The organism is Bacillus sp. KICET-1 (assembly GCF_027721405.1).
GTDB classification, from domain to species: domain Bacteria; phylum Bacillota; class Bacilli; order Bacillales; family Bacillaceae; genus Bacillus; species Bacillus velezensis.
This window is the reverse complement of sequence record NZ_CP113515.1, coordinates 717501-771870: the sequence shown is the minus strand read 5'-3', so window position 1 is coordinate 771870 and position 54370 is coordinate 717501. Positions and strand designations below refer to the sequence as shown.

General features: G+C 44.8%; 71 protein-coding genes, 1 rRNA gene, 1 pseudogene and 2 other annotated features (2 of these 75 only partly in view). Of the genes and pseudogenes, 70 read left to right on the top strand and 3 right to left on the bottom strand.

Translation table 11 applies throughout. The features are described from left to right. The 65 genes and pseudogenes from disA to OVA33_RS03600 form a co-directional block, all read left to right on the top strand. Nucleotides 1-881, top strand: the 3' portion of a protein-coding gene (disA, locus tag OVA33_RS03920; protein WP_003156401.1) for a DNA integrity scanning diadenylate cyclase DisA. The gene continues 202 nt to the left of window position 1, outside the view; 881 of the gene's 1083 nt are visible here — the last part of the coding sequence; its start codon lies beyond the left edge, outside the window; its stop codon occupies nt 879-881. A 113-nt stretch (nt 882-994) separates the two neighbouring features. Next, nucleotides 995-2095 (top strand): PIN/TRAM domain-containing protein, encoded by a 1101-nt coding sequence (locus OVA33_RS03915; RefSeq protein ID WP_003156403.1) that lies wholly within the window; start codon nt 995-997, stop codon nt 2093-2095. Between the two features lie 12 nt (nt 2096-2107). Then, on the top strand, nt 2108-2806 hold the full coding sequence (gene ispD, locus OVA33_RS03910) for a 2-C-methyl-D-erythritol 4-phosphate cytidylyltransferase (RefSeq protein ID WP_025650291.1): 699 nt from the start codon (nt 2108-2110) through the stop codon (nt 2804-2806). Beyond that, nucleotides 2799-3275: a 2-C-methyl-D-erythritol 2,4-cyclodiphosphate synthase gene (gene ispF / locus OVA33_RS03905; RefSeq protein ID WP_003156407.1), complete on the top strand. Its 477-nt coding sequence runs from the start codon at nt 2799-2801 to the stop codon at nt 3273-3275. The genes ispD and ispF overlap by 8 nt, the downstream gene beginning before the upstream one ends. A 91-nt stretch (nt 3276-3366) precedes the next feature. Further along, nucleotides 3367-4818: a glutamate--tRNA ligase gene (gltX, locus tag OVA33_RS03900; protein WP_128974168.1), complete on the top strand. Its 1452-nt coding sequence runs from the start codon at nt 3367-3369 to the stop codon at nt 4816-4818. Nucleotides 4819-4820: 2 nt separating this feature from the next. Further along, nucleotides 4821-5054 (top strand) — a binding site (T-box leader). Between the two features lie 74 nt (nt 5055-5128). Then, complete coding sequence (gene cysE / locus OVA33_RS03895) at nt 5129-5782, top strand: serine O-acetyltransferase (RefSeq protein WP_003156410.1); 654 nt, start codon at nt 5129-5131, stop codon at nt 5780-5782. Beyond that, on the top strand, nt 5779-7179 hold the full coding sequence (gene cysS, locus OVA33_RS03890; protein WP_025650292.1) for a cysteine--tRNA ligase: 1401 nt from the start codon (nt 5779-5781) through the stop codon (nt 7177-7179). Before cysE ends, cysS begins: the two co-directional genes overlap by 4 nt. 4 nt (nt 7180-7183) lie before the next feature. Continuing rightward, on the top strand, nt 7184-7615 hold the full coding sequence (locus OVA33_RS03885; RefSeq protein WP_016935909.1) for a Mini-ribonuclease 3: 432 nt from the start codon (nt 7184-7186) through the stop codon (nt 7613-7615). Next, on the top strand, nt 7599-8348 hold the full coding sequence (gene rlmB / locus OVA33_RS03880) for a 23S rRNA (guanosine(2251)-2'-O)-methyltransferase RlmB (RefSeq protein WP_003156413.1): 750 nt from the start codon (nt 7599-7601) through the stop codon (nt 8346-8348). Before OVA33_RS03885 ends, rlmB begins: the two co-directional genes overlap by 17 nt. Nucleotides 8349-8354: 6 nt before the next feature. Beyond that, a complete protein-coding gene (rae1, locus tag OVA33_RS03875; protein ID WP_003156414.1) occupies nt 8355-8867 on the top strand; it encodes a ribosome-dependent mRNA decay endonuclease Rae1/YacP in 513 nt (170 codons plus the stop codon). Nucleotides 8868-8929: 62 nt separating this feature from the next. Next, nucleotides 8930-9586: an RNA polymerase sporulation sigma factor SigH gene (sigH, locus tag OVA33_RS03870; protein ID WP_003156415.1), complete on the top strand. Its 657-nt coding sequence runs from the start codon at nt 8930-8932 to the stop codon at nt 9584-9586. A gap of 85 nt (nt 9587-9671) precedes the next feature. After that, a complete protein-coding gene (gene rpmG, locus OVA33_RS03865) occupies nt 9672-9821 on the top strand; it encodes a 50S ribosomal protein L33 (RefSeq protein WP_003156421.1) in 150 nt (49 codons plus the stop codon). Nucleotides 9822-9853: 32 nt separating this feature from the next. Next, nucleotides 9854-10033: a preprotein translocase subunit SecE gene (gene secE / locus OVA33_RS03860; RefSeq protein ID WP_003156422.1), complete on the top strand. Its 180-nt coding sequence runs from the start codon at nt 9854-9856 to the stop codon at nt 10031-10033. 167 nt (nt 10034-10200) lie between these two features. Beyond that, nucleotides 10201-10734, top strand: coding sequence for a transcription termination/antitermination protein NusG (nusG, locus tag OVA33_RS03855; RefSeq protein ID WP_003156423.1), 534 nt, complete (start codon nt 10201-10203; stop codon nt 10732-10734). A gap of 167 nt (nt 10735-10901) precedes the next feature. Next, entirely contained in the window at nt 10902-11327 is a 426-nt protein-coding gene (gene rplK / locus OVA33_RS03850) for a 50S ribosomal protein L11 (protein ID WP_003156430.1), read from the top strand. A 94-nt stretch (nt 11328-11421) separates the two neighbouring features. Then, the gene (gene rplA / locus OVA33_RS03845) at nt 11422-12120 is read left to right on the top strand and encodes a 50S ribosomal protein L1 (protein ID WP_003156431.1); all 699 of its coding nucleotides are present in this window, start codon (nt 11422-11424) and stop codon (nt 12118-12120) included. 48 nt (nt 12121-12168) lie between these two features. After that, nucleotides 12169-12311 (top strand) — a sequence feature (ribosomal protein L10 leader region). 63 nt (nt 12312-12374) lie between these two features. Further along, on the top strand, nt 12375-12875 hold the full coding sequence (gene rplJ / locus OVA33_RS03840; RefSeq protein ID WP_014416746.1) for a 50S ribosomal protein L10: 501 nt from the start codon (nt 12375-12377) through the stop codon (nt 12873-12875). A gap of 41 nt (nt 12876-12916) precedes the next feature. Further along, a complete protein-coding gene (rplL, locus tag OVA33_RS03835; protein ID WP_003156436.1) occupies nt 12917-13288 on the top strand; it encodes a 50S ribosomal protein L7/L12 in 372 nt (123 codons plus the stop codon). A gap of 89 nt (nt 13289-13377) precedes the next feature. Further along, complete coding sequence (locus tag OVA33_RS03830) at nt 13378-13983, top strand: class I SAM-dependent methyltransferase (protein ID WP_017419471.1); 606 nt, start codon at nt 13378-13380, stop codon at nt 13981-13983. Nucleotides 13984-14228: 245 nt separating this feature from the next. After that, nucleotides 14229-17810: a DNA-directed RNA polymerase subunit beta gene (gene rpoB, locus OVA33_RS03825; protein WP_017419472.1), complete on the top strand. Its 3582-nt coding sequence runs from the start codon at nt 14229-14231 to the stop codon at nt 17808-17810. 62 nt (nt 17811-17872) lie between these two features. Beyond that, entirely contained in the window at nt 17873-21472 is a 3600-nt protein-coding gene (rpoC, locus tag OVA33_RS03820; RefSeq protein WP_022552485.1) for a DNA-directed RNA polymerase subunit beta', read from the top strand. Between the two features lie 168 nt (nt 21473-21640). Then, entirely contained in the window at nt 21641-21889 is a 249-nt protein-coding gene (locus tag OVA33_RS03815) for a 50S ribosomal protein L7ae-like protein (RefSeq protein ID WP_003156443.1), read from the top strand. A 115-nt stretch (nt 21890-22004) separates the two neighbouring features. After that, nucleotides 22005-22421, top strand: coding sequence for a 30S ribosomal protein S12 (rpsL, locus tag OVA33_RS03810; RefSeq protein WP_003156445.1), 417 nt, complete (start codon nt 22005-22007; stop codon nt 22419-22421). Nucleotides 22422-22460: 39 nt separating this feature from the next. Then, on the top strand, nt 22461-22931 hold the full coding sequence (gene rpsG, locus OVA33_RS03805; protein ID WP_003156447.1) for a 30S ribosomal protein S7: 471 nt from the start codon (nt 22461-22463) through the stop codon (nt 22929-22931). 52 nt (nt 22932-22983) lie between these two features. Beyond that, complete coding sequence (fusA, locus tag OVA33_RS03800; RefSeq protein WP_007410399.1) at nt 22984-25062, top strand: elongation factor G; 2079 nt, start codon at nt 22984-22986, stop codon at nt 25060-25062. 119 nt (nt 25063-25181) lie between these two features. Further along, the gene (gene tuf, locus OVA33_RS03795; protein ID WP_007410400.1) at nt 25182-26372 is read left to right on the top strand and encodes an elongation factor Tu; all 1191 of its coding nucleotides are present in this window, start codon (nt 25182-25184) and stop codon (nt 26370-26372) included. 103 nt (nt 26373-26475) lie between these two features. Next, the gene (locus OVA33_RS03790; protein WP_017419473.1) at nt 26476-27441 is read left to right on the top strand and encodes an alpha/beta fold hydrolase; all 966 of its coding nucleotides are present in this window, start codon (nt 26476-26478) and stop codon (nt 27439-27441) included. Nucleotides 27442-27689: 248 nt separating this feature from the next. Further along, nucleotides 27690-27998 (top strand): 30S ribosomal protein S10, encoded by a 309-nt coding sequence (gene rpsJ, locus OVA33_RS03785; RefSeq protein WP_003156464.1) that lies wholly within the window; start codon nt 27690-27692, stop codon nt 27996-27998. A gap of 39 nt (nt 27999-28037) precedes the next feature. Next, nucleotides 28038-28667, top strand: coding sequence for a 50S ribosomal protein L3 (gene rplC, locus OVA33_RS03780; protein WP_007410402.1), 630 nt, complete (start codon nt 28038-28040; stop codon nt 28665-28667). Between the two features lie 27 nt (nt 28668-28694). Then, nucleotides 28695-29318 carry a 50S ribosomal protein L4 gene (gene rplD, locus OVA33_RS03775; protein ID WP_007615239.1) on the top strand — a complete coding sequence of 208 codons (624 nt, stop codon included), beginning with the start codon at nt 28695-28697 and terminating at the stop codon, nt 29316-29318. Then, on the top strand, nt 29318-29605 hold the full coding sequence (gene rplW / locus OVA33_RS03770; protein WP_003156467.1) for a 50S ribosomal protein L23: 288 nt from the start codon (nt 29318-29320) through the stop codon (nt 29603-29605). Before rplD ends, rplW begins: the two co-directional genes overlap by 1 nt. A gap of 31 nt (nt 29606-29636) precedes the next feature. Beyond that, nucleotides 29637-30470 carry a 50S ribosomal protein L2 gene (gene rplB / locus OVA33_RS03765; RefSeq protein ID WP_003156470.1) on the top strand — a complete coding sequence of 278 codons (834 nt, stop codon included), beginning with the start codon at nt 29637-29639 and terminating at the stop codon, nt 30468-30470. A gap of 57 nt (nt 30471-30527) precedes the next feature. Then, on the top strand, nt 30528-30806 hold the full coding sequence (rpsS, locus tag OVA33_RS03760; RefSeq protein ID WP_003156472.1) for a 30S ribosomal protein S19: 279 nt from the start codon (nt 30528-30530) through the stop codon (nt 30804-30806). A gap of 16 nt (nt 30807-30822) precedes the next feature. Then, nucleotides 30823-31164, top strand: coding sequence for a 50S ribosomal protein L22 (rplV, locus tag OVA33_RS03755; RefSeq protein WP_003156475.1), 342 nt, complete (start codon nt 30823-30825; stop codon nt 31162-31164). 3 nt (nt 31165-31167) lie between these two features. Next, nucleotides 31168-31824, top strand: a complete 657-nt coding sequence (rpsC, locus tag OVA33_RS03750) for a 30S ribosomal protein S3 (RefSeq protein ID WP_003156476.1) — start codon at nt 31168-31170, stop codon at nt 31822-31824. Between the two features lies 1 nt (nt 31825). Further along, nucleotides 31826-32260, top strand: coding sequence for a 50S ribosomal protein L16 (gene rplP / locus OVA33_RS03745; RefSeq protein ID WP_003156478.1), 435 nt, complete (start codon nt 31826-31828; stop codon nt 32258-32260). After that, the gene (rpmC, locus tag OVA33_RS03740; protein ID WP_003156482.1) at nt 32250-32450 is read left to right on the top strand and encodes a 50S ribosomal protein L29; all 201 of its coding nucleotides are present in this window, start codon (nt 32250-32252) and stop codon (nt 32448-32450) included. Before rplP ends, rpmC begins: the two co-directional genes overlap by 11 nt. Before the next feature lie 22 nt (nt 32451-32472). Then, on the top strand, nt 32473-32736 hold the full coding sequence (gene rpsQ, locus OVA33_RS03735) for a 30S ribosomal protein S17 (protein ID WP_003156484.1): 264 nt from the start codon (nt 32473-32475) through the stop codon (nt 32734-32736). 40 nt (nt 32737-32776) lie between these two features. Then, nucleotides 32777-33145 carry a 50S ribosomal protein L14 gene (gene rplN / locus OVA33_RS03730; protein ID WP_007410404.1) on the top strand — a complete coding sequence of 123 codons (369 nt, stop codon included), beginning with the start codon at nt 32777-32779 and terminating at the stop codon, nt 33143-33145. A gap of 36 nt (nt 33146-33181) precedes the next feature. Further along, nucleotides 33182-33493 carry a 50S ribosomal protein L24 gene (gene rplX, locus OVA33_RS03725; RefSeq protein WP_003156486.1) on the top strand — a complete coding sequence of 104 codons (312 nt, stop codon included), beginning with the start codon at nt 33182-33184 and terminating at the stop codon, nt 33491-33493. A gap of 26 nt (nt 33494-33519) precedes the next feature. Further along, nucleotides 33520-34059 (top strand): 50S ribosomal protein L5, encoded by a 540-nt coding sequence (rplE, locus tag OVA33_RS03720; RefSeq protein ID WP_003156487.1) that lies wholly within the window; start codon nt 33520-33522, stop codon nt 34057-34059. 22 nt (nt 34060-34081) lie between these two features. Continuing rightward, on the top strand, nt 34082-34267 hold the full coding sequence (gene rpsN, locus OVA33_RS03715; protein ID WP_003156488.1) for a 30S ribosomal protein S14: 186 nt from the start codon (nt 34082-34084) through the stop codon (nt 34265-34267). A 31-nt stretch (nt 34268-34298) separates the two neighbouring features. Continuing rightward, on the top strand, nt 34299-34697 hold the full coding sequence (gene rpsH, locus OVA33_RS03710; protein WP_003156489.1) for a 30S ribosomal protein S8: 399 nt from the start codon (nt 34299-34301) through the stop codon (nt 34695-34697). 30 nt (nt 34698-34727) lie between these two features. Beyond that, on the top strand, nt 34728-35267 hold the full coding sequence (gene rplF / locus OVA33_RS03705; protein WP_003156490.1) for a 50S ribosomal protein L6: 540 nt from the start codon (nt 34728-34730) through the stop codon (nt 35265-35267). A 34-nt stretch (nt 35268-35301) separates the two neighbouring features. Continuing rightward, entirely contained in the window at nt 35302-35664 is a 363-nt protein-coding gene (gene rplR / locus OVA33_RS03700; RefSeq protein ID WP_003156492.1) for a 50S ribosomal protein L18, read from the top strand. A 24-nt stretch (nt 35665-35688) separates the two neighbouring features. Further along, entirely contained in the window at nt 35689-36189 is a 501-nt protein-coding gene (gene rpsE / locus OVA33_RS03695; RefSeq protein WP_003156493.1) for a 30S ribosomal protein S5, read from the top strand. A gap of 13 nt (nt 36190-36202) precedes the next feature. Next, nucleotides 36203-36382 (top strand): 50S ribosomal protein L30, encoded by a 180-nt coding sequence (gene rpmD / locus OVA33_RS03690; protein WP_003156497.1) that lies wholly within the window; start codon nt 36203-36205, stop codon nt 36380-36382. Nucleotides 36383-36412: 30 nt separating this feature from the next. Beyond that, complete coding sequence (gene rplO, locus OVA33_RS03685) at nt 36413-36853, top strand: 50S ribosomal protein L15 (RefSeq protein ID WP_025650293.1); 441 nt, start codon at nt 36413-36415, stop codon at nt 36851-36853. A 1-nt stretch (nt 36854) separates the two neighbouring features. Beyond that, entirely contained in the window at nt 36855-38150 is a 1296-nt protein-coding gene (secY, locus tag OVA33_RS03680; protein ID WP_007410406.1) for a preprotein translocase subunit SecY, read from the top strand. Between the two features lie 51 nt (nt 38151-38201). Continuing rightward, nucleotides 38202-38855 carry an adenylate kinase gene (locus OVA33_RS03675; RefSeq protein WP_007410407.1) on the top strand — a complete coding sequence of 218 codons (654 nt, stop codon included), beginning with the start codon at nt 38202-38204 and terminating at the stop codon, nt 38853-38855. Continuing rightward, a complete protein-coding gene (map, locus tag OVA33_RS03670) occupies nt 38852-39598 on the top strand; it encodes a type I methionyl aminopeptidase (protein ID WP_007410408.1) in 747 nt (248 codons plus the stop codon). The genes OVA33_RS03675 and map overlap by 4 nt, the downstream gene beginning before the upstream one ends. Before the next feature lie 22 nt (nt 39599-39620). Next, nucleotides 39621-39945: pseudogene (locus OVA33_RS03665) on the top strand (KOW domain-containing RNA-binding protein). Further along, nucleotides 39923-40141 (top strand): translation initiation factor IF-1, encoded by a 219-nt coding sequence (gene infA, locus OVA33_RS03660; protein ID WP_003156508.1) that lies wholly within the window; start codon nt 39923-39925, stop codon nt 40139-40141. Before OVA33_RS03665 ends, infA begins: the two are co-directional and overlap by 23 nt. Before the next feature lie 33 nt (nt 40142-40174). Next, entirely contained in the window at nt 40175-40288 is a 114-nt protein-coding gene (rpmJ, locus tag OVA33_RS03655; protein ID WP_003156543.1) for a 50S ribosomal protein L36, read from the top strand. A 22-nt stretch (nt 40289-40310) separates the two neighbouring features. Continuing rightward, nucleotides 40311-40676: a 30S ribosomal protein S13 gene (gene rpsM / locus OVA33_RS03650; RefSeq protein ID WP_003156545.1), complete on the top strand. Its 366-nt coding sequence runs from the start codon at nt 40311-40313 to the stop codon at nt 40674-40676. Nucleotides 40677-40696: 20 nt separating this feature from the next. Continuing rightward, a complete protein-coding gene (gene rpsK / locus OVA33_RS03645; protein ID WP_007410409.1) occupies nt 40697-41092 on the top strand; it encodes a 30S ribosomal protein S11 in 396 nt (131 codons plus the stop codon). A 176-nt stretch (nt 41093-41268) separates the two neighbouring features. Then, nucleotides 41269-42213: a DNA-directed RNA polymerase subunit alpha gene (locus OVA33_RS03640; protein WP_003156549.1), complete on the top strand. Its 945-nt coding sequence runs from the start codon at nt 41269-41271 to the stop codon at nt 42211-42213. A 77-nt stretch (nt 42214-42290) separates the two neighbouring features. Next, nucleotides 42291-42653 carry a 50S ribosomal protein L17 gene (gene rplQ, locus OVA33_RS03635; protein WP_003156550.1) on the top strand — a complete coding sequence of 121 codons (363 nt, stop codon included), beginning with the start codon at nt 42291-42293 and terminating at the stop codon, nt 42651-42653. A gap of 131 nt (nt 42654-42784) precedes the next feature. Next, nucleotides 42785-43630 carry an energy-coupling factor ABC transporter ATP-binding protein gene (locus OVA33_RS03630; protein WP_007615256.1) on the top strand — a complete coding sequence of 282 codons (846 nt, stop codon included), beginning with the start codon at nt 42785-42787 and terminating at the stop codon, nt 43628-43630. Next, entirely contained in the window at nt 43606-44475 is an 870-nt protein-coding gene (locus tag OVA33_RS03625; protein WP_017419474.1) for an energy-coupling factor ABC transporter ATP-binding protein, read from the top strand. The genes OVA33_RS03630 and OVA33_RS03625 overlap by 25 nt, the downstream gene beginning before the upstream one ends. Beyond that, complete coding sequence (locus OVA33_RS03620; RefSeq protein ID WP_014304219.1) at nt 44472-45269, top strand: energy-coupling factor transporter transmembrane component T family protein; 798 nt, start codon at nt 44472-44474, stop codon at nt 45267-45269. Before OVA33_RS03625 ends, OVA33_RS03620 begins: the two co-directional genes overlap by 4 nt. Nucleotides 45270-45281: 12 nt before the next feature. Next, nucleotides 45282-46025, top strand: coding sequence for a tRNA pseudouridine(38-40) synthase TruA (truA, locus tag OVA33_RS03615; RefSeq protein WP_017419475.1), 744 nt, complete (start codon nt 45282-45284; stop codon nt 46023-46025). Between the two features lie 159 nt (nt 46026-46184). Beyond that, nucleotides 46185-46622 (top strand): 50S ribosomal protein L13, encoded by a 438-nt coding sequence (gene rplM, locus OVA33_RS03610; RefSeq protein ID WP_003225844.1) that lies wholly within the window; start codon nt 46185-46187, stop codon nt 46620-46622. Nucleotides 46623-46642: 20 nt separating this feature from the next. After that, the gene (rpsI, locus tag OVA33_RS03605) at nt 46643-47035 is read left to right on the top strand and encodes a 30S ribosomal protein S9 (RefSeq protein WP_003225846.1); all 393 of its coding nucleotides are present in this window, start codon (nt 46643-46645) and stop codon (nt 47033-47035) included. 137 nt (nt 47036-47172) lie between these two features. Then, on the top strand, nt 47173-47940 hold the full coding sequence (locus OVA33_RS03600) for a class I SAM-dependent methyltransferase (RefSeq protein WP_007410414.1): 768 nt from the start codon (nt 47173-47175) through the stop codon (nt 47938-47940). Nucleotides 47941-47953: 13 nt separating this feature from the next. On the opposite strand, the gene OVA33_RS03595 is transcribed toward OVA33_RS03600, so the two are convergent. Next, nucleotides 47954-48427, bottom strand: coding sequence for a DinB family protein (locus OVA33_RS03595; RefSeq protein ID WP_017419477.1), 474 nt, complete (start codon nt 48425-48427; stop codon nt 47954-47956). 130 nt (nt 48428-48557) lie between these two features. On the opposite strand from OVA33_RS03595, the gene OVA33_RS03590 reads away from it, so the two are divergent. From OVA33_RS03590 to OVA33_RS03580, 3 genes are all read left to right on the top strand, one after another. Further along, a complete protein-coding gene (locus OVA33_RS03590) occupies nt 48558-49001 on the top strand; it encodes a DUF2521 family protein (protein ID WP_007410416.1) in 444 nt (147 codons plus the stop codon). A 60-nt stretch (nt 49002-49061) separates the two neighbouring features. Beyond that, nucleotides 49062-49775, top strand: coding sequence for an N-acetylmuramoyl-L-alanine amidase CwlD (cwlD, locus tag OVA33_RS03585; protein WP_014416759.1), 714 nt, complete (start codon nt 49062-49064; stop codon nt 49773-49775). A gap of 79 nt (nt 49776-49854) precedes the next feature. Further along, nucleotides 49855-50907, top strand: a complete 1053-nt coding sequence (locus OVA33_RS03580) for an Mrp/NBP35 family ATP-binding protein (RefSeq protein ID WP_063636895.1) — start codon at nt 49855-49857, stop codon at nt 50905-50907. A gap of 32 nt (nt 50908-50939) precedes the next feature. Here the strand turns inward: OVA33_RS03580 and gerD are convergent, their stop codons facing one another. After that, a complete protein-coding gene (gene gerD / locus OVA33_RS03575; protein ID WP_007615280.1) occupies nt 50940-51497 on the bottom strand; it encodes a spore germination lipoprotein GerD in 558 nt (185 codons plus the stop codon). A gap of 107 nt (nt 51498-51604) precedes the next feature. Between gerD and kbaA the strand changes: the two genes are divergently transcribed. Continuing rightward, a complete protein-coding gene (gene kbaA, locus OVA33_RS03570; protein WP_014416761.1) occupies nt 51605-52201 on the top strand; it encodes a KinB-signaling pathway activation protein in 597 nt (198 codons plus the stop codon). On the opposite strand, the gene pdaB is transcribed toward kbaA, so the two are convergent. Continuing rightward, nucleotides 52202-52966, bottom strand: coding sequence for a polysaccharide deacetylase family sporulation protein PdaB (pdaB, locus tag OVA33_RS03565; RefSeq protein WP_025650298.1), 765 nt, complete (start codon nt 52964-52966; stop codon nt 52202-52204). It lies immediately after the preceding gene. 340 nt (nt 52967-53306) lie between these two features. Here pdaB and OVA33_RS03560 point away from each other — a divergent pair. Then, nucleotides 53307-54370: ribosomal RNA gene (locus OVA33_RS03560) — 16S ribosomal RNA — on the top strand; it runs 486 nt beyond the window's last position.

Genomic DNA, 54370 nt, shown 5'->3' with positions numbered 1-54370 from the left:
CTCACTTATACGAGCTGGCCAAAATGGACGGTGCCATTATTTTAAGTGATTCCGGCCAGAAAATTCTTTATGCGAATACGCAGCTTATGCCGGAGGCGACCATTTCTTCTTCAGAAACGGGAATGAGGCACCGTACGGCGGAACGGGTGGCGAAGCAGACCGGCTGTCTCGTCATCGCCATTTCTGAGCGCAGAAATGTCATTACGTTATATCAGGACAGCATGAAGTACACACTAAAGGACATAGGTTTTATTTTAACAAAGGCAAATCAGGCCATTCAAACGCTCGAGAAGTATAAAACCATTTTAGACAAAACGATTACGGCTTTAAACGCATTAGAGTTTGAGGAGCTTGTGACATTCAGTGACGTGCTGTCCGTCATGCATCGGTATGAAATGGTGCTTCGAATAAAAAATGAAATCAATATGTATATTAAAGAACTCGGAACGGAAGGACACTTAATCCGCCTGCAGGTGATTGAACTGATTACGGACATGGAAGAAGAGGCGGCACTTTTCATCAAAGACTATGTCAAAGAAAAAATCAAAGATCCGTTCGTGCTGTTAAAAGAGCTCCAGGATATGTCCAGCTATGATCTGCTGGATGATTCCATTCTGTTTAAACTGCTTGGATACCCGGCTTCTACGAATCTTGATGATTATGTGCTCCCGAGAGGATACAGGCTGCTGAACAAAATTCCGCGTCTGCCGATGCCGATTGTTGAAAATGTGGTTGAGGCGTTCGGATTTTTGCCAAGCATAACGGAAGCCACTGTAGAAGAGCTTGATGATGTCGAGGGTATCGGCGAAGTGCGCGCCCAAAAAATCAAAAAAGGCTTAAAACGCCTTCAGGAAAAACACTATATAGATAGACAGCTTTAAGTATCGCTTAAACCTGTCGGAATCCGGGTATATTATTGTTAGTTTTTGTTTATTCTGAATTTGTAGGCTCTGACAGTCTGCTGAAAAAATGCTACTTAAAAGGAGGTGGAGGTATGTTAAAACGAATAGTTCAGGCGTTCTTCATTATTGTGGGCGGCGTTGTCGGTATCTTTTTAATACCTGAATTGTTTGTGCTGTCAAATATACAGGACATACCTTTAATAACAAACGCATATACGTCTGCTGCAATTGGTGCTATTATCTTTTTTCTCATCAGTATATGGACGACAGAATATGTGATTAATTGGGTAAAATGGATTGAAGATTCTTTGCTGAGAGCTCCGGTGCCGGATCTGTTATTCGGGAGTCTCGGATTGGTTTTTGGACTTATCATCGCATATCTCATTGTAAACGTGATTCCGCTGGACAATATTCCGTACCGTATATTCAGCACCATCATTCCGGTCTTTCTGGCTTTCTTTCTCGGTTATCTGGGCTTCCAAGTCGGATTTAAGAAAAAGGATGAACTGATCAGTCTTTTCTCCATTTCTGCAAGAATGCAGAAGAAAAAGGGAAGTGCTGATGAGGAGCAGGAAGAACAGGATAAAAGGCTGAAAATCTTGGATACAAGTGTTATTATTGATGGGAGAATTGCGGATATTTGTCAGACGGGCTTTTTAGAAGGCGTCATTGTCATTCCTCAATTTGTGCTGGAGGAATTACAGCATATCGCTGATTCTTCAGATGTTTTAAAACGTAACAGAGGACGCCGCGGACTGGATATCTTGAATCGCATTCAAAAGGAACTGGATATTACGGTTGAAATTTATGAAGGCGACTTCGAAGACATTCAGGAGGTTGACAGCAAGCTTGTCAAACTTGCGAAGCTGACATCCGGCGTCGTTGTGACGAATGATTTTAATTTAAATAAAGTATGTGAGCTTCAGAAGGTTGCGGTACTGAATATTAATGACCTTGCAAACGCGGTGAAGCCGGTTGTGCTTCCGGGCGAAGAGATGAATGTGCAGGTGATTAAGGACGGGAAAGAGCATAATCAAGGTGTGGCTTACTTGGATGACGGCACGATGATTGTTGTGGAAGAAGGCCGCAATTATATAGGGAAACATATTGATGTGCTCGTAACCAGCGTACTGCAGACAGCGGCGGGACGAATGATTTTTGCCAAGCCCAAGCTGCTTGAGAAAGCTCTTTAAGAGGGAGTTCATATGGAGTATGTTGTCGTTATTCCGGCTGCCGGACAAGGAAAAAGGATGAAGGCCGGGAAAAATAAGCTGTTCATCAGCTTAAAAGGTGCGCCTGTTATTATGCACACACTGCGGGTTTTTGAAAGCCACGCACCCTGTCAGAAAATAATCCTGGTGATAAACGAGAGTGAACGGGAAGATTTTCGCCAGCTGCTGGCCCAATGTCCGATTCAGACGGAAATTGAGCTTGTTACCGGAGGTGCGGAGCGTCAGCACAGTGTATACGAAGGACTGAAAGTGATTGATAAGGAATCGGTCGTCCTTGTTCATGACGGAGCGCGCCCGTTTGTCACACATCAGCATATCGATAAGCTCGTTGAAACAGCAGAGGAGGCGGGAGCGGCTGTCCTGGCTGTTCCTGTGAAAGACACGATAAAACGGGCGGAAGGCTCCCGGGCTGCGGAGACCTTTGACCGTTCAAGCTTGTGGGCCGTTCAAACGCCGCAAGCTTTTCGTCTTTCTTTATTGAAGACGGCGCATATGGAAGCGGAAAACAAAGGCTTCTTAGGTACGGATGACGCCAGCCTCGTCGAGCGTCTTGATGGATATCAGGTGAGTATCGTTGAAGGCAGCTATACCAATATTAAGCTGACAACGCCGGATGACCTGATATTTGCGGAAGCAATCATGAAAGCGGAAAGTGGGAATCATAATGTTTAGAATCGGACAAGGATTTGATGTGCATCAATTAACGGAAGGCCGTCCTCTCATCATCGGCGGAATTGAAATTCCTTATGAAAAGGGGCTGCTCGGACATTCAGATGCTGATGTATTGCTGCATACAGTCGCAGACGCGTGTCTCGGAGCGGCAGGTGAAGGAGATATCGGCAAACATTTCCCGGATACTGATCCGGAATTCAAAGATGCGGATTCTTTTAAGCTGCTTCAGCATGTCTGGAACATTGTAAAAGAAAAAGGGTACGTACTCGGAAATATAGACTGCACGATTATTGCGCAAAAGCCGAAAATGGCGCCGCATATTGATGCTATGAGAAAACGGATAGCTGAAGGCCTTGAGGCGGACGTCTCTCAAGTAAACGTAAAAGCGACGACGACCGAAAAGCTCGGGTTTACCGGAAGAGCCGAAGGAATTGCCGCTCAGGCAACCGTTCTGATCCAAAAAGCCTGATCATTGTTTTGATGCCGGGTCTATTTGGTGGTAGAATAGATACATATATTCGGCTAGAGGCTACAGACGAGATGAAAGGAAGTATTTGAACATGGGAAATGAAGTACGCGTTCGTTATGCACCGAGTCCGACCGGACATTTGCATATCGGTAACGCCAGAACGGCGCTTTTTAACTATTTATTTGCCCGCAGCCAAGGCGGAAAGTTTATTATCCGGATTGAGGATACGGACAAAAAGCGAAATATTGAAGGCGGAGAGCAAAGCCAGCTCAACTATTTGAAATGGCTCGGCATGGACTGGGATGAAAGTGTGGATGTCGGCGGAGAATACGGCCCGTACCGCCAGTCTGAGCGTAACGACATTTACAAGGAGTACTATGAAGAGCTTCTTGAAAAAGGGCTAGCTTATAAATGTTTCTGTACGGAAGAAGAACTTGAGAAAGAACGTGAAGAGCAAATCGCCCGCGGGGAAATGCCGCGCTATTCCGGCAAACACAGAAACCTGACTCAAAAAGAGCAGGAGCAGTTTTTAGCCGAAGGCAGACAGCCGAGCATCCGTTTCCGCGTGCCGGAAGGGAAAATCATCGCATTTAACGATATCGTAAAAGGCGAGATTTCTTTTGAATCAGACGGCATCGGCGACTTTGTCATCGTCAAAAAAGACGGAACACCGACGTATAACTTTGCTGTCGCGATTGACGATTACTTAATGAAAATGACGCACGTGCTCCGCGGTGAGGATCACATTTCAAATACACCGAAACAGATCATGATTTTCCAGGCATTCGGCTGGGATATTCCTGTCTTCGGACATATGACGCTTATCGTAAACGAAAGCCGCAAAAAATTAAGTAAACGTGATGAATCAATTATCCAGTTTATTGAGCAGTATGATGAGCTGGGTTACCTGCCTGAAGCGCTGTTTAACTTTATCGGACTTCTCGGCTGGTCTCCCGTCGGTGAAGAAGAGCTTTTCACAAGAGAACAATTCATTGAAATTTTTGATGTAAATCGTTTGTCTAAGTCACCGGCTCTGTTTGATATGCATAAACTGAAATGGGTCAACAACCAATACGTCAAAGCGCTGGATCTTGATCAAGTGGTTGAGCTGACTCTGCCGCACCTGCAAAAAGCAGGAAAAGTCGGCACTGAGCTTTCTGCCGAGGAGCAGGAATGGGTTCGTAAATTAATCTCTCTTTACCATGAGCAATTGAGCTACGGCGCTGAAATTGTCGAGCTGACTGATTTGTTCTTTAAAGATGAGATCGAGTATAATCAAGAGGCAAAAGCCGTTCTGGAAGAAGAACAGGTGCCTGAAGTGCTCAGCGTATTTGCTGCGAAGCTTGAAGAGCTTGAAGAATTTACGCCTGAGCTGATCAAAGCCTCAATCAAAGCTGTTCAGAAAGAAACAGGCCATAAAGGCAAAAAGCTGTTCATGCCGATTCGTGTAGCGGTTACCGGTCAGACACACGGTCCGGAGCTTCCGCAGGCCATTGAGCTGATCGGCAGAGAAACAGCCGTCAGACGCCTGAAAAGCATTTAAATATACGATTGTTGACAGGGAAGAGTATAAAACAATGACCATTACAGAAAGAATCTTCGTCGGCTGAGAGAGATTCATGCGTCATGTTTTAGAAGTGCGCCCTTAAGACCTTTGAAGAACATTTCTGCGGAAATCAGTATTTAAAGGCGGCCGCCGCCGTTACCGGCTTTTAAGTTGGGAAAACAGTGACTTGTTTTTCAAACAGAGTGGAACCGCGCGGTAAAAGCGTCTCTGTCATGTTTACATGCAGAGGCGCTTTTTTTATAGGCGGAAAAACAGACTGGAGCGGGGAGAGAATGGGGGGAAGCATGTGTTTTTTAAAATGCTAAAAGAAGACATAGATACAGTGTTCGATCAAGATCCGGCAGCAAGAAGCTATTTCGAAGTTGTTTTAACTTATTCTGGTTTACATGCTATATGGGCGCATCGGATTGCACATGCTTTATATAAACGGAGATTTTTCTTCCTGGCGCGCCTGATATCACAGATTGCCCGTTTCTTTACCGGAATTGAAATCCATCCCGGCGCGACCATCGGGAGAAGGTTTTTCATTGATCACGGTATGGGGGTCGTCATAGGGGAAACATGTGAAATCGGCAATAACGTGACGGTATTCCAAGGTGTCACTCTTGGTGGGACGGGAAAAGAAAAGGGAAAGCGGCATCCGACCATAAAAGATGATGCTTTAATTGCAACCGGAGCGAAGGTGCTCGGCTCTATTACGGTCGGGCAGGGTTCTAAAGTAGGGGCCGGCTCCGTTGTGCTTCGTGATGTTCCCGACTTTTCGACCGTTGTCGGCATACCGGGGAAAGTCGTCATTCAGAACGGAAGAAAAATCAAACGCGATCTCAATCACCAAGACTTGCCCGATCCGGTTGCTGACCGGTTTAGAGCATTGGAGCAGCAGATTTTTGAACTGCAGGCTGAACTGGAAGATAAAAAAGAAAGGATCAACCAAAAATGACCATTACACTTTATAATACATTGACACGGAAAAAGGAAACATTCGTTCCTCTTGAGGAAGGCAAAGTAAAAATGTACGTGTGCGGACCGACTGTATACAACTATATTCATATCGGAAACGCCCGTCCGGCGATTGTGTATGATACCGTACGCAACTATTTGGAGTATAAAGGATACGATGTTCAATACGTATCGAATTTCACCGATGTTGACGACAAACTGATTAAGGCGGCCAACGAGCTCGGCGAGGACGTCCCGACCGTTTCTGAACGGTTCATTAAAGCGTATTTTGAAGACGTGGGCGCCCTCGGATGCCGGAAAGCGGATCTTCACCCCCGGGTCATGGAAAACATGGACGCCATTATTGAATTTGTCAGCGAGCTGATTAAAAAAGGTTACGCTTATGAATCAGAAGGCGACGTCTATTTCAAAACAAGGGCCTTCGAAGGCTACGGCAAGCTATCTCAGCAATCAATTGATGAACTCAGATCAGGCGCGCGTATCCGTGTCGGCGAGAAGAAAGAGGATGCGCTGGACTTTGCGCTTTGGAAAGCTGCTAAGGACGGAGAAATTTCATGGGATAGCCCTTGGGGAAAAGGCCGCCCGGGCTGGCATATTGAATGCTCCGCAATGGTGAAAAAGTATTTGGGTGACGAAATCGATATTCACGCCGGCGGTCAGGACCTGACATTCCCGCACCATGAAAACGAAATCGCGCAATCTGAAGCATTAACAGGCAAGACATTCGCAAAATACTGGCTTCATAACGGATATATCAATATCGATAATGAGAAAATGTCAAAATCGCTCGGCAACTTTGTTTTGGTGCACGATATCATTAAGCAATATGACCCGCAGCTTTTGAGATTTTTCATGCTGTCCGTTCATTACCGCCACCCGATCAACTATTCGGAAGAGCTGCTTGAGAAAACAAAAAACGCGTTTAACCGCCTGAAGACGGCATACAGTAATTTAAACCATCGTTTGATTAGCAGCACGAATCTGACTGACAATGATGAGGAATGGCTCGCTAAAATCGAAGAGCACCGCGCTGCGTTTGAAGAAGCAATGGATGATGATTTTAATACGGCGAATGCGATTTCCGTTTGGTTTGATCTGGCGAAGCTCGCCAATTACTACATGCAGGAGGACAATACGGCGGATCACGTCATTAAAGCCTTTATCAGCATGTTTGACAGAATCGGATCCGTTCTCGGACTTACACTCGGCGAAGAAGAGCTTGTCGATGAAGAGATTGAAGAATTGATCGAGAAGAGAAATGAAGCCCGCCGCAATCGCGATTTTGCTTTGTCAGACCAAATTCGCGATCAGCTGAAAAGCATGAATATCATTCTTGAAGATACGGCTCAGGGAACTCGCTGGAAGCGGGGAGAGTAAGCGGATGCTTCAATTTGAACAAATCAAAGATTCAAAGCAGTTAAACGGTCTTGCGCTCGCTTATATGGGTGATGCCATTTTTGAAATATACGTCCGGCATCACCTGCTTAAGCAGGGCCATACGAAACCGAATGACCTTCATAAGAAGGCGAGCCGGATCGTATCGGCAAAATCACAGGCAGACATTCTGTTCCGCCTTCAGGAAGAATCCTTTTTCACGGAGGAAGAGGAAGCCGTGGTGAGAAGGGGAAGAAACGCAAAATCAGGGACGACGCCTAAAAACACAGATGTACAGACGTACCGCCATAGTACAGCTTTTGAGGCTTTGCTCGGATATCTTTTTCTTGAGAAAAGAGAAGAAAGACTGAATCAGCTGATTACAGAAGCTATACAAGTCGGGACGTCAGGGAGGAAAACAAATGAGTCAGCAACATGATTACGTCATAGGAAAAAACGCGGTAATTGAGACGTTAAAGTCGGATCGCAAACTCTATAAGTTATGGATGGCGGAAAACACAGTAAAAGGACAGGCGCAGCAAGTTATGGAGCTTGCTAAAAAGCGCGGCGTCACCATTCAATTTGTACCGAGGAAAAAACTCGATCAGATGGTGGAGGGGCAGCATCAGGGTGTTGTCGCCCAGGTGGCGGCATATGAATATGCACAATTAGACGAATTATATAAAAGAGCGGAAGAGAGAAACGAACAGCCTTTCTTTCTCATATTGGACGAGCTGGAAGATCCTCATAATCTCGGTTCCATCATGAGAACGGCTGACGCTGTCGGTGCACACGGCATTGTGATTCCGAAACGCAGAGCGGTCGGACTGACGTCGACGGTCGCAAAAGCTTCGACCGGTGCGATTGAACACATCCCCGTCGTGAAGGTGACCAACCTTGCCCGGACACTTGATGAAATGAAGGAGCGGGGGATTTGGGTCGTCGGAACGGATGCATCCGCCCGGGAAGACTACCGCTCTATGGACGGCAAGATGCCTTTGGCGCTCGTTATCGGAAGCGAAGGCAGAGGAATGGGCCGGCTTGTGAAAGAGAAATGTGATTTTCTCATTAAACTTCCGATGGCCGGAAAAGTCACGTCTCTGAATGCGTCGGTAGCGGCCGGCCTTCTCATGTATGAAGTCTACCGGAAGCGCAATCCTTTAGGGGAATGAAGACAGATGGACATCCTGTTAGTAGACGGATACAACATGATTGGAGCTTGGCCGCAGCTAAAGGATTTAAAAGCGAACAGTTTTGAAGAAGCGAGAGATGTACTGATCCAGAAGATGGCGGAATATCAGTCCTACACGGGAATCAGAGTCATTGTGGTGTTTGACGCACATCTGGTAAAAGGCATAGAGAAAAAACAAACGAATCACAGAGTCGAAGTGATTTTTACACGGGAGAATGAGACGGCGGATGAGCGGATCGAGAAGCTTGCCCAGGCGCTGAATAATATTGCGACACAGATTCATGTCGCAACCTCCGATTATACGGAGCAGTGGGCGATTTTCGGACAAGGGGCTCTCCGCAAATCCGCCCGGGAGCTTCTGAGGGAAGTGGATACGATAGAACGGCGGATTCAAAGGCGGGTTTCAAAGATCACTTCTGAAAAACCGCCGGGTAAAATCGAGCTGTCCGAAGAGGTTTTGAAAACGTTTGAAAAGTGGCGCCGAGGCGGTCTGGATTAGGTTGACGCTTTTTCGCCCATTAATGTATAATATTTCTATCTACGTGCGCCGGGGGGATCGCAGTGAATCTACAGAACAGCAAGGGAAAGTTCAACAAAGTGCAATTTTGCCAGTTGGAGGACGAGCAGGTCATTGAAAAGGTTCATGTTGGGGATAGTGATGCGTTAGATTACTTGATTACGAAGTACCGTAATTTTGTACGGGCGAAAGCAAGGTCTTATTTTTTAATAGGGGCCGACAGAGAAGATATTGTACAGGAAGGGATGATAGGCTTATATAAGTCTATCCGAGACTTTAGAGAGGACAAGCTCACTTCATTTAAAGCTTTTGCAGAATTATGCATTACCCGCCAGATTATTACCGCAATAAAGACAGCTACCCGTCAGAAACACATTCCTTTAAATTCCTATGTTTCTTTAGACAAACCTATTTTTGATGAAGAATCTGACAGAACACTGCTTGATGTCATTTCAGGCGCTAAAACGTTAAATCCTGAAGAGATGATTATTAATCAGGAAGAATTTGATGATATCGAAATGAAAATGGGAGAACTGCTGAGCGATCTGGAGAGAAAGGTGCTTGTTCTGTACTTGGACGGAAGAAGTTACCAAGAGATTTCAGATGACTTAAACCGACACGTAAAATCAATCGATAATGCCCTGCAGCGCGTGAAGCGCAAGCTTGAAAAGTATTTAGAAATAAGAGAGATCAGCCTGTAGCAGGTTTCTGTGTCATATTGACAGAATTTTTCTGACTGTGCTATTTTATTAAGATAAATGAATGTTTAGGAAAAGGTGTAACGACATGAGAAAAAAGATTACGCTGGCATGCAAAACATGCGGAAATCGTAATTATACGACAATGAAAAGCTCTGCATCAGCGGCTGAGCGGTTAGAAGTTAAGAAGTACTGCAGCACTTGCAATTCACATACAGCTCATTTAGAAACAAAATAGTGTTCGCTTTTTAAATTGTGGAGGTCTTTTACATGCGCATGATGAGTTTCTTTAAAGATGTTGGGAAAGAAATGAAAAAGGTTAGCTGGCCTAAAGGCAAAGAGTTAACGCGCTATACGATCACGGTGATTTCAACGGTTATCTTTTTTGTTATCTTTTTTGCCCTCCTTGATACAGGAATTTCTCAATTAATTCGTTTAATAGTTGAATAATGATCAGCAATACGTGCTATAATAGATCATAATATCGTTTGCCAAAACCCGTTCAGCGGGTTTTTTATTGTGTTGTTGAAAAAAGGATTCATAGGCCCTGAGCCTATTTTTTGTTTTACACTTCATTTTTAAATGCGGGGAGGGAAGGACTGCAGAGTCCTGATAGAATGGAAAAGAATTGGTATGTTGTTCATACGTATTCCGGTTATGAAAACAAAGTAAAAGCGAACCTTGAAAAACGTGTGGAATCAATGGGAATGCAGGATAAAATTTTCCGCGTTGTCGTCCCTGAAGAAGAAGAGACTGATATTAAGAACGGCAAGAAAAAAGTAGTCAAAAAGAAAGTGTTCCCGGGTTATGTGCTTGTTGAAATCGTCATGACTGATGATTCCTGGTATGTGGTCCGCAACACGCCGGGCGTTACCGGATTCGTCGGATCAGCCGGTTCAGGCTCAAAGCCGACTCCGCTTCTTCCTGGCGAAGCGGAAACCATCTTAAAACGCATGGGCATGGATGAGCGGAAAACCGACATTGATTTTGAATTGAATGAGACAGTCAAAGTCATAGACGGACCTTTCGCCAACTTTACAGGATCAATTGAAGAGATTGATTATGATAAGAGCAAAGTGAAAGTATTCGTTAACATGTTCGGCCGTGAAACGCCGGTTGAACTGGAATTTACCCAGATCGACAAATTGTAATGTGAAAAAACTTGAAATTGCTATATATTAATGATAATATAGCAAAGGTACGTCTTGGACTAATCCAAGGCAGCTAGCTTGATATTTCGTCATTCATATAAAGAATGAAACCTTGAGTGGGAGGGTTTACCCTATTACCACATCACGGACTTAAGGAGGTGTGTCTCGTGGCTAAAAAAGTAGTAAAAGTTGTAAAATTGCAAATTCCTGCTGGAAAAGCTAACCCAGCGCCGCCAGTTGGACCTGCACTAGGTCAAGCCGGTGTAAATATCATGGGATTCTGTAAGGAGTTTAATGCTCGTACAGCTGACCAAGCTGGTTTAATCATTCCTGTTGAAATTTCGGTTTACGAAGACCGTTCATTTACATTTATTACAAAAACTCCGCCTGCTGCAGTATTGCTTAAAAAAGCAGCTGGAATTGAGTCTGGTTCTGGTGAACCAAACCGTAATAAAGTGGCAACCGTTAAGCGCGATAAGGTTCGCGAAATCGCTGAAACGAAAATGCCTGACTTAAACGCAGCAGACGTTGAAGCGGCAATGCGCATGGTTGAAGGTACTGCCCGCAGTATGGGTATCGTTATCGAGGATTAATTTGTTTCTTGTCGGGTTGCGAGTTTTCACAAGTTCGCAACCCTTATTCGTGGGAGGTTATTCCGCTATAACCACATAAGGAGGAAATTTTAAAATGGCTAAAAAAGGTAAAAAGTACGTTGAAGCTGCGAAGCTTGTAGACCGTGCGAAAGCTTACGACGTCGCTGAAGCAGTGGCGCTTACTAAAAAAACAAACACAGCTAAATTCGACGCTACAGTTGAAGTTGCTTTTCGTTTAGGGGTTGACCCTCGTAAAAACGATCAGCAAATCCGCGGTGCAGTTGTACTTCCTAACGGAACTGGTAAAACTCAGCGCGTGCTTGTATTCGCTAAAGGCGAAAAAGCAAAAGAAGCTGAAGCTGCCGGTGCAGACTACGTTGGCGATTCTGATTACATCGCGAAAATCCAGCAAGGCTGGTTCGAATTCGATGTAATCGTTGCGACTCCTGACATGATGGGTGAAGTCGGTAAAATCGGCCGTGTGCTTGGACCAAAAGGTCTTATGCCAAACCCTAAAACAGGAACTGTTACATTCGAAGTAGAAAAAGCAATCGGCGAAATCAAAGCTGGTAAAGTAGAATACCGCGTTGACAAAGCTGGTAACATCCATGTTCCGATCGGAAAAGTTTCTTTCGAGGATGAAAAACTTGTTGAGAACTTCACAACAATGTATGATACAATCCTGAAAGCAAAACCGGCTGCGGCTAAAGGTGTTTACGTGAAAAACGTTGCCGTTACTTCTACTATGGGCCCTGGTGTCAAAGTAGACGCTTCTACTTTCAACGTAAAATAATATTTGACTTTAGATCAGCATTCTGATATGATTCAAAATGTTGTAAAATATAATATGTCATTTATACCGTAGACAGCAGGGGCCGTTGAGGCTTAATATCCTGCCGAGGTGTATATATATCACAGCTATTACGTTACGTATGCTTGTATATACAGCCTCCATGTCCACATGGAGGCTTTTTATATGAAATCGTCGTTACAGTCGTGATCACCTAGCGGTATAAGTGTTACACAAAATCTACAGGAGGTGTAACCATGAGCAGCGCAATTGATACAAAAAAAGTTGTTGTTGAAGAGATTGCTTCTAAACTGAAAGAAAGCAAATCAACGATCATCGTTGACTACCGCGGACTTAACGTTTCTGAAGTAACTGAACTCCGTAAACAGCTTCGCGAAGCTAACGTAGAGTTCAAAGTGTACAAAAACACAATGACTCGCCGTGCGGTTGAACAAGCTGAACTTGATGGTTTGAATGATGTCTTAACTGGACCGAATGCGATCGCATTCAGTACTGAAGATGTTGTCGCTCCGGCAAAAGTTCTTAACGAGTTCGCGAAGAATCACGAAGCTCTGGAAATCAAAGCGGGCGTTATCGAAGGAAAAGTATCTTCTGTTGAAGAAGTGAAAGCTCTTGCTGAACTTCCTTCACGCGATGGCTTACTTTCTATGTTGCTTAGCGTACTTCAAGCTCCAGTTCGCAACCTTGCACTTGCAGCTAAAGCAGTTGCAGAACAAAAGGAAGAACAAGGCGCTTAATCTGATTTTACCCTAAAATAAAACAAATGGAGGAATTTCAAATGGCTTTAAATATCGAAGAAATCATTGCTTCCGTTAAAGAAGCAACTGTACTTGAATTGAACGACCTAGTAAAAGCAATCGAAGAAGAATTTGGCGTAACTGCTGCTGCTCCTGTAGCTGTAGCTGGCGGAGCTGCTGCTGGCGGCGCTGCTGAAGAGCAAAGCGAATTCGACCTTATCCTTGCTGGTGCAGGTTCTCAGAAAATCAAAGTTATCAAAGTTGTTCGTGAAATCACTGGTCTTGGCTTGAAAGAAGCTAAAGAACTTGTTGACAACACTCCAAAACCACTTAAAGAAGGTATTGCGAAAGAAGAAGCTGAAGAGCTTAAAGCTAAACTTGAAGAAGTTGGCGCTTCTGTAGAAGTTAAGTAATCTTCACTTGCCTGTAGGGGAAGCTCGCTTTTATGAGGCGGGCTTTTTCTTTGCCATTCTTTAAGCCATGAAAAAAGGAGGTTCTAATAATGAGTGAGCACTATTATTCAGAAAAACCTTCAGTTAAAAGCGATAAACAGACATGGTCATTTACACTGCGGAACAGATCTTATACATTCACAAGTGACAGCGGCGTTTTCTCGAAAAAGGAAGTTGATTTCGGTTCGCGTGTCTTAATTGAAGCGTTTGAAGAACCGGAGATCGATGGTGACTTCCTGGATGCAGGCTGCGGTTACGGCCCGATCGGTCTGTCACTCGCCGGTGCATTTACAGACCGCACCGTGCACATGATTGACGTGAATGAAAGAGCCGTAGAGCTGTCAAATGAAAATGCAGAAAAAAACGGAATAAAAAACGTTCGAATTTATCAGAGTGATTTATTTTCAAATATTGATTCTGCTCAAACATTTGCTTCTATTATTACAAACCCCCCAATCCGCGCCGGAAAAAAAGTTGTCCATGCCATTTTTGAAAAAAGCGCTGAGCATTTAAGGGCTTCAGGTGAATTGTGGATCGTCATACAGAAAAAGCAAGGCGCGCCTTCTGCCATTGAAAAGCTCGAGGAACTGTTCGATGAAGTTTCCGTCGTTCAAAAAAAGAAAGGCTATTATATCATAAAAGCAAAAAAAGTTTGACTCGGTATTTTAACTATGTTAATATTGTAAAATGCCAATGTATATATTTTGCTTGATATGATGAATTGTCAATATCTATGTATAAATTATACAAGTATGGAAATGCTAATAAAATCGGTATTTGTTTTTGGATGTGGTTTTCTTAATTAGAAACCCTTTTTTCTTTTGTCTTGTAAAAGTATTTTCTTTCTTTGGAAGAAATGCTTATTACACATATAATACGCATGATTTGAGGGGTGAATCAGTTGACAGGTCAACTAGTTCAGTATGGACGACACCGCCAGCGCAGAAGCTATGCTCGCATTAGCGAAGTGTTAGAATTACCAAATCTCATTGAAATTCAAACCTCTTCTTATCAGTGGTTTCTTGATGAGGGTCTTAGAGAGATGTTTCAAGACATATCACCAATTGAGGATTTCACTGGTAACCTCTCTCTTGAGTTCATTGATTATAGTTTAGGTGAGCCTAAATATCCTGTAGAGGAATCAAAAGAACGTGATGTGACTTACTCAGCTCCGCTAAGAGTGAAGGTTCGTTTAATTAACAAAGAAACTGGAGAGGTAAAAGACCAGGATGTCTTCATGGGTGATTTCCCTATTATGACAGATACCGGTACTTTTATCATCAACGGTGCAGAACGTGTTATCGTATCTCAGCTTGTTCGGTCTCCAAGTGTATATTTCAGTGGTAAAGTAGACAAAAACGGTAAAAAAGGTTTTACCGCGACTGTCATTCCAAACCGTGGCGCATGGTTAGAATACGAAACTGATGCGAAAGATGTTGTGTATGTCCGCATTGATCGCACACGTAAGTTGCCGGTTACGGTTCTTTTGCGTGCTCTCGGCTTCGGTTCCGACCAAGAGATTCTCGATCTCATTGGTGAGAACGAATATCTCCGCAATACACTGGATAAGGACAACACTGAAAACAGTGACAAAGCGCTTCTTGAAATCTATGAGCGCCTTCGTCCCGGAGAGCCGCCTACAGTAGAAAACGCAAAAAGCTTGCTGGATTCCCGTTTCTTCGATCCGAAGCGATACGACCTTGCGAATGTAGGACGCTATAAAATTAATAAAAAGCTTCATATCAAGAATCGCCTGTTTAACCAGCGACTTGCAGAAACACTGGTGGATCCGGAAACCGGTGAAATTCTCGCTGAAAAAGGGCAGATTCTTGACAGAAGAACACTTGATAAAGTACTGCCATACTTAGAAAATGGAATCGGCTTCAGAAAACTTTATCCTAACGGCGGCGTCGTCGAGGATGAAGTGATGCTTCAATCCATTAAAATCTATGCTCCTACCGATGCAGAAGGAGAGCAGACGATCAATGTGATCGGCAATGCTTACATCGAAGAGGCGATTAAAAACATTACGCCTGCTGATATTATTTCTTCTATCAGCTACTTCTTCAACCTCCTGCACGGAGTGGGCGACACTGATGATATCGACCATCTCGGAAACCGCCGTCTGCGTTCTGTAGGTGAGCTCCTGCAAAACCAATTCCGTATCGGTTTAAGCCGGATGGAACGTGTCGTACGTGAAAGAATGTCTATTCAAGACACGAATACAATTACGCCGCAGCAGCTGATTAACATCAGACCTGTTATTGCGTCTATTAAAGAGTTCTTCGGAAGCTCACAGCTTTCTCAATTCATGGATCAGACGAACCCGCTTGCTGAATTGACGCACAAACGCCGTCTGTCAGCTCTCGGACCGGGCGGTTTGACACGTGAGCGCGCAGGTATGGAAGTACGTGACGTTCACTACTCTCACTACGGCCGTATGTGTCCGATTGAAACGCCTGAGGGCCCTAACATCGGTTTGATCAACTCATTGTCATCATTTGCGAAAGTAAACCGCTTTGGTTTCATTGAGACGCCATACCGCCGCGTTGATCCTGAAACAGGAAAAGTAACGCCTAGAATCGACTACCTGACTGCTGATGAAGAGGATAACTATGTCGTAGCCCAAGCGAATGCTAAGCTGAGCGATGACGGTTCTTTCTTGGATGACAGCATCGTAGCGCGTTTCAGAGGGGAAAACACCGTTGTAGCCCGCAACCGCGTAGATTACATGGACGTATCTCCTAAACAGGTTGTATCTGCTGCGACAGCATGTATTCCGTTCTTGGAAAACGATGACTCGAACCGCGCCCTCATGGGAGCGAACATGCAGCGTCAGGCTGTGCCTTTGATGCAGCCGGAAGCTCCGATCGTCGGAACGGGTATGGAATACGTATCCGGTAAAGACTCCGGTGCAGCCGTTATTTGTAAACACCCTGGTATCGTAGAACGGGTGGAAGCGAAAAACGTATGGGTGCGCCGCTATGAAGAAATTGACGGCCAAAAAGTAAAAGGCAACCTGGATAAGTACAGCTTGCTGAAATTTGTCCGCTCCAACCAAGGTACGTGCTACAACCAGCGTCCGATCGTCAGTGTCGGCGATGAAGTAGTCAAAGGAGAAATCCTTGCTGACGGACCTTCAATGGAGCTTGGTGAACTTGCTCTCGGCCGCAACGTAATGGTCGGCTTCATGACATGGGATGGTTACAACTATGAGGATGCCATCATCATGAGTGAACGCCTTGTGAAAGATGATGTATACACATCTATTCACATTGAAGAATATGAATCAGAAGCACGTGATACAAAGCTTGGGCCGGAAGAGATCACCCGCGATATTCCAAACGTAGGGGAAGACGCGCTCCGCAATCTTGATGACCGCGGAATTATCCGTATCGGTGCGGAAGTCAACGACGGAGACCTTCTCGTAGGTAAAGTAACGCCTAAAGGTGTAACTGAGCTTACGGCTGAAGAACGCCTTCTGCATGCGATCTTTGGAGAAAAAGCGCGTGAAGTCCGTGATACTTCTCTCCGTGTGCCTCACGGCGGCGGCGGAATTATCCACGACGTAAAAGTCTTCAACCGTGAAGACGGCGACGAACTTCCTCCGGGAGTGAACCAGCTTGTACGCGTATATATCGTTCAGAAACGTAAGATTTCTGAAGGTGATAAAATGGCCGGACGTCACGGAAACAAAGGGGTTATCTCGAAGATTCTTCCTGAAGAAGATATGCCTTACCTTCCTGACGGCACGCCGATCGATATCATGCTTAACCCGCTGGGTGTACCATCACGTATGAATATCGGTCAGGTATTAGAACTTCACATGGGTATGGCTGCCCGCTACCTCGGCATTCACATCGCGTCACCTGTATTTGACGGCGCGCGTGAAGAAGATGTGTGGGAAACACTTGAAGAAGCAGGCATGTCAAGAGACGCTAAAACAGTTCTTTATGACGGCCGTACGGGAGAACCGTTCGACAACCGTGTATCAGTCGGAATCATGTACATGATCAAACTGGCGCACATGGTTGATGATAAACTTCATGCCCGTTCTACAGGTCCTTACTCACTTGTTACGCAGCAGCCTCTCGGCGGTAAAGCCCAATTCGGCGGACAGCGTTTCGGTGAGATGGAGGTTTGGGCGCTTGAAGCTTACGGCGCAGCTTACACGCTTCAAGAAATCCTGACTGTGAAGTCCGATGACGTGGTCGGACGTGTGAAAACATATGAAGCCATCGTCAAAGGCGACAATGTTCCAGAGCCTGGTGTTCCGGAATCATTCAAAGTATTGATCAAAGAGCTTCAAAGCTTAGGTATGGACGTGAAAATCCTTTCAGGCGATGAAGAAGAAATAGAAATGAGAGATCTAGAAGACGAGGAAGATGCGAAACAGGCTGACGGCCTTGCATTATCAGGTGATGAAGCGCCGGAAGAAACAGCATCTCCAGACGTTGAACGTGACGCAGTAACGAAAGAATAGTCTCTGATTGATAAAGGCAAGTGACATCGGTTAATCCGAAGATAAAAAGGGAGGTAGGCCCCTTGCTAGATGTGAACAATTTTGAGTATATGAACATCGGTCTTGCTTCACCGGATAAAATCCGTTCATGGTCTTTTGGTGAAGTGAAAAAGCCTGAAACGATAAACTATCGTACATTGAAACCTGAAAAGGACGGCCTGTTCTGCGAACGCATTTTCGGACCGACTAAGGACTGGGAATGTCATTGCGGCAAGTACAAGCGGGTTCGTTATAAAGGCGTAGTTTGTGACCGTTGCGGAGTTGAAGTAACGCGGGCTAAAGTCCGTCGTGAGAGAATGGGGCATATTGAACTGGCTGCCCCGGTTTCTCACATTTGGTATTTCAAAGGTATTCCGAGCCGTATGGGTCTTGTATTGGATATGTCACCGCGTGCGCTGGAAGAAGTTATTTACTTTGCTTCTTACGTCGTAACTGACCCGGCCAATACACCGCTCGAAAAGAAACAGCTTTTATCTGAAAAGGAATACCGTGCGTATCTGGATAAGTACGGAAACAAATTCCAAGCCTCTATGGGTGCGGAAGCCATTAATAAACTTCTGCAGGACATCGACCTTGTCAAAGAAGTTGATATGTTAAAAGAAGAGCTGAAGACTTCTCAAGGACAGCGCCGTACACGTGCGATCAAACGCCTTGAAGTGCTTGAAGCCTTCCGTAATTCAGGAAACAAGCCGTCTTGGATGATCCTCGACGTGCTTCCGGTTATTCCGCCTGAATTAAGACCGATGGTTCAGCTTGACGGCGGACGTTTCGCAACGTCTGACCTGAACGACCTTTACCGTCGTGTCATCAACCGTAATAACCGTTTAAAACGTCTGTTAGACCTCGGCGCGCCAAGCATCATCGTTCAGAACGAAAAACGTATGCTTCAGGAAGCAGTCGATGCTCTGATTGACAACGGACGCCGCGGCCGTCCGGTTACCGGACCGGGTAACCGTCCGCTTAAATCTCTTTCTCACATGCTGAAAGGGAAACAAGGGCGTTTCCGTCAGAACCTTCTCGGTAAACGTGTAGACTACTCAGGACGTTCCGTTATCGTCGTAGGTCCGCATCTGAAAATGTATCAGTGCGGTTTGCCGAAGGAAATGGCGCTTGAGCTCTTCAAGCCTTTCGTCATGAAAGAGCTTGTTGAAAAAGGCCTTGCTCACAATATCAAGAGCGCAAAACGCAAAATCGAACGCGTGCAGCCTGAAGTATGGGATGTACTTGAATCTGTCATTAAGGAGCATCCGGTCTTACTGAACCGTGCCCCTACTCTTCACAGATTAGGTATCCAGGCTTTCGAACCGACGCTTGTTGAAGGACGCGCCATCCGTCTTCACCCGTTAGTATGTACAGCTTATAACGCTGACTTTGACGGTGACCAAATGGCGGTTCACGTACCTTTATCAGCTGAGGCTCAAGCTGAAGCACGTATTCTGATGCTTGCAGCCCAAAACATCTTGAACCCTAAAGATGGTAAACCGGTTGTTACGCCGTCTCAGGATATGGTATTAGGAAACTACTACCTGACGCTTGAGCGCGCCGGAGCAGTCGGCGAGGGTATGGTCTTCAAGAATACAGACGAAGCGCTTCTTGCTTATCAAAACGGTTATGTTCACCTTCATACGAGAGTAGCTGTTGCAGCGAACTCCCTTAAGAATGTGACATTTACTGAAGAACAGCGTTCAAAATTGTTAATTACAACTGTCGGTAAGCTCGTCTTCAATGAAATTCTTCCGGAATCATTCCCTTACATGAATGAACCAACGAAGAGCAACATTGAAGAGAAGACACCTGACCGTTTCTTCTTAGATAAAGGTGCTGACGTAAAAGCTGTGATTGCTGAGCAGCCGATCAACGCACCGTTTAAAAAAGGTATTCTCGGTAAAATCATCGCGGAAATCTTTAAACGATTCCATATCACGGAAACGTCTAAAATGCTTGACCGCATGAAAAACCTCGGTTTCAGATATTCAACGAAAGCCGGCATCACAGTAGGGGTTTCTGATATCGTCGTTCTCGATGACAAACAGGAAATCCTTGAAGAAGCACAAAGCAAAGTTGATAATGTCCTGAAACAGTTCAGACGCGGTTTAATCACCGAAGAAGAACGTTATGAAAGAGTCATTTCAATTTGGAGTTCAGCGAAAGATGTTATCCAAGGCAAACTGATGAAATCATTAGACGAAGTCAACCCGATCTACATGATGAGTGACTCAGGAGCCCGTGGTAACGCATCTAACTTTACACAGCTTGCGGGTATGCGCGGTCTGATGGCCAACCCGGCTGGACGAATCATTGAATTGCCGATTAAATCAAGTTTCCGTGAAGGTCTGACAGTATTGGAGTACTTTATCTCCACTCACGGTGCGCGTAAAGGTCTTGCCGATACCGCCCTGAAAACAGCTGACTCAGGTTACCTTACACGCCGTCTTGTTGATGTTGCGCAGGATGTTATCATTCGTGAAACAGATTGCGGAACAGACCGCGGTATTCTTGCAAAACCGCTCAAAGAAGGCACGGAAATCATCGAGCGTCTGGAAGAGCGTCTGATCGGACGTTTCGCCAGAAAACAGATCAAACATCCTGAAACGGGTGCTGTGCTCATTAACGAAAATGAATTGATCGATGAAGATAAAGCGCTGGAAATCGTTGAATCCGGAATCGAAGAAGTGTGGATCCGTTCCGCGTTCACATGTAACACTCCTCATGGTGTATGTAAACGATGCTACGGACGTAACCTTGCAACCGGAACTGATGTTGAAGTCGGTGAAGCAGTAGGTATTATCGCCGCTCAATCTATCGGTGAGCCTGGAACACAGTTAACGATGCGTACGTTCCACACAGGCGGGGTTGCCGGAGACGATATCACACAAGGTCTTCCGCGTATCCAGGAGCTTTTCGAAGCGCGTAATCCGAAAGGTCAAGCGACGATTTCTGAAATTGACGGTACAATTGCCGAAATCAATGAAGTACGCGACAAACAGCAGGAGATTGTTGTTCAGGGCGCTGTTGAGACCCGTTCATACACGGCACCTTACAACTCACGCCTGAAAGTGGCTGAGGGTGATCAGATTACCCGCGGTCAAGTGCTGACAGAAGGTTCAATCGATCCGAAAGAACTTCTTAAAGTCACTGACCTGACAACGGTTCAGGAATATCTTCTGCATGAGGTTCAGAAGGTTTACCGTATGCAGGGTGTTGAAATCGGCGATAAACACGTAGAAGTAATGGTTCGCCAGATGCTTCGCAAAGTCCGTGTGATCGATGCCGGAGATACTGATGTTCTCCCTGGCACATTGCTTGATATTCACCAATTCACAGAAGCGAACAAAAAAGTGCTGCTTGAAGGCAATCGACCTGCTACAGGACGTCCTGTCCTTCTCGGTATCACGAAAGCTTCACTCGAGACGGATTCATTCTTGTCTGCCGCATCATTCCAAGAAACAACACGCGTTCTTACTGATGCTGCGATTAAAGGCAAGCGCGATGAACTTCTCGGCCTGAAAGAGAATGTTATCATCGGTAAACTGGTTCCGGCCGGTACCGGTATGATGAATTACAGAAAAGTAAAACCTGTTTCAAACGTTCAGCCTTCGGAAGATATGGTTCCGGCTGAATAACAGAAACTGCTGCAGGAAAGGCTGTTTCGACAGCTTTTCCTCAGTATTACAATTATTCTGGCGGGGGACTGCACTAAAAAATGTCATACGTTGTTGACATCCGTCCCGCAGAGTGATAATATAACCAAGGTGCTCGAAATAAAACCTGTTACTTTGGAGGATATGTTTATGTCTTATGATAAAGTATCACAGGCCAAATCAATTATTATTGGTACGAAGCAAACAGTGAAAGCTCTAAAACGAGGTTCAGTGAAGGAAGTCGTCGTGGCAAAAGACGCGGATTCAGTTCTTACGGCTGGCGTTATCCAGCTTGCAAAGAACCAAAATACCGCTGTCTGTATGGTGGATTCCATGAAAAAGCTCGGCAAAGCCTGCGGAATTGAAGTGGGAGCAGCAGCTGTTGCCATTATGTTATAGCGTACTTTTTGTTTTTATATAAGATATCAATCTTGTGTAAAGACATTGTTTTTTGCCTAATGATGAACCACCTGGGTATGTGGGTTATAAAACGTAATGAAGGGAGGAACACAACATGCCTACAATTAATCAGCTAATTCGCAAGGGACGCGTGAGCAAAGTTGAAAACTCTAAGTCACCTGCACTAAACAAAGGATACAACAGCTTTAAAAAAGAGCACACTAACGTATCTTCTCCACAAAAACGCGGGGTATGTACTCGTGTGGGTACAATGACACCGAAAAAACCGAACTCAGCACTTCGTAAATACGCTCGTGTTCGTTTGACTAACGGAATCGAGGTTACTGCCTACATTCCTGGTATCGGTCACAACCTGCAAGAGCACAGCGTTGTACTGATCCGCGGCGGACGTGTAAAAGACTTACCGGGGGTACGCTACCACATCGTTCGTGGCGCGCTTGATACTGCCGGAGTTGAAAACCGTGCGCAAGGCCGTTCTAAATACGGTACGAAACGTCCTAAAGCAAAGTAATCAAATAAATCATTAAAACTATGAAGGGAGGATATTCAGATGCCACGTAAAGGTCCTGTAGCAAAAAGAGATGTTTTACCTGATCCGCTTTACAACTCTAAGCTGGTATCCCGCCTGATCAACAAAATGATGATCGACGGTAAAAAAGGTAAATCTCAAACAATCCTATACAAGTCATTCGATATCATTAAAGAACGCACTGGCAATGATGCAATGGAGGTTTTCGAACAAGCATTGAAAAACATCATGCCTGTACTTGAAGTAAAAGCACGCCGTGTAGGTGGAGCTAACTACCAAGTGCCTGTAGAAGTTCGTCCTGAACGCCGTACAACTCTTGGTCTTCGCTGGTTGGTTAACTATGCGCGTCTTCGCGGAGAAAAAACAATGGAAGAGCGCCTGGCTAACGAAATTCTTGATGCAGCTAACAACACTGGTGCTGCCGTTAAGAAACGTGAAGACACTCACAAGATGGCAGAAGCGAACAAAGCATTTGCTCACTACCGCTGGTAGGATTCATATAATCAAAATAATAATTCCCTAATAAGGAAGGAGAAATTACCCAATGGCAAGAGAGTTCTCCTTAGAAAAAACTCGTAATATCGGGATCATGGCTCACATCGATGCCGGTAAAACGACTACTACAGAACGGATCTTGTTCTACACAGGCCGTATCCACAAAATTGGCGAAACTCACGAAGGTGCTTCGCAAATGGACTGGATGGAGCAGGAACAAGAACGCGGTATCACAATCACTTCTGCAGCAACGACTGCACAGTGGAAAGGTTACCGTGTAAACATCATCGATACACCGGGACACGTAGACTTCACAGTTGAAGTTGAACGTTCACTCCGTGTACTTGATGGTGCGGTTGCCGTACTTGATGCTCAATCAGGTGTTGAGCCTCAGACAGAAACAGTATGGCGCCAAGCAACAACTTACGGAGTACCGCGTGTTGTATTTGTCAACAAAATGGACAAAATCGGCGCAGACTTCCTTTACTCTGTAGGCACTTTAAGAGACCGTCTTCAAGCTAACGCTCACGCAATTCAATTGCCGATCGGTGCTGAAGACAACTTCGAAGGTATCATCGACTTAGTAGAAAACGTTGCGTATTTCTACGAAGATGACCTTGGAACTCGTTCAGATGCGAAAGAAATCCCTGAAGAGTACAAAGAGCAAGCTGAAGAGCTTCGCAGCAGCCTGATTGAAGCTGTAGCTGAGCTTGATGAAGAGCTTATGGAAAAGTACCTTGAAGGTGAAGAAATCACTATCCCTGAACTGAAAGCTGCTATCCGTAAAGGTACACTGAATGTTGAATTCTACCCTGTACTTGTTGGTTCTGCTTTCAAAAACAAAGGTGTTCAGCTTGTACTTGATGCTGTTCTTGACTACCTTCCTGCGCCAACTGATGTTGCTGCAATCAAAGGTGTACGTCCTGATACAGATGAAGAGATCGTTCGTCATTCTTCTGATGAAGAGCCGTTCTCTGCACTTGCATTTAAAGTTATGACTGACCCTTATGTCGGTAAGCTGACATTCTTCCGCGTATATTCCGGTACACTTGATTCCGGTTCATATGTAAAGAACTCTACAAAAGGCAAGCGTGAGCGCGTAGGACGTATCCTTCAAATGCACGCTAACAGCCGTGAAGAGATCTCTACTGTTTACGCTGGAGACATCGCAGCTGCTGTAGGTCTAAAAGATACTTCTACTGGAGATACTCTATGTGATGAGAAGGATCTTGTAATCCTTGAATCAATGGAATTCCCAGAGCCTGTTATCGACGTAGCGATTGAGCCTAAATCAAAAGCTGACCAAGATAAAATGGGTATCGCTTTAGCGAAACTTGCTGAAGAAGATCCTACATTCCGTACACAAACAAACCCTGAAACGGGTCAAACAATCATCTCTGGTATGGGTGAGCTTCACCTTGATATCATTGTTGATCGTATGAAGCGTGAGTTTAAAGTTGAAGCTAACGTTGGTGCTCCTCAAGTTGCGTACCGTGAGACATTCCGTACCGGTGCAAAAGTTGAAGGTAAATTCGTACGTCAATCAGGCGGACGCGGTCAGTTCGGTCACGTTTGGATCGAATTTGAACCGAACGAAGAAGGCGCTGGCTTTGAATTCGAAAACGCAATCGTCGGTGGTGTTGTTCCTCGTGAATACATCCCAGCCGTACAAGCAGGTCTTGAAGACTCTCTTGAAAATGGTGTCCTAGCCGGATTCCCGCTAATCGACATCAAGGCGAAACTTTTTGATGGATCTTACCATGATGTTGACTCAAACGAAATGGCGTTTAAAGTCGCTGCTTCTATGGCATTGAAAAATGCAGTCAGCAAATGTAACCCAGTTCTTCTTGAACCAATCATGAAAGTTGAAGTTGTTATTCCTGAAGAATACATGGGAGACATCATGGGTGATGTTACTTCTCGTCGCGGACGCGTAGAAGGTATGGAAGCTCGCGGTAACGCTCAAGTTGTGCGTGCGATGGTACCTCTTGCTGAAATGTTCGGTTACGCTACTGCCCTTCGTTCTAACACGCAAGGACGCGGTACGTTCACAATGTTCATGGATCACTACGAAGAAGTGCCGAAGAGCATCGCTGAAGAAATTATCAAAAAAAATAAAGGCGAATAATTGATTTTGCCACTTAACTCAAGTATAACTACTATTGTAAGATGAGGGAGTGAAAGCTTGCTTTCACTTTCTATCACTCTATACATTACTAATTAAAAGCTCTTAAGGAGGATTTTAGAATGGCTAAAGAAAAATTCGACCGTTCCAAATCACATGCCAATATCGGTACAATTGGACACGTTGACCATGGTAAAACAACATTAACTGCTGCTATCTCAACAGTACTTCATAAGAAATCTGGTAAAGGTACAGCTATGGCGTACGATCAAATTGATGGTGCTCCAGAAGAACGTGAGCGCGGTATCACAATCTCTACTGCACACGTTGAGTACGAAACTGACACTCGTCACTATGCACACGTTGACTGCCCAGGACACGCTGACTATGTTAAAAACATGATCACTGGTGCTGCGCAAATGGACGGAGCTATCCTTGTAGTATCTGCTGCTGATGGCCCAATGCCACAAACTCGTGAGCACATCCTTCTTTCTAAAAACGTTGGTGTACCATACATCGTAGTATTCCTTAACAAATGCGACATGGTAGACGACGAAGAGCTTCTTGAGCTTGTTGAAATGGAAGTTCGCGATCTTCTTAGCGAATACGACTTCCCTGGTGATGATGTACCAGTTGTTAAAGGTTCTGCTCTTAAAGCTCTTGAAGGCGATGCTGAGTACGAAGAAAAAATTCTTGAACTTATGGCTGCAGTTGATGAGTACATCCCAACTCCAGAACGTGACACTGACAAACCATTCATGATGCCAGTTGAGGACGTATTCTCAATCACTGGTCGTGGTACAGTTGCTACTGGCCGTGTAGAACGCGGACAAGTTAAAGTCGGTGACGAAGTTGAAATCATCGGTCTTCAAGAAGAAAACAGCAAAACAACTGTTACAGGTGTTGAAATGTTCCGTAAGCTTCTTGACTACGCTGAAGCTGGAGACAACATCGGTGCACTTCTTCGCGGTGTAGCTCGTGAAGACATCCAACGTGGACAAGTACTTGCTAAACCAGGTACAATCACTCCACACAGCAAATTCAAAGCTGAAGTTTACGTTCTTTCTAAAGAAGAGGGTGGACGTCATACTCCATTCTTCTCTAACTACCGTCCTCAGTTCTACTTCCGTACAACTGACGTAACTGGTATCATCAATCTTCCAGAAGGCGTAGAAATGGTTATGCCTGGAGATAACACTGAAATGATCGTTGAACTTATCTCTACAATCGCTATCGAAGAAGGAACTCGTTTCTCTATTCGTGAAGGCGGACGTACAGTTGGTTCAGGCGTTGTTTCTACAATCACTGAGTAATCGACTCGTTCATTAATGCGGGGTCCCTTATGGGGCCTCGTTTTTTTGTTTCCCCGCTGATTCCATGTATAATAGAACGTATACAAATTTTAGGAGCAGAGCGATGATCGATAACTTCAAGAAAACCAATCGTATTTCAATGCTTCAGCAATTGCTGATTAATGGCAGTGAACAAACCATTATGATTAATGGTGATGACAGGAGTAATCCGCTGCTTTTGTTTTTGCACGGCGGTCCCGGCACGCCTCAAATCGGCTATGCGAGAAAATACCAGAATAAGCTGGAAAAGCATTTCACCGTTGTGAACTGGGATCAGAGAGGGGCGGGTCTCTCTTATTCAAAGGAAATTCCGGGTTCATCTATGACTTTGGATCAGCTGACAGCCGATACCATTCATTTGACCGAACGCTTATGCAAGCAATTCAGCAGGCAAAAAATATATATCGCCGGCTATTCGTGGGGTTCAGTTCTGGCGCTTCATGTTCTTCAAGAAAGGCCTGATTTGTATTATGGGTATATCGGTATCAGTCAGGTGGTTAATATTCAAAAGGAAGAAACGGAAGCTTACCGGCTGATGATGGAATGGAGCAGGCAACGCAAACATTTCCTGCTGGAAAAGACGCTGAGTTTTATCGGAGCGCCTCCATGGGAGAAACAGCTGCAGCGAACGTTGTTTCTGCTTTGTATCGAGATGAGGGGAGGGGGCTTTACCCATCATCCGATCGGAGCTCTTAAAGCAGGGGGGCGAATGCTGTTTGGTGAACCGTACGGTGTGAGAGGGAGCTTCTTAGCCGCGAAGGGACAAATGTTCAGCCTGAAACACCTGTGGGAGGATCTCATTTTCTTTGATGCCTGGGAATCAGTTTCTTCTATTATAATACCGTGCTGTTTTATGTCAGGGAGATACGATTTGACGGTCCCGGGGACGACGTCTTATGAATATTATCAGAAGGTTGATGCGCCGTATAAAGAATGGCATTGGTTTGAGAACTCAGCCCATTCGCCTCACTTGGAGGAACCGGATCGCTTTGCCGAAGTTGTCAGCCGGTTCGCATCGTTCCATCTCTGAAAGAAAACAGGCATATCCTTGATTAATCATGGTATCACCTGTATAATAATCAAAGTGTGAAAATCACAAGGTTCTTTAAATAAACCTTGCAACATACGTCTATTTTCTGTATAATAGTGTATGTTGGTCTTTGACTGCGATGAAGTGAGAGGTTGCTGACACACCCGGCCGCTTTGCCATGGCAAGGTGATCAGGTTTTTCTCACGGAGAACTGTCTAACGTGATGTAGGCGAAAAGGAGGGAAAATAATGGCAAAACAAAAAATTCGTATTCGTTTAAAAGCATATGATCATAGAATCCTTGATCAATCTGCAGAGAAGATTGTTGAAACGGCAAAACGTTCTGGTGCCAGCGTATCTGGTCCGATTCCGTTGCCAACTGAAAAATCAGTTTACACAATCCTTCGTGCGGTGCACAAATACAAAGATTCTCGTGAGCAATTTGAAATGCGTACACATAAACGTTTAATCGACATTGTGAACCCAACACCACAAACTGTTGATGCTCTCATGCGATTAGACTTACCATCTGGTGTCGATATCGAAATCAAACTTTAATTCTAAAATATAGAATGATCTTAATAGGAGGTGTGACGAATGACCAAAGGAATCTTAGGAAGAAAAATTGGTATGACGCAAGTATTCGCAGAGAACGGTGATCTTATCCCGGTAACTGTTATTGAAGCAGCTCCAAACGTTGTTCTTCAAAAGAAAACAGCTGAAAATGATGGCTATGAAGCGATCCAGCTTGGTTTTGACGATAAGCGTGAAAAGCTTTCAAACAAACCGGAAAAAGGACACGTTGCAAAAGCGGAAACTGCTCCTAAGCGCTTCGTTAAAGAATTACGCGGCGTGGATATGGATGCGTATGAAATTGGTCAGGAAGTCAAGGTTGAAATTTTCTCTGCAGGAGAAATCGTAGATGTAACAGGAGTATCTAAAGGTAAAGGTTTCCAAGGTGCGATCAAGCGCCACGGGCAATCTCGCGGACCTATGTCTCACGGTTCACGCTACCACCGTCGTCCTGGTTCAATGGGACCTGTAGATCCTAACCGTGTATTCAAAGGTAAACTATTACCTGGACGCATGGGCGGAGATCAAATCACTGTCCAAAACCTCGAAATCGTAAAAGTAGATGCTGAGCGCAATCTTCTTTTGATTAAAGGTAACGTACCTGGTGCGAGAAAAACTTTAATCACTGTTAAAAGTGCTGTTAAATCTAAATAAGTCTCTTAGGAAAGGAGGAAATTGATCATGCCAAAAGTAGCATTATACAACCAAAACGGTTCTACTGCTGGTGATATCGAATTAAACGCGTCTGTATTTGGAATTGAGCCAAATGAGAGCGTAGTATTCGACGCTATTCTTATGCAAAGAGCTTCCTTACGTCAAGGATCTCACAAAGTAAAAAATCGTTCTGAAGTACGCGGCGGAGGTCGCAAACCATGGCGTCAAAAAGGTACAGGTCGTGCCCGTCAAGGTTCAATCCGTTCACCGCAATGGCGCGGAGGTGGTGTCGTATTCGGCCCAACACCACGCAGCTATTCTTACAAATTACCTAAAAAAGTTCGCCGCTTGGCAATCAAATCAGTATTGTCTTCTAAAGTGAACGACAACAACATTATTGTTCTTGAAGATCTTACTCTTGATACGGTTAAAACAAAAGAAATGGCAGCTATCCTTAAAGGATTATCTGTTGAGAAAAAAGCTTTAATCGTAACTGCGGATGCAAACGAAGCAGTATCTCTTTCTGCACGCAACATCCCTGGAGTTACAGTTGTTCAAGCTAACGGAATCAACGTGTTAGACGTTGTCAACCACGAGAAGCTTCTGATTACAAAAGCTGCGGTTGAAAAAGTAGAGGAGGTGCTTGCATAATGAAAGATCCTCGTGATGTTCTTAAGCGCCCCGTCATTACTGAACGTTCTGCTGATTTAATGACTGAAAAAAAATATACTTTTGAAGTTGATGTAAGAGCTAACAAAACAGAAGTGAAAGATGCAGTTGAAAGTATCTTTGGAGTGAAAGTTGACAAAGTCAACATCATGAACTACAAAGGGAAATCAAAACGTGTCGGCCGCTACACTGGTATGACTAGCCGTCGCAGAAAAGCGATCGTAAAACTTACTGCAGACAGCAAAGAAATCGAAATTTTTGAAGCTTAATTATCTGTAAAAAGAAGGAGGGAAATTCAAAATGGCGATTAAAAAGTATAAACCGACCTCTAACGGACGTCGTGGCATGACAACTTCAGATTTTGCTGAAATCACGACTGACCAGCCGGAAAAATCCTTGCTTGCGCCCCTTCACAAAAAAGGCGGACGTAACAACCAAGGTAAATTGACTGTACGTCACCAAGGTGGCGGACACAAACGCCAATACCGTGTTATCGACTTCAAACGCGATAAAGATGGTATACCTGGACGCGTTGCTACAGTTGAGTACGATCCAAACCGTTCAGCTAACATTGCACTAATCAACTATGTAGACGGAGAAAAACGTTACATTCTTGCACCAAAAGGAATTCAAGTAGGTACTGAAATCATGTCCGGCCCTGAAGCTGACATCAAAGTAGGTAACGCACTTCCGCTTATCAACATTCCTGTTGGTACAGTTGTGCATAACATTGAATTAAAACCTGGTAAAGGTGGACAGCTTGTACGTTCAGCTGGTACATCTGCTCAGGTTCTTGGTAAAGAAGGCAAATACGTTCTTGTACGTCTTAACTCTGGTGAAGTTCGCATGATCCTTTCTGCTTGCCGCGCTTCTATCGGTCAAGTAGGTAACGAGCAGCACGAACTTATCAACGTTGGTAAAGCAGGACGCTCTCGCTGGAAAGGCATCCGCCCTACAGTCCGCGGTTCTGTAATGAACCCTAACGATCACCCGCATGGTGGTGGTGAAGGTCGCGCGCCAATCGGACGTAAATCACCAATGTCTCCTTGGGGCAAACCGACTCTTGGATTCAAGACACGTAAGAAAAAGAACAAATCTGATAAATTTATCGTACGTCGTCGTAAAAATAAATAACGGGGTTGTCTACGGTTCATTTCGGACCGTAGTGCAATCACGAAGGGAGGTTCCAAAATGGCTCGCAGCTTGAAAAAAGGACCATTTGTCGATGGACACTTGATGACAAAAATCGAGAAATTAAATGAAACGGACAAGAAACAAGTTGTAAAAACTTGGTCTCGCCGTTCAACTATTTTCCCACAATTTATCGGTCACACTATCGCAGTATATGACGGACGTAAACACGTGCCTGTATTCATTTCTGAAGACATGGTAGGCCACAAGTTGGGCGAATTCGCACCGACTCGTACTTACAAAGGCCACGCCAGTGACGATAAAAAAACAAGACGCTAAGAGAGGAGGCTTTTAAATGCAAGCTAAAGCTGTTGCAAGAACAGTCCGTATTGCTCCTCGTAAAGCACGTCTAGTAATGGACCTGATTCGAGGTAAGCAAGTAGGCGAAGCAGTATCTATCCTGAACTTAACTCCGAGAGCTGCTTCTCCGATCATCGAAAAAGTTTTAAAATCTGCTATCGCAAATGCTGAGCACAACTACGAGATGGACGCTAACAATCTGGTTATTTCTCAGGCATTTGTTGACGAAGGCCCAACGTTAAAAAGATTCCGCCCGCGTGCTATGGGACGTGCGAGCCAAATCAACAAACGTACGAGCCACATTACAATCGTTGTATCAGAAAAGAAGGAGGGATAAGTAGTGGGTCAAAAGGTAAATCCAGTCGGTCTTCGTATCGGAGTCATTCGTGATTGGGAATCTAAGTGGTACGCTGGTAAAGATTACGCTGACTTCCTGCACGAAGATTTAAAAATTCGTGAATTCATTAGCAAACGCCTTTCTGACGCTTCTGTTTCTAAAGTAGAAATCGAGCGCGCAGCAAACCGCGTTAACATTACGATCCACACTGCTAAGCCTGGTATGGTAATCGGTAAAGGCGGATCTGAAGTTGAAGCACTTCGTAAAGCCCTTAACAGCCTTACTGGCAAGCGTGTACACATTAACATTCTTGAAATCAAAAGAGCAGATCTTGATGCTCAGCTTGTAGCTGACAACATCGCTCGTCAACTAGAAAACCGTATTTCTTTCCGCCGTGCGCAGAAACAACAAATCCAACGCACTATGCGTGCTGGAGCACAAGGTGTGAAAACAATGGTTTCCGGCCGTCTTGGCGGAGCTGACATTGCTCGTTCTGAATACTACAGTGAAGGAACTGTTCCATTGCACACTTTACGTGCTGACATCGACTATGCAACATCTGAAGCTGACACAACTTACGGTAAGCTTGGTGTAAAAGTCTGGATCTATCGTGGAGAGGTTCTTCCTACTAAGAAGAAAACTGAGGAAGGAGGAAAATAATATGTTATTACCAAAACGCGTTAAATATCGCAGAGAGCATCGCGGAAAAATGCGCGGTCGCGCTAAAGGCGGTACTGAAGTACATTTTGGTGAGTACGGTATCCAGGCTCTTGAAGCTTCTTGGATCACAAACCGCCAAATCGAAGCTGCACGTATTGCGATGACTCGTTACATGAAACGTGGCGGTAAAGTTTGGATTAAAATTTTCCCTTCAAAACCTTACACTGCTAAACCGCTTGAGGTACGGATGGGTTCCGGTAAAGGGGCTCCTGAAGGCTGGGTAGCTGTTGTAAAACCGGGCAAAGTTTTATTTGAAATTTCTGGTGTGTCTGAAGAGGTAGCTCGTGAAGCTCTTCGTCTTGCATCTCACAAATTGCCAATTAAAACGAAGTTCGTAAAACGTGAAGAAATTGGTGGTGAATCAAATGAAAGCTAATGAAATTCGTGACCTTACCACTGCTGAAATTGAACAAAAAGTAAAGTCTCTTAAAGAAGAACTTTTCAATCTTCGCTTTCAATTAGCGACAGGACAACTTGAAAATACTGCTCGCATTCGTGAAGTGCGCAAAGCTATCGCGCGCATGAAAACTGTGATTCGTGAAAGAGAAATTGCTGCCAACAAATAATCACTGAGGGGAGGTCGTGAGCATGAGCGAACGTAACCAACGCAAAGTTTACCAAGGCCGTGTTGTTTCTGACAAAATGGATAAAACCATCACTGTTGTTGTTGAAACATACAAAAAGGATCCTATTTACGGTAAACGCGTAAAATACTCAAAGAAATTCAAAGCACATGATGAAAATAACCAAGCTAAAATCGGAGACATCGTAAAGATCATGGAAACTCGTCCATTATCTGCAACTAAGCGTTTTCGTCTAGTAGAAGTTGTCGAAGAAGCTGTTATTATCTAATAAAGTTCGGAATTCTTTTTCCGAAGGGAGGTAACAAATAATGATTCAACAAGAGACTCGTTTAAAAGTTGCTGACAACTCCGGTGCGCGTGAGGTACTTACTATTAAAGTTCTTGGCGGTTCTGGACGTAAAACGGCTAACATTGGTGATGTAATTGTTTGCACGGTTAAACAAGCAACACCAGGAGGCGTTGTCAAAAAAGGTGAAGTCGTAAGAGCTGTTATCGTTCGCACAAAAAGCGGAGCACGCAGAACTGACGGATCATACATCAGCTTCGATGAGAATGCATGTGTTATCATCCGTGACGACAAGAGCCCGCGTGGAACTCGTATCTTCGGACCGGTTGCCCGTGAATTACGTGAAAACAACTTCATGAAAATTGTTTCTCTGGCTCCAGAAGTTATCTAATGAAATAAATGCCTTACTCAAGGAGGTGCGATCAGGATGCATGTGAAAAAAGGCGATAAAGTAATGGTTATCTCTGGTAAAGATAAAGGCAAACAAGGTACGATCCTTGCTGCTTTCCCTAAAAAGGACCGCGTTCTAGTTGAGGGCGTAAACATGGTGAAGAAGCACTCTAAACCAACTCAAGCAAACCCTCAAGGCGGTATTTCTAATCAAGAGGCGCCAATTCATGTATCAAACGTTATGCCGCTCGATCCTAAAACAGGTGAAGTGACTCGCGTAGGATACAAAGTGGAAGATGGCAAAAAAGTTCGTGTTGCAAAAAAATCTGGGCAAGTCTTAGATAAATAGTATTTAAAGGAAGGGAGGTCTATCTCATGAACCGCCTTAAAGAAAAGTACAATAAAGAAATTTCACCTGCTTTAATGACGAAGTTCAACTACGACTCTGTTATGCAGGTGCCAAAAATCGAAAAAATCGTAATCAACATGGGTGTCGGTGATGCTGTTCAAAACGCAAAAGCAATCGACAGTGCTGTTGAAGAATTAACGTTTATCGCAGGTCAAAAACCTGTCGTTACTCGTGCGAAGAAATCAATTGCTGGATTCCGTCTTCGTGAGGGAATGCCTATCGGTGCGAAAGTAACTCTTCGCGGAGAGCGCATGTATGATTTCCTTGATAAACTTATTTCTGTATCTTTACCGCGTGTACGTGACTTCCGCGGGATTTCTAAGAAATCTTTTGACGGTCGCGGAAACTACACTCTTGGTATCAAAGAACAGTTAATCTTCCCTGAAATTGACTACGATAAAGTAACAAAGGTTCGCGGAATGGACATCGTTATCGTAACGACTGCTAACTCTGACGAAGAGGCTCGTGAGCTATTAACTCAAGTAGGTATGCCGTTCCAGAAATAATCAATGAAAGGGAGGCGAAATCGTGGCTAAAAAGTCAATGATTGCGAAACAACAACGTACACCAAAGTTTAAAGTGCAAGAGTACACTCGCTGTGAACGCTGCGGACGTCCGCACTCAGTCATTCGTAAATTTAAACTTTGCCGTATTTGTTTCCGTGAGCTTGCATATAAAGGACAAATTCCTGGCGTGAAAAAAGCCAGCTGGTAATCCCCAAGAATGGGAAGGAGGTAATTATATAATGGTTATGACAGATCCAATTGCAGATATGCTGACTCGTATTCGCAATGCAAACATGGTACGTCATGAGAAGCTTGAAATTCCTGCTTCTAAATTGAAAAGAGAAATTGCTGACATTTTAAAGCGTGAAGGTTTCATTCGTGACGTTGAGTTCGTAGAAGACAGCAAACAAGGTATCATCCGCGTTTTCTTGAAATACGGACAAAACAACGAGCGCGTTATCACTGGTCTTAAAAGAATCAGCAAACCAGGTTTGCGTGTATACGCTAAATCAAATGAAGTACCTCGCGTACTTAACGGTCTTGGAATCGCGATTATTTCTACATCACAAGGTGTTTTAACGGACAAAGAAGCCCGTGCAAAACAAGCTGGTGGAGAAGTTCTAGCATACGTTTGGTAAGAAGTTTAACAAGAATGGAGGTGTTTTAGTATGTCTCGTGTAGGAAAAAAACTGCTTGAGATCCCTTCTGGAGTTACAGTAACGCTGAACGAAGGCAACACTGTAGCTGTAAAAGGACCAAAAGGAGAATTAACTCGTACTTTCCATCCTGATATGGAAATCAAAATTGAGGACAACGTGCTTACAGTTACTCGTCCTTCTGATCACAAAGAGCACCGTGCGCTGCATGGTACGACTCGCAGTCTGCTTGGAAACATGGTTGAAGGCGTATCTAAAGGATTTGAAAGAGGTTTGGAATTAGTCGGTGTCGGTTATCGTGCGGCTAAATCCGGAAACAAACTTGTTTTAAACGTTGGATACTCTCACCCTGTTGAGATCGTTCCTGAAGAGGGCATCGAAATCGAAGTTCCTTCTCAAACTAAAGTAGTTGTAAAAGGTACAGACAAAGAGCGTGTAGGAGCTATCGCTGCTAACATCCGCGCTGTACGTTCTCCAGAGCCTTACAAAGGTAAAGGAATTCGCTACGAAGGTGAAGTTGTTCGCCGTAAAGAAGGTAAATCTGCTAAGTAAGACCGCTTAAAGTGAAGAAAGGAGTGACCTAAGGATGATTACGAAAACTAGCAAAAATGCTGCTCGTCAAAAAAGACATGCCCGTGTTCGTGCTAAACTTTCAGGCACAGCTGAAAGACCTCGTCTGAATGTGTTCCGTTCAAACAAACACATTTATGCTCAAATCATCGATGATGTAAATGGCGTTACACTTGCTAGTGCCTCTACTCTCGATAAAGATTTGAACGTGGAAAGCACTGGTGACAGCGCTGCTGCTGCTAAAGTCGGTGAACTCGTTGCGAAACGCGCTTCTGAGAAAGGTGTTTCTGACGTAGTATTTGACCGCGGTGGATACTTATACCATGGACGTGTAAAAGCTCTGGCCGATGCAGCTCGTGAAGCCGGACTGAAATTTTAAAAAAAAAAGGAGGGACACATGATTATGCGTCGTATTGACCCAAGCAAATTAGAGTTAGAAGAACGCTTAGTTACGGTTAACCGCGTAGCGAAAGTTGTTAAAGGTGGTCGTCGTTTCCGTTTCGCAGCTCTAGTCGTTGTCGGTGACAAAAACGGTCACGTAGGTTTCGGTACTGGTAAAGCACAAGAAGTACCTGAAGCAATCCGCAAAGCTGTTGAAGATGCGAAAAAGAATTTGATTGAAGTACCAATGGTTGGAACTACGATTCCACACGAAATCATCGGACGTTTCGGTGCAGGCAATATCTTGTTGAAACCTGCTTCTGAAGGTACTGGAGTTATCGCTGGAGGCCCTGTACGTGCGGTACTTGAGCTTGCTGGCGTTGCTGATATCCTTTCTAAGTCTTTAGGTTCTAACACACCGATCAACATGATCCGTGCAACACTTCAAGGTTTAAGTGAGCTTAAACGTGCCGAAGAGGTTGCGAAGCTTCGTGGAAAATCTGTAGAAGAACTGTTAGGATAAGGAGGGAACATTAATGGCTAAATTAGAAATTACCCTCAAACGCAGTGTAATCGGTCGCCCGGAAGATCAGCGCGTTACTGTAAGAACACTTGGTTTAAAGAAAACAAACCAAACTGTCGTTCATGAAGATAACGCTGCGATCCGCGGTATGATTAATAAAGTATCTCATCTAGTTTCTGTTAAAGAACAATAAAAATAAATTATAGGCTAAGGAGGTGTCCTAATGAAACTTCATGAATTAAAGCCTTCAGAAGGTTCACGTAAAGTACGCAATCGCGTAGGTCGTGGTATTGGTTCTGGTAACGGTAAAACAGCTGGTAAAGGTCACAAAGGTCAAAACGCTCGTTCTGGCGGCGGTGTACGCCCTGGATTCGAGGGGGGACAAATGCCTTTATTCCAACGTCTTCCTAAACGCGGTTTTACAAACATCAACCGTAAGGATTACGCTATTGTGAACGTAGACAAATTGAACGATTTTGCGGAAGGAACGGAAGTCACTCCTGAACTTCTTCTTGAGACTGGTGTTATTAGCAAACTTAATGCAGGAGTAAAGATTCTTGGCAACGGTAAATTAGAGAAAAAATTAACTGTAAAAGCCAATAAATTCTCTGCTTCTGCGAAAGAAGCTGTTGAAGCTGCTGGCGGTACAGCTGAGGTGATCTAACTTGTTTAAGACAATCTCCAACTTTATGCGTGTGAGTGATATTCGGAATAAAATCATTTTTACATTACTCATGCTTATCGTCTTTCGCATAGGTGCGTTTATCCCTGTGCCATATGTAAATGCTCAGGCGTTGCAGACACAAAGTTCGATGGGGGTTTTTGATCTCCTTAATACATTTGGCGGCGGTGCGCTTTATCAGTTCTCCATTTTTGCGATGGGAATTACGCCTTACATCACTGCTTCAATCATCATCCAGCTGCTTCAGATGGATGTTGTGCCGAAGTTTACCGAGTGGTCTAAGCAAGGTGAAGTCGGCCGCCGTAAATTAGCTCAGTTCACGAGATATTTTACGATTGTGCTTGGTTTTATCCAGGCATTAGGTATGTCTTACGGGTTTAACAACCTGGCAAACGGTATGCTGATTGAAAAATCCGGCATATCGACATATCTGATTATTGCTTTAGTACTCACTGGAGGAACTGCTTTTTTAATGTGGCTGGGAGAACAAATTACTTCCAATGGAGTAGGTAACGGAATTTCGATCATCATCTTCGCGGGGATTGTGGCTAGTATTCCGAAAACTGTTGGGCAGATTTATGAGACTCAATTTGTCGGCAGCAGCGATCAGCTGTTTATTCATATTGTAAAAATCGCTTTACTGGTGATTGCGATTTTGGCCGTTATTGTTGGTGTTATTTTCATTCAGCAGGCCGTACGCAAAATCGCGATTCAATATGCAAAAGGGCAAGGTCGTTCACCTGTTGGCGGAGGCCAGTCAACTCACCTTCCGCTTAAAGTGAATCCGGCAGGGGTTATTCCGGTAATCTTTGCGGTTGCGTTTCTTATTACGCCGCGTACTATCGCGTCATTTTTCGGAGAAAACGATGTGACAAAGTGGATTCAAGCCAACTTTGACAATACACATCCGGTGGGCATGGCGGTTTATGTCGCATTAATTATCGCCTTTACGTACTTCTATGCTTTTGTGCAGGTAAACCCTGAACAAATGGCTGATAACCTTAAAAAACAGGGTGGCTATATCCCGGGGGTTCGTCCAGGGAAAATGACTCAAGATAGAATTACGAGCATTTTGTATCGACTTACGTTTGTGGGTTCTATATTCTTAGCCGTGATTTCCATTCTTCCTATCTTTTTCATTCAATTCGCTGGATTGCCTCAAAGTGCACAGATTGGCGGAACATCATTGTTAATTGTCGTCGGGGTAGCCTTGGAGACAATGAAGCAGCTGGAGAGCCAGTTAGTGAAACGTAATTACCGAGGATTTATGAAAAATTAGAGGACTGGTTTTAACCATTCCTCTAAATAAGAGAGGACGGGGGAAATCCGAATGAACTTAGTCTTAATGGGACTTCCTGGAGCCGGTAAAGGCACACAGGGAGAACGAATTGTTGAGGATTATGGGATACCTCATATCTCAACGGGAGATATGTTCCGTGCTGCTATGAAAGAAGAAACACCACTCGGACTCGAAGCAAAGTCTTATATTGATAAAGGCGAGCTCGTACCGGACGAAGTCACAATCGGCATTGTCAAAGAAAGACTCGGCAAAGATGATTGTGAAAGAGGTTTTCTTCTGGACGGATTTCCGCGAACAGTCGCTCAGGCTGAAGCTCTTGAAAACATTCTTGAGGAATACGGCAAGCCGATTGATTATGTCATTAACATTAAAGTAGACAAAGACTCTTTAATGGAACGTTTGACTGGACGCAGAATTTGCAGTGTTTGCGGCACAACCTATCATTTGGTTTTCAATCCGCCGAAAACGCCGGGTGTTTGTGATAAAGACGGAGGAGACCTTTATCAACGGGCAGATGATAATGAGGAAACCGTCTCAAAACGGCTTGAGGTCAACATGAAGCAGACTCAGCCTTTACTCGATTTTTATTCTGAGAAAGGGTATCTTGTCAACGTCAATGGCCAGCAGGACATTAACGACGTGTACAAAGATGTGAAAGAGCTTCTTGGAGGATTGAGCAAATGATTATCTGTAAGACCCCTCGTGAGCTTGGCATCATGCGGGAAGCAGGGCGAATCGTGGCTTTGACTCATGAAGAGATGAAAAAGCACATTAAACCAGGAATCTCGACAAAAGAATTGGATCAAATTGCCGAACGTTTTATTGAGAAGCAGGGTGCAATCCCATCTTTTAAGGGGTATAATGGGTTTCGCGGGAGCATCTGTGTATCAGTTAATGAAGAACTCGTTCACGGAATTCCCGGTAAAAGGGTTTTGCGTGACGGTGACATTATCAGCATTGATATCGGTGCTAAATTAAATGGTTATCATGGTGACTCTGCTTGGACATATCCGGTAGGAAACATCAGTGATGATGATAAACGACTGCTGGAAGTGACAGAGGAGTCTTTATATAAAGGCTTGAAGGAAGCAAAACCAGGTGAACGTTTGTCGAATATTTCCCACGCAATACAAACGTATGTCGAAAATGAGCAGTTTTCAGTTGTTAGGGAGTATGTCGGACATGGTGTTGGTCAAGACTTGCATGAGGATCCGCAAATTCCTCATTACGGTCCGCCAAACAAAGGACCTAGGCTGAAGCCTGGTATGGTTCTCGCTATAGAACCGATGGTTAACGCTGGCAGCCGGTATGTGAAAACATTGGCTGACAACTGGACGGTTGTAACGGTAGATGGGAAAAAGTGTGCTCATTTTGAACATACGATTGCGATTACGGAAACGGGTTTTGATATACTGACAAAAGTCTAGATGATGAAATGAATTCCATGACATATGTTTTTCATTCCGCACCTGGGCAGATTGTAGGTTTACAATTGGTCGGAAGAAAAACCGGCTAGCTGCTGTCATCGGAATGAAGATTCATCATCGTGTACTAAAGCAGACGGAGAAAAGCGTACATTTCATTCTCCTTAGAAAAAGAATATCAATCATTCACCCTTTATGATTGCGTATCTCCGGAAGTTCAGAACAGTATAAACGAAACAGGGCGTGTGACAAACGGATAACTGAGATTTTCTCTTTTGAAATTTGTCAGAGAGCAAGTTACTGATTTGAAGAAGGGAGAACACTTGAATGGCGAAAGACGATGTAATTGAAGTGGAAGGTACGATTGTCGAAACACTGCCAAACGCGATGTTCAAAGTTGAACTCGAAAATGGCCATACGGTTTTGGCTCACGTATCTGGTAAAATCCGCATGCACTTCATTCGCATTTTACCTGGAGACAAAGTTACGGTAGAATTATCTCCATATGACTTAACTCGTGGCAGGATTACGTACCGTTACAAATAAAGCACTCCGGAAACTGAAGGAGGTTGGAAACACATGAAAGTGAGACCATCAGTTAAACCAATCTGCGAGAAATGTAAAGTTATTCGCAGAAAAGGAAAAGTAATGGTGATCTGTGAAAATCCAAAGCATAAACAAAAACAAGGATAATTAATAAGGAGGTGCCCAGAGAATGGCTCGTATTGCTGGTGTAGATATCCCACGTGACAAACGTGTTGTTATTTCTTTAACATATGTCTTCGGAATTGGCCGCACAACGGCTCAGCAAGTCTTGAAAGAGGCTGGTGTTTCTGAAGATACTCGTGTGCGTGATCTTACTGAAGAAGAACTTGGTAAAATCCGTGATGTTATTGACAAACTGAAAGTAGAAGGTGACCTTCGCCGTGAAGTTTCTCTTAACATCAAGCGTCTGATCGAAATCGGAAGCTACCGCGGAATCCGCCATCGCAGAGGTTTGCCTGTTCGCGGACAAAACTCTAAAAACAATGCGCGTACTCGTAAAGGTCCGCGTCGTACTGTAGCTAACAAGAAAAAATAAGTAAGGGAGGTACCTAAACAATGGCTGCTGCTCGTAAACAAAACACGCGTAAACGTCGCGTGAAAAAGAATATTGAGTCAGGAATCGCTCATATTCGTTCAACTTTCAACAACACGATCGTTACGATCACTGATACTCATGGTAATGCTCTTTCTTGGTCTAGTGCCGGAGCTCTAGGATTCAGAGGTTCTCGTAAATCTACTCCTTTTGCTGCGCAAATGGCTGCTGAAACAGCTGCTAAAGGTTCAATCGAACACGGACTTAAAACTCTTGAAGTAACTGTTAAAGGACCAGGTTCTGGCCGTGAAGCTGCAATCCGTGCTTTACAAGCTGCCGGACTTGAAGTTACAGCTATCAGAGACGTAACTCCTGTTCCTCATAATGGATGCCGTCCACCAAAACGTCGCCGCGTGTAATTTGTTTGTATAGATTTTGTGTCCCTGTCAATAATGGGTTATGATACAGTTATTTATGAAACGAATGCACCGACTCGTTGCCTGAGCACATACGGGACTAAACAATGGGGAATTTCGGATGGAATCTCATATGATTCTATTCGAGGTTTCGACGTTTTGAAGGAGGGTTTTAAGTAATGATCGAGATTGAAAAACCAAAAATCGAAACGGTTGAAATCAGCGACGATGCCAAATTTGGTAAGTTTGTCGTAGAGCCGCTTGAGCGTGGATATGGTACAACTCTGGGTAACTCCTTACGTCGTATCCTCTTATCCTCACTCCCTGGTGCCGCTGTAACATCGATCCAGATAGATGGTGTACTGCACGAATTCTCGACAATCGAAGGCGTTGTGGAAGATGTTACAACGATAATCTTGCACATTAAAAAGCTTGCATTGAAAATCTACTCTGATGAAGAGAAGACGCTTGAAATTGATGTACAGGGCGAAGGAACTGTCACAGCAGCTGATATTACACACGACAGCGATGTTGAAATCCTTAATCCGGATCTTCATATCGCGACTCTTGGTGAGAATGCGAGTTTCCGAGTTCGCCTTACTGCACAAAGAGGACGTGGGTATACACCTGCTGATTCGAACAAAAGAGACGATCAGCCTATCGGCGTGATTCCGATCGATTCAATCTTTACGCCAGTTTCTCGTTTATCTTATCAGGTAGAAAACACTCGTGTAGGCCAGGTTGCAAACTATGACAAACTTACACTTGATGTTTGGACTGACGGAAGCACTGGACCGAAGGAAGCAATTGCTCTCGGTTCAAAGATTTTAACTGAACACCTTAATATATTCGTCGGTTTAACTGACGAAGCTCAGCATGCTGAAATCATGGTTGAAAAAGAAGAGGACCAAAAAGAAAAAGTTCTTGAAATGACGATTGAGGAACTTGACCTTTCTGTCCGTTCTTACAACTGCTTGAAGCGTGCGGGCATTAACACGGTTCAAGAACTTGCGAACAAGACGGAAGAAGATATGATGAAAGTTCGCAACCTGGGACGCAAATCGCTTGAAGAAGTGAAAGCGAAACTAGAAGAACTTGGACTCGGCCTTCGCAAAGACGATTGATCTAGTTTCCATGTGAACTAGGATTTTCGTGTGTTTTTTATTTAGAAACAGCATTCCATTAAAGGAGGGGACATCACATGTCATACAGAAAACTAGGACGTACGAGTTCACAGCGTAAAGCTATGCTTCGTGATCTTACAACAGATTTGATCATCAACGAAAGAATTGAAACAACTGAAACACGTGCGAAAGAACTTCGCTCTGTTGTTGAAAAGATGATCACTCTTGGTAAGCGCGGTGACTTGCATGCTCGTCGTCAAGCTGCTGCATACATTCGCAACGAGGTTGCTAATGAAGAAAATAACCAAGATGCACTTCAAAAATTATTCTCTGACATTGCAACTCGTTACGAGGAGCGCCAAGGCGGATACACACGTATTATGAAGCTTGGTCCTCGCCGTGGTGACGGTGCACCAATGGCAATCATCGAATTGGTTTAATCACATATTTTTGTGTATCTAAAGAAGGGCGGGACAGTTTCTAACTGGATCTATGCCCTTTTTTTAGATATCAGAACTTTTTATCATGAGACAGAAAAGCAGAGCTATAGCTGAGAGGAGGTCAGGCGCCCGTGGATCAAAAACAGCTTATATCCGTAAAAGACATTCTATTCCGATACCGCAAAGATGCAGAAAGACCGGCGCTGGACGGTGTGAGTCTGGAGGTATACGAAGGAGAATGGCTTGCTATCGTAGGCCACAACGGTTCAGGGAAGTCGACTTTGGCCAGAGCGCTGAACGGGCTGATTTTGCCTGAGGCCGGAGAAATTGAAGTCGGCGGCATCAAGCTGACTGAGGATACCGTGTGGGATGTGCGAAAAAAAATAGGGATGGTCTTTCAGAATCCCGATAACCAATTTGTCGGAACGACTGTTCGCGATGATGTGGCTTTTGGTTTAGAAAACAATGGTGTTCCGCGCGAAGAAATGATTGAGAGAGTAGATTGGGCTGTCACACAAGTCAATATGCAGGATTTTCTTGATCAAGAGCCGCACCATCTTTCCGGAGGTCAAAAACAAAGAGTGGCGATCGCGGGAATTATTGCCGCGCGTCCTGATATTATGATTTTGGATGAAGCGACATCCATGCTTGACCCGATTGGGAGAGAAGAAGTCCTTGATACTGTCAGACGCTTAAAAGATCAGGGCATGGCCACCGTCATTTCGATAACACATGACCTGGAAGAAGCCGCAAGGGCGGACAGGATCATTGTGATGAACGGCGGCAGGAAATATGCAGAGGGCACGCCTGAAGAGATTTTTAAATTAAACGAAGACTTGGTTCGCATCGGTCTTGATTTGCCTTTCTCATTCCAGCTCAGCCTGCTTTTGAAAGAAAGCGGACTGGCTTTAACGAAAAACCATCTGACTCAGGAAGGGCTGGTGAATGAGCTGTGGACATTAAAATCAAAGATGTAGAACACCGCTATCAAATGAAAACACCGTTTGAACGGTTGGCTCTGTATGATATCAATGCCGTGATAAAAGAGGGCAGCTACGTTGCCGTCATCGGGCATACAGGGTCGGGCAAATCGACGCTCCTGCAGCATTTAAACGGTTTGCTGAAACCGACTAAAGGACAGCTTGAACTCGGGAGCACGATTCTGGCAGCCGGTAAAAAGAATAAAGACCTTAAGACTTTGCGAAAAAAAGTCGGAATCGTTTTCCAATTTCCCGAACATCAGCTGTTTGAAGAGACTGTGCTGAAGGACATCGCATTCGGACCGATGAATTTCGGTGTAAAGAGAGAAGACGCTGAACGGAAAGCAAAAGAAATGCTGGGGCTTGTGGGCCTTCCGGAAGACATTTTGGATCGTTCACCGTTTGAGCTCAGCGGCGGCCAGATGCGCAGAGTGGCGATTGCCGGCGTTCTCGCGATGGAGCCGGAAGTGCTGGTTTTGGATGAACCGACGGCCGGTCTTGATCCGAGAGGGCGCCAGGACATTATGGACATGTTCTATGCGCTTCATCAGCGGGGAAACCTGACTACCATTCTCGTCACCCACAGCATGGAGGACGCCGCCCGCTATGCTGACGAAATGATCGTCATGCACAAAGGAACCATTAAAGCGACGGGGAGTCCGCGTGACTTGTTTGTAAAAGGTGAAGAGATGGCCGAAATGGGACTGGATCTTCCTGAATCGGTAAAGTTTCAGAGACGGCTTGAGAAGGCTCTCGGAGTCAAGTATGAGAAACCCATGCTGACCCTGCAGGATGCCGCCAGTGAAATTAAGGCTTTCTTTCAGGAGGAAAAGGACCAATGATGGACAGCATGATTATCGGAAAGTATGTTCCCGGATCATCGCTTATTCACCGATTGGACCCGCGAACAAAACTTGTCAGCATCTTTCTTTTTGTATGTATCGTTTTTTTAGCAAACAACGTACAGACGTACGCTTTGCTCGGTTTGTTTACATTCGGGGTGATTGCCTTAACACGCGTGCCGTTCAGCTTTTTGCTGAAGGGGCTTAAGCCGATTATCTGGATTGTGGCGTTTACCTTTTTATTACACATTTTCATGACACATGAAGGATCTGTCATTTTTCAGCTTGGCTGGTTTAAAGTGTATGAGGGCGGACTTATACAGGGGATTTTTATCTCCCTCCGTTTCGTTTACCTTATCTTTATGACGACGCTGCTGACGCTGACAACAACGCCGATTGAAATAACGGATGGAATGGAGCAGCTCCTGAATCCTTTTAAAAAGGTGAAGCTGCCCGTACACGAACTCGCATTGATGATGTCGATATCGTTGCGATTTATCCCGACATTGATGGAAGAGACAGATAAAATCATGAAGGCGCAAATGGCAAGGGGTGCGGACTTTACAAGCGGTCCGGTGAAAGACAGAATCAAAGCGGTTGTTCCGCTGCTTGTCCCGCTGTTTGTCAGCGCCTTTAAACGCGCGGAAGAGCTCGCGGTCGCTATGGAGGCGAGAGGCTACCAGGGCGGTGAGGGGAGAACGAAATACAGAAAGCTCGTCTGGACCGGAAAGGATACCGGAGCTATTCTGCTCATCATCGTATTAGCCGTGTTATTGTTTTTCTTAAGAAGTTAGAGGTGCTGCTGAATGAGAGTGAAATGTACCATTGCTTATGACGGGCATTTATTTAACGGATATCAGGTTCAGCCTGGAAAGCGGACCGTTCAAAGTGAATTGGAAAAAGCGCTGGCCGTCATCCATAAAACGGACGGCAGAGTGCCTGTTTACTCATCCGGCCGCACGGACAGCGATGTTCATGCTGCCGGACAGGTCATTCATTTTGATACGCCGCTGTCCATCCCGGCTGAGAAATGGCCGTTTGCGCTCAATGCCCTGCTGCCTGATGATATTGCCGTCAAAACAGCAGAGATTGCGGATGATGGGTTCCATGCACGATTTAGCGCGGTCCAAAAGGAATATCGCTACATTGTATATACGGAGAAACACCCGGACGTATTTAAACGACATTACGCTTACCATTTTGCATATCAGCTTAATGTGCAGAAAATGAGGGAAGCTTCAAGGCACCTCATCGGGACACATGATTTCACAAGCTTTTGCGCGGCTGATACCGCGGTTCAGGATAAGGTCAGAACGATTTACGAGCTGGATTGGACTGAGACCGGGGACGGCCTGCAGATGCGGATCACCGGAAACGGTTTTCTCTATAATATGGTCAGAATCATTGCCGGAACGTTATTGGATACAGGAGCTGGAAAATTTTCTCCCGATGATGTAAAAGCAATGCTCGAAGCGAAAGATCGCGAAGCCGCGGGGCGCACCGCACCGGGGCACGGGCTGTATTTATGGAGCGTTTGCTATGACAACTAAACCAGGTGTAACATTTTCTTGACAGAGTCTGCATAAAGTTATAAGATATCATATGGTATGTATTTCAACCCCACGATAAGCCCCGGAACTTATTGTGTTGTGAAATAGAACGTAATCGTAGATTATTGAAAATGACAGATCATTTAGGAGGGAAATTCAATGCGTACAACACCTATGGCTAACGCAAGTACTATTGAACGCAAGTGGTTAGTTGTTGATGCTGCTGGCAAGACTCTAGGACGTCTTTCTACAGAAGTTGCATCTATCCTTCGCGGGAAACACAAACCGACTTACACACCGCACGTTGATACTGGAGATCATGTGATCATCATCAACGCTGAAAAAATCGAGTTAACTGGTAAAAAGTTAACTGATAAAATCTACTACCGTCACACTCAACATCCAGGCGGATTAAAATCAAGAACAGCTCTTGAAATGCGTACAAACTACCCTGAGAAAATGCTTGAGCTTGCTATCAAAGGCATGCTTCCAAAAGGTTCTCTAGGTCGTCAAATGTTCAAAAAATTGAACGTATACCGTGGTTCTGAGCATCCACATGAAGCACAAAAACCTGAAGTTTACGAACTTCGCGGTTAATTAAAAAGGAGGTTACCAATTTGGCACAGGTTCAATATTACGGTACTGGCCGTCGTAAAAGTTCTGTAGCGCGTGTGCGCTTAGTTCCAGGAGAAGGTCGTATCGTCGTTAATAATCGTGAAATCAGCGAGCACATTCCATCTCCAGCTCTAATCGAAGATATCAAACAACCATTAACTTTAACTGAAACAGCTGGTACTTATGATGTTTTAGTAAACGTACATGGAGGCGGCTTATCTGGTCAAGCTGGAGCAATCCGTCATGGTATCGCTCGTGCTTTGCTTGAAGCAGATCCAGAATACCGTGCAACACTTAAACGTGCTGGTCTTCTGACTCGTGACGCTCGTATGAAAGAACGTAAAAAATACGGCCTTAAAGGCGCTCGTCGTGCACCTCAGTTCTCAAAACGTTAATCGTTTTGGATTGCAAAAACCACAACTTCTTGGTTGTGGTTTTTTTGTATTTTTTTCTCATATTCAAGAGGTTATCCGATGTTTTTCTAGAATTGTTTGTTATACTCTATTCATTACCAATAAGGAGCGCAGTTATAATGAATAAGTTAGTCATACATAACAGCAAGGCATGGGATAAAAAAGTCGAAACAGGCAATGAATGGACGGTTGCGGTTGATTCTCATACGATTGGTGAAGCGAAAAAAGGCAATTGGAGCATCAGGATGACCCCCGGAAAAGATGTGCCGGCGGATTGGTTTCCGCCCATAGACGGTCTGAAGGTTCTTTGTCTCGCTTCAGGAGGAGGACAGCAAGGCCCGGTCCTGGCTGCTGCAGGAGCGGATGTCACCATCTTTGACAATTCGGAAAAACAGCTTGCGCAAGACAGAATGGTTGCCGAGCGGGACGATCTTACGCTTCGGACTGTCAAAGGCAGCATGAATGATCTGAGCTGTTTTGATGATGAGTCATTTGATTTTATCGTGCACCCGGTATCGAATTGCTTTGTTGATACGGTTCTTCCTGTATGGAAAGAAGCTCATCGCGTATTGAAAAAAGGCGGGTCTTTAGTCTCCGGTTTTGTAAATCCCGTCGTGTTCTTATTTGATATGGATTTAGAGCAGGAAGGCGTACTAAAAGTAAAGTATTCCATTCCGTTTTCGGATGAAAAAGATCTGAGTAAGAAAAAGGTAAAGGAACTTATTGATAATCATGAAGCGCTTGAATTCGGCCATACGCTGGAGGATCAAATTAAAGGTCAGATTGACGCAGGCTTTATGGTTGCCGGTTTTTACGAAGACAAAGGCGGCCTCGTGCTGGATGAATACATTAATACATACTCCGTAACAAGAAGCATTAAAATATAAAAACGGCATCCCGTCAGAGGTGCTGTTTTTTTGCGGCTTTTTCCTGCGGACGGCTGATCACATTAGCCGAAACCGGTTCTATTCCAATTTCTCTGGCCCAAACCGACAGTTGTCCGATATGGTGAATCTCATGCGCAAGGATGTGGCGGAGAATATCTTCTTTAGGAAAGGTTTGGTCCATCCAGTCCGGCGTAACAAGATCCGGTCCTTTGCGGGAGACCGCATGAATGACATCCTCCCGAAACTGTTCAGACAGCTTTCTGAGATCCTGAATGCTCGTATAGTCAGACTCAGCAGGTAAAACATCACCTTTACCTAAAATGGCACGAGCCCAGCTGATCTCGACATCAATGATATGAAATAAAGTCCGCAAGATGCTCTCCATTCCGCCCGTCCGGGTTTTCGTCAGTTCCTCCCGGCTCAGCTTTTCACATATCATAAACCACTCGTCACGCACCGTCCAATTGTATTGAAACAGCTTTTTCATAACGTCACCTCAGCTCTTTCTTCTTCCAGTTAACATAAAACTCCTTCATTTGGGAGGATTTCCACTATCAACAAAGCATGCTTTTTCCCTTTTCCTTTCAAAATAACAGTAAAAAGGAGCGTGGCTGGCAATGGCAGAAGTATTATCTTTTTCAGACGTGAAACGGCAGAAGGATTTTGAGCTTGAGAAGAGTTTACTAAAGGAGCTGTCACTGACGCAGATCATTCAGTCCGTAAAAGCATGTCTTACCCCTTTGTTTCCCTTTCTTCAAGACGAAAACGGCATTCTGAGTGAAGGATGCATAGATTTTGCAATTGAAGCGTATTTATTAGGCGGCCGGTTCGGCGTCTTTGGCTATTATGGTGAGTCTTTGCAGAGGGCAAACGCCCGTTCGGCTGAAGAAGAGGAAGAACTGACGGTCGATTTTTTTGAATATCTTTGCAATTGGACGCATGAGCAATATTCTTCCGTTGAACAAAAAGAAATCTATGAAGCGTCCTGCCGGTTTATCAACAGCTGGTGGACGGAAGGATTTCTGCAAAGAGAAAAACAATGTAAGCTCCGTATGAGGTAATCATAATTTCTTCCCTTGTCCCATACTTATTAATAACGGGGACAAGCGGGAGGGAAAGGTATGGCAAAAAAGCTGAAATGGCTCGGTTTTTTACTTGGCTTTATCATATTATTGTGTTTATTCCGGTTTCAATTCCATAATGATGATTCCTGGCGGCCGTGGAGTCTGCCGCTGAGCGGAAAAATCATCTATCTCGATCCGGGACACGGCGGGCCGGACGGAGGCGCCACGGGAGGCAGTCACCTTGAAAAGGACATTACTCTCGAAGTGGCCTCCAGGGTAAGAGACTATTTGCAGGAGCAGGGAGCTTTGGTCATTATGACGCGGGAGACGGATACTGATTTAGCTCCTGAAGGGACGAAAGGCTACAGCAGACGCAAAGCGGAAGATCTGAGAAAGCGCGTGGAAATCATCAACCGTTCAGAGGCGGAGCTTTATATCAGCATTCATCTGAACGCCATACCGTCACCGAGATGGAGCGGCGCCCAAAGCTTCTACTATGGAAAATACGAAGAAAATGAAAAAGTGGCAAAATATATACAGGACGAATTGAGAATCAATTTGGAGAATACAACGAGAAAGGCGAAACGGATACACGGCATTTACTTAATGCAGAATGTAACCAAACCGGGCGCGCTGGTGGAAATCGGATTTCTGTCCAATCCCGCGGAAGCGAAAAGGCTCGGACAGCCCAAATATCAGGACAAAATCGCTTCTTCCGTGTATAAGGGCGTATTGAGATACTTCACAGAGAAAGGAGACCCTCCCGAGTAAGGAGGGTTTTTCGCCGATTCTATGTTTAATATATGGTATAATACCATTTGTAAACGAATACACAAAGGGTGAGGGTTCGATGATAAGAGAAGATGAAGTAAGAAATATAGTCGGAAACATGCGCGAACCTTTTCTTCATAGACCGCTGGGAGAATTGGATGCCATTAAAGAAGTGAAGGTCAAGCCGGAAAAACGGCATGTCAGTGTAAAAATTGCATTGGCAAAAACGGGGACGGCTGAACAGATGGGCATTCAGCAGGAAATCGTATCCGTTTTGAAAGAAGCGGGTGCTGAAACTGTCGGACTGCGGTTTGAAGAGCTGCCGGAAGAAACATTGGCGAAATTCAGCCGGCCGGCTGCTGAAAGCAAAACCCTGCTGAATAGGAAACATCCGCCGGTCTTTCTTGCGGTGGCAAGCGGAAAAGGCGGTGTCGGCAAATCAACGGTTTCCGTCAACCTGGCCATTTCTCTTGCGCGGCTCGGCAAAAAAGTCGGCTTGATCGACGCGGATATATACGGATTCAGCGTGCCGGACATGATGGGTATTACAGTTCGCCCGACAGTTGAAGGAGAAAAACTGCTTCCTGTCGAAAGATTTGGAGTAAAGGTTATGTCGATGGGCTTTTTCGTCGAAGAAAACGCTCCGGTTGTGTGGAGAGGGCCGATGCTGGGCAAGATGCTGAATAACTTCTTCCATGAAGTTGACTGGGGAGAGGTTGACTATATCGTTCTCGATCTGCCGCCCGGCACGGGTGATGTGGCGCTCGATGTACACACGATGCTTCCGAGCTGCAAAGAGATTATCGTATCGACGCCGCACCCTACAGCCGCATTTGTAGCGGCGAGAGCGGGTTCTATGGCGATTAAGACCGATCATGAAGTTGTAGGGGTCATTGAAAATATGGCTTATTATGAAAGTGCAAAAACCGGCGAGAGAGAATATGTGTTCGGTCAAGGCGGGGGAGACAAGCTTGCAGAGGAATTGCAGGTGCCGCTGCTTGGCAGAATTCCTTTAAAACAGCCTGATTGGGACAAGGACCAGTTTGCGCCTTCTGTCTATGACAGAAGTCATCCGATCGGGGAAATTTATATGGGAATCGCCCAGAAAGTCATTGGAAAAACAGCTGAATAAAAAAGGGGCCGGGATCAACACGGCCCGGCCTTTTATTGGCTTTCTTTTTCAGAGCTTGAAGCCGCTTTTTTCAATTCATCCTCGAATTGCTTTTTGAAAAGCGGGCTGGAAAGTGTCTCTGTAATTACATCTTCTAAGTAACTGCGGAACTTTTGGCTTTTCACCAGCTCATAGTATTTTTTATCCATGCCGGGGTCCTGCATGATCTGCATAAAACTTTTCTGATAATCAGGGTCTTTCATCAGTTTTTTTATGATTTTTTCGTGCTCGGGCTGAAGCGTTTTTGCAAAGCTCTCGGCGAACTTTGAGTCTTCAAAGATGGTTTTCCAGAACTCCGCCCCTTTTTTAGAGGTGAGGGTTTTCTCTATTGTGCCTTTAATGGCATTTTGATCAATCACCAATGCCTCATTCATCGCATCATCATTTAATATTTCCTTAATTGCTTTTTTTCCATCATCTGTCTTTAATATATCAACAACCATTTTTTTAGTCTGGTCATAATCCATATCCGCTGCTTGGTCTTTTGGAGCACAAGCTGTTACAGATAATACAACAAAACAGCTTATCAATAGCGTTTTGGCTTTTGACATGCATAAGCTCCTTCCTTACTTGTACTTATTTTTAATATGATTCATCGGAATGGATTTATACATAACAAAATATCGCTGAACGCGATTGTCAGGGGGATGAATAAGAGATGAAAAGCCGCGGGCTTGTTCGATTTTTCTTTTCGATTTTAGCTGTGGGCGCTCTTATTACAAGCGTCGTGGGATTTGCACTGAAGTGGGGGGAGTACAAGGGGTTCTTCCTGAATTTTGATGCCGGTCAGATTTTCTCCGTTCTGATCTGGTTTATCGGGGTAGGCATGATTTTCAGTGTGATCAGCCAGATGGGATTCTTCGTTTTTTTGACGGTGCACCGGTTTGCCCTTGAAATTCTCAGATCAAGCTCGCTTTGGAATCTGCTTCAGCTGTTTATCATTCTGTTTGTCGCTTTTGATTTAATGTACGTCAGATTTTTGTTTTTCGGAGAGCGGGATGACTCGATTGCGGGGTTTGTCTGGCTGCCGCTGGCTCTGCTTGCCGTCGGCCTGTTGACGGCGTATATAAAACAAAAGCAGTCCTCAAAAAATACGTTCGTTTCATCATTATTTTTAATGGTCGTTATTACAGCGCTTGAATGGGTTCCCGCGCTACGAGTGAATAATGAGGACTGGCTTTATTTGATGCTGATTCCGCTGATGGGCTGCAATGCGTTTCAGCTGCTAATGCTGCCGAAGTTTGCCCAGAGGTAGTTATTTCACTTCTGATGACTTGACGTCAGTATTTGCGATCAGGTCGCCGACTGTCACGTTTTTCAGTCCTTTTTGCTTTAAATTGTGAATGATGGCGGGGAGCGCTTCTTCAGTCTGTGTTGCTGAATCAGAGGCGTGCAGCAGGACAATGTCGCCGCCTTTTATATGACTGTTTACATTTTCAATGATTTTATCAGGGCCGGGATTTGTCCAATCCTGCGAGTTAACGCTGTAATGAACCACTGAATAGTGGTACTTCTGTGCAATGGTAAGAACCTTTTTATTAAATTGTCCGGTCGGCGGGCGGAGTAAATGAACATTCTTTACACCCAGCTTTTTAAATGCGGTCTGGGCCCGGAGGATATCTTTTTTTATTTCATTGTCCTCTAGGTTCGTATAATTTTTATACGCATATCCCATGCTGCCGATTTGATGTCCGTCTTTTATCATACGTTCAACTGTGTCCGGGTGCCGTTCCGCCCAAGAAGCTGACAGAAAAAAAGTGGCGTTTTTAATACCGTTTGCTTTTAGCGCGTTCAGAATAGGAACCGCCTTTTCGTCGCCCCAGCTGATATCGAATGTTAATGCGACTTCGCCCGCTTTCATCTCCCCTTTTGAAATAGCCTTCGGGCCGCTATCAGTTAAAAATACAGGAAGGGGGACGGCTCTCTGTATATAAAAAAAGCTGGCTGCTGCAAATGCGGCAATGATAATAATAAGCAGCTGTTTTATCCTTCTGATGTGCCACACGTAGAAGTGATTCACTGATGACGCCTCCTTATCTTGTCCATGCTTGATTACATCGTATGCCGCGGCGGAGATGAATATAACGAAATACGTTTCAAAAAAAATGAAAAAAACACTTGCTAAATTTAAAGAATGCATGGTATATTATTAAACGTCGCTGATGAACAGCAGACAACAACAAAAAGCTTCGGAAACAACTTAAAAAAAGTTGTTGACATAAAAGAAGCTGAGTGGTAAGATAATAAAGCTGCTTCAACAAGCGGTAATGATCTTTGAAAACTAAACAAGACAAAACGTACCTGTTAATTCAAAGTTTTAAATAAATCGCACAGCGATGTGCGTAGTCAGTCAAACTACTTTATCGGAGAGTTTGATCCTGGCTCAGGACGAACGCTGGCGGCGTGCCTAATACATGCAAGTCGAGCGGACAGATGGGAGCTTGCTCCCTGATGTTAGCGGCGGACGGGTGAGTAACACGTGGGTAACCTGCCTGTAAGACTGGGATAACTCCGGGAAACCGGGGCTAATACCGGATGCTTGTTTGAACCGCATGGTTCAGACATAAAAGGTGGCTTCGGCTACCACTTACAGATGGACCCGCGGCGCATTAGCTAGTTGGTGAGGTAACGGCTCACCAAGGCAACGATGCGTAGCCGACCTGAGAGGGTGATCGGCCACACTGGGACTGAGACACGGCCCAGACTCCTACGGGAGGCAGCAGTAGGGAATCTTCCGCAATGGACGAAAGTCTGACGGAGCAACGCCGCGTGAGTGATGAAGGTTTTCGGATCGTAAAGCTCTGTTGTTAGGGAAGAACAAGTGCCGTTCAAATAGGGCGGCACCTTGACGGTACCTAACCAGAAAGCCACGGCTAACTACGTGCCAGCAGCCGCGGTAATACGTAGGTGGCAAGCGTTGTCCGGAATTATTGGGCGTAAAGGGCTCGCAGGCGGTTTCTTAAGTCTGATGTGAAAGCCCCCGGCTCAACCGGGGAGGGTCATTGGAAACTGGGGAACTTGAGTGCAGAAGAGGAGAGTGGAATTCCACGTGTAGCGGTGAAATGCGTAGAGATGTGGAGGAACACCAGTGGCGAAGGCGACTCTCTGGTCTGTAACTGACGCTGAGGAGCGAAAGCGTGGGGAGCGAACAGGATTAGATACCCTGGTAGTCCACGCCGTAAACGATGAGTGCTAAGTGTTAGGGGGTTTCCGCCCCTTAGTGCTGCAGCTAACGCATTAAGCACTCCGCCTGGGGAGTACGGTCGCAAGACTGAAACTCAAAGGAATTGACGGGGGCCCGCACAAGCGGTGGAGCATGTGGTTTAATTCGAAGCAACGCGAAGAACCTTACCAGGTCTTGACATCCTCTGACAATCCTAGAGATAGGACGTCCCCTTCGGGGGCAGAGTGACAGGTGGTGCAT

Excerpts from the sequence above, each read along its gene's own strand:
- OVA33_RS03915 (WP_003156403.1), top strand. The coding sequence starts at position 995 with ATGTTAAAACGAATAGTTCAGGCGTTCTTCATTATTGTGGGCGGCGTT.
- ispD (WP_025650291.1), top strand. The coding sequence starts at position 2,108 with ATGGAGTATGTTGTCGTTATTCCGGCTGCCGGACAAGGAAAAAGGATG.
- ispF (WP_003156407.1), top strand. The coding sequence starts at position 2,799 with ATGTTTAGAATCGGACAAGGATTTGATGTGCATCAATTAACGGAAGGC.
- gltX (WP_128974168.1), top strand. The coding sequence starts at position 3,367 with ATGGGAAATGAAGTACGCGTTCGTTATGCACCGAGTCCGACCGGACAT.
- cysS (WP_025650292.1), top strand. The coding sequence starts at position 5,779 with ATGACCATTACACTTTATAATACATTGACACGGAAAAAGGAAACATTC.
- OVA33_RS03885 (WP_016935909.1), top strand. The coding sequence starts at position 7,184 with ATGCTTCAATTTGAACAAATCAAAGATTCAAAGCAGTTAAACGGTCTT.
- rlmB (WP_003156413.1), top strand. The coding sequence starts at position 7,599 with ATGAGTCAGCAACATGATTACGTCATAGGAAAAAACGCGGTAATTGAG.
- rae1 (WP_003156414.1), top strand. The coding sequence starts at position 8,355 with ATGGACATCCTGTTAGTAGACGGATACAACATGATTGGAGCTTGGCCG.
- rpmG (WP_003156421.1), top strand. The coding sequence starts at position 9,672 with ATGAGAAAAAAGATTACGCTGGCATGCAAAACATGCGGAAATCGTAAT.
- secE (WP_003156422.1), top strand. The coding sequence starts at position 9,854 with ATGCGCATGATGAGTTTCTTTAAAGATGTTGGGAAAGAAATGAAAAAG.
- nusG (WP_003156423.1), top strand. The coding sequence starts at position 10,201 with ATGGAAAAGAATTGGTATGTTGTTCATACGTATTCCGGTTATGAAAAC.
- rplA (WP_003156431.1), top strand. The coding sequence starts at position 11,422 with ATGGCTAAAAAAGGTAAAAAGTACGTTGAAGCTGCGAAGCTTGTAGAC.
- rplJ (WP_014416746.1), top strand. The coding sequence starts at position 12,375 with ATGAGCAGCGCAATTGATACAAAAAAAGTTGTTGTTGAAGAGATTGCT.
- rplL (WP_003156436.1), top strand. The coding sequence starts at position 12,917 with ATGGCTTTAAATATCGAAGAAATCATTGCTTCCGTTAAAGAAGCAACT.
- OVA33_RS03830 (WP_017419471.1), top strand. The coding sequence starts at position 13,378 with ATGAGTGAGCACTATTATTCAGAAAAACCTTCAGTTAAAAGCGATAAA.
- OVA33_RS03815 (WP_003156443.1), top strand. The coding sequence starts at position 21,641 with ATGTCTTATGATAAAGTATCACAGGCCAAATCAATTATTATTGGTACG.
- rpsL (WP_003156445.1), top strand. The coding sequence starts at position 22,005 with ATGCCTACAATTAATCAGCTAATTCGCAAGGGACGCGTGAGCAAAGTT.
- rpsG (WP_003156447.1), top strand. The coding sequence starts at position 22,461 with ATGCCACGTAAAGGTCCTGTAGCAAAAAGAGATGTTTTACCTGATCCG.
- fusA (WP_007410399.1), top strand. The coding sequence starts at position 22,984 with ATGGCAAGAGAGTTCTCCTTAGAAAAAACTCGTAATATCGGGATCATG.
- tuf (WP_007410400.1), top strand. The coding sequence starts at position 25,182 with ATGGCTAAAGAAAAATTCGACCGTTCCAAATCACATGCCAATATCGGT.
- OVA33_RS03790 (WP_017419473.1), top strand. The coding sequence starts at position 26,476 with ATGATCGATAACTTCAAGAAAACCAATCGTATTTCAATGCTTCAGCAA.
- rpsJ (WP_003156464.1), top strand. The coding sequence starts at position 27,690 with ATGGCAAAACAAAAAATTCGTATTCGTTTAAAAGCATATGATCATAGA.
- rplC (WP_007410402.1), top strand. The coding sequence starts at position 28,038 with ATGACCAAAGGAATCTTAGGAAGAAAAATTGGTATGACGCAAGTATTC.
- rplD (WP_007615239.1), top strand. The coding sequence starts at position 28,695 with ATGCCAAAAGTAGCATTATACAACCAAAACGGTTCTACTGCTGGTGAT.
- rplW (WP_003156467.1), top strand. The coding sequence starts at position 29,318 with ATGAAAGATCCTCGTGATGTTCTTAAGCGCCCCGTCATTACTGAACGT.
- rplB (WP_003156470.1), top strand. The coding sequence starts at position 29,637 with ATGGCGATTAAAAAGTATAAACCGACCTCTAACGGACGTCGTGGCATG.
- rpsS (WP_003156472.1), top strand. The coding sequence starts at position 30,528 with ATGGCTCGCAGCTTGAAAAAAGGACCATTTGTCGATGGACACTTGATG.
- rplV (WP_003156475.1), top strand. The coding sequence starts at position 30,823 with ATGCAAGCTAAAGCTGTTGCAAGAACAGTCCGTATTGCTCCTCGTAAA.
- rplP (WP_003156478.1), top strand. The coding sequence starts at position 31,826 with ATGTTATTACCAAAACGCGTTAAATATCGCAGAGAGCATCGCGGAAAA.
- rpmC (WP_003156482.1), top strand. The coding sequence starts at position 32,250 with ATGAAAGCTAATGAAATTCGTGACCTTACCACTGCTGAAATTGAACAA.
- rpsQ (WP_003156484.1), top strand. The coding sequence starts at position 32,473 with ATGAGCGAACGTAACCAACGCAAAGTTTACCAAGGCCGTGTTGTTTCT.
- rplN (WP_007410404.1), top strand. The coding sequence starts at position 32,777 with ATGATTCAACAAGAGACTCGTTTAAAAGTTGCTGACAACTCCGGTGCG.
- rplX (WP_003156486.1), top strand. The coding sequence starts at position 33,182 with ATGCATGTGAAAAAAGGCGATAAAGTAATGGTTATCTCTGGTAAAGAT.
- rplE (WP_003156487.1), top strand. The coding sequence starts at position 33,520 with ATGAACCGCCTTAAAGAAAAGTACAATAAAGAAATTTCACCTGCTTTA.
- rpsH (WP_003156489.1), top strand. The coding sequence starts at position 34,299 with ATGGTTATGACAGATCCAATTGCAGATATGCTGACTCGTATTCGCAAT.
- rplF (WP_003156490.1), top strand. The coding sequence starts at position 34,728 with ATGTCTCGTGTAGGAAAAAAACTGCTTGAGATCCCTTCTGGAGTTACA.
- rplR (WP_003156492.1), top strand. The coding sequence starts at position 35,302 with ATGATTACGAAAACTAGCAAAAATGCTGCTCGTCAAAAAAGACATGCC.
- rpsE (WP_003156493.1), top strand. The coding sequence starts at position 35,689 with ATGCGTCGTATTGACCCAAGCAAATTAGAGTTAGAAGAACGCTTAGTT.
- rpmD (WP_003156497.1), top strand. The coding sequence starts at position 36,203 with ATGGCTAAATTAGAAATTACCCTCAAACGCAGTGTAATCGGTCGCCCG.
- rplO (WP_025650293.1), top strand. The coding sequence starts at position 36,413 with ATGAAACTTCATGAATTAAAGCCTTCAGAAGGTTCACGTAAAGTACGC.
- OVA33_RS03675 (WP_007410407.1), top strand. The coding sequence starts at position 38,202 with ATGAACTTAGTCTTAATGGGACTTCCTGGAGCCGGTAAAGGCACACAG.
- map (WP_007410408.1), top strand. The coding sequence starts at position 38,852 with ATGATTATCTGTAAGACCCCTCGTGAGCTTGGCATCATGCGGGAAGCA.
- infA (WP_003156508.1), top strand. The coding sequence starts at position 39,923 with ATGGCGAAAGACGATGTAATTGAAGTGGAAGGTACGATTGTCGAAACA.
- rpmJ (WP_003156543.1), top strand. The coding sequence starts at position 40,175 with ATGAAAGTGAGACCATCAGTTAAACCAATCTGCGAGAAATGTAAAGTT.
- rpsM (WP_003156545.1), top strand. The coding sequence starts at position 40,311 with ATGGCTCGTATTGCTGGTGTAGATATCCCACGTGACAAACGTGTTGTT.
- rpsK (WP_007410409.1), top strand. The coding sequence starts at position 40,697 with ATGGCTGCTGCTCGTAAACAAAACACGCGTAAACGTCGCGTGAAAAAG.
- OVA33_RS03640 (WP_003156549.1), top strand. The coding sequence starts at position 41,269 with ATGATCGAGATTGAAAAACCAAAAATCGAAACGGTTGAAATCAGCGAC.
- rplQ (WP_003156550.1), top strand. The coding sequence starts at position 42,291 with ATGTCATACAGAAAACTAGGACGTACGAGTTCACAGCGTAAAGCTATG.
- OVA33_RS03620 (WP_014304219.1), top strand. The coding sequence starts at position 44,472 with ATGATGGACAGCATGATTATCGGAAAGTATGTTCCCGGATCATCGCTT.
- truA (WP_017419475.1), top strand. The coding sequence starts at position 45,282 with ATGAGAGTGAAATGTACCATTGCTTATGACGGGCATTTATTTAACGGA.
- rplM (WP_003225844.1), top strand. The coding sequence starts at position 46,185 with ATGCGTACAACACCTATGGCTAACGCAAGTACTATTGAACGCAAGTGG.
- OVA33_RS03600 (WP_007410414.1), top strand. The coding sequence starts at position 47,173 with ATGAATAAGTTAGTCATACATAACAGCAAGGCATGGGATAAAAAAGTC.
- OVA33_RS03595 (WP_017419477.1), bottom strand. The coding sequence starts at position 48,427 with ATGAAAAAGCTGTTTCAATACAATTGGACGGTGCGTGACGAGTGGTTT.
- OVA33_RS03590 (WP_007410416.1), top strand. The coding sequence starts at position 48,558 with ATGGCAGAAGTATTATCTTTTTCAGACGTGAAACGGCAGAAGGATTTT.
- cwlD (WP_014416759.1), top strand. The coding sequence starts at position 49,062 with ATGGCAAAAAAGCTGAAATGGCTCGGTTTTTTACTTGGCTTTATCATA.
- OVA33_RS03580 (WP_063636895.1), top strand. The coding sequence starts at position 49,855 with ATGATAAGAGAAGATGAAGTAAGAAATATAGTCGGAAACATGCGCGAA.
- gerD (WP_007615280.1), bottom strand. The coding sequence starts at position 51,497 with ATGTCAAAAGCCAAAACGCTATTGATAAGCTGTTTTGTTGTATTATCT.
- kbaA (WP_014416761.1), top strand. The coding sequence starts at position 51,605 with ATGAAAAGCCGCGGGCTTGTTCGATTTTTCTTTTCGATTTTAGCTGTG.